This window comes from Paraburkholderia sp. GAS38 (assembly GCF_050434965.1).
GTDB classification, from domain to species: Bacteria; Pseudomonadota; Gammaproteobacteria; order Burkholderiales; family Burkholderiaceae; genus Paraburkholderia; species Paraburkholderia phenazinium_A.
The window spans coordinates 229537-286311 of record NZ_JBNDJO010000010.1; the positions used below are offsets into that span (position 1 = coordinate 229537).

Annotated in this window: 51 protein-coding genes and 2 tRNA genes (2 of these 53 cut by a window edge); 21 read left to right on the forward strand and 32 right to left on the reverse strand. The window is 63.7% G+C overall.

Annotation, left to right across the window (positions count from 1 at the left end):
- From P3T42_RS23360 to P3T42_RS23370, 3 genes are all read right to left on the reverse strand, one after another.
- Window positions 1–221: the 5' portion of a GNAT family acetyltransferase gene (locus tag P3T42_RS23360; protein ID WP_429307416.1), read on the reverse strand. Its footprint begins 262 nt before the window's first position; only the first 221 of its 483 coding nucleotides appear in the window; it begins with the start codon at window positions 219–221; the stop codon falls past the left edge of the window.
- A 22-nt stretch (window positions 222–243) separates the two neighbouring features.
- Entirely contained in the window at window positions 244–1428 is a 1185-nt protein-coding gene (locus P3T42_RS23365; protein WP_429307367.1) for an acetylornithine transaminase, read from the reverse strand.
- A gap of 320 nt (window positions 1429–1748) precedes the next feature.
- Window positions 1749–2780 (reverse strand): CDP-6-deoxy-delta-3,4-glucoseen reductase, encoded by a 1032-nt coding sequence (locus P3T42_RS23370; RefSeq protein WP_074300562.1) that lies wholly within the window; start codon window positions 2778–2780, stop codon window positions 1749–1751.
- A gap of 67 nt (window positions 2781–2847) precedes the next feature.
- Here P3T42_RS23370 and P3T42_RS23375 point away from each other — a divergent pair, with 67 nt between their 5' ends.
- On the forward strand, window positions 2848–3891 hold the full coding sequence (locus P3T42_RS23375) for an NAD-dependent epimerase/dehydratase family protein (RefSeq protein ID WP_074300561.1): 1044 nt from the start codon (window positions 2848–2850) through the stop codon (window positions 3889–3891).
- On the opposite strand, the gene P3T42_RS23380 is transcribed toward P3T42_RS23375, so the two are convergent.
- The 6 genes from P3T42_RS23380 to P3T42_RS23405 all read right to left on the reverse strand — a co-directional run bounded on the left by P3T42_RS23380 (window position 3884) and on the right by P3T42_RS23405 (window position 9247).
- Complete coding sequence (locus P3T42_RS23380) at window positions 3884–4072, reverse strand: hypothetical protein (protein WP_074300560.1); 189 nt, start codon at window positions 4070–4072, stop codon at window positions 3884–3886. The two genes, P3T42_RS23375 and P3T42_RS23380, sit on opposite strands and share 8 nt — an antisense overlap.
- Window positions 4073–4238: 166 nt before the next feature.
- Window positions 4239–4943 carry a pseudouridine synthase gene (locus P3T42_RS23385; RefSeq protein WP_429307368.1) on the reverse strand — a complete coding sequence of 235 codons (705 nt, stop codon included), beginning with the start codon at window positions 4941–4943 and terminating at the stop codon, window positions 4239–4241.
- A gap of 149 nt (window positions 4944–5092) precedes the next feature.
- Window positions 5093–5917 carry a quaternary amine ABC transporter ATP-binding protein gene (locus P3T42_RS23390; RefSeq protein WP_074300558.1) on the reverse strand — a complete coding sequence of 275 codons (825 nt, stop codon included), beginning with the start codon at window positions 5915–5917 and terminating at the stop codon, window positions 5093–5095.
- Between the two features lie 36 nt (window positions 5918–5953).
- Window positions 5954–6940, reverse strand: a complete 987-nt coding sequence (locus tag P3T42_RS23395; protein WP_429307369.1) for an ABC transporter permease — start codon at window positions 6938–6940, stop codon at window positions 5954–5956.
- Between the two features lie 85 nt (window positions 6941–7025).
- Window positions 7026–8066, reverse strand: coding sequence for an ABC transporter substrate-binding protein (locus P3T42_RS23400; RefSeq protein WP_429307370.1), 1041 nt, complete (start codon window positions 8064–8066; stop codon window positions 7026–7028).
- A 41-nt stretch (window positions 8067–8107) separates the two neighbouring features.
- Window positions 8108–9247: a mandelate racemase/muconate lactonizing enzyme family protein gene (locus P3T42_RS23405; protein ID WP_429307371.1), complete on the reverse strand. Its 1140-nt coding sequence runs from the start codon at window positions 9245–9247 to the stop codon at window positions 8108–8110.
- A 203-nt stretch (window positions 9248–9450) separates the two neighbouring features.
- Between P3T42_RS23405 and P3T42_RS23410 the strand changes: the two genes are divergently transcribed.
- From P3T42_RS23410 to P3T42_RS23425, 4 genes are all read left to right on the forward strand, one after another.
- Window positions 9451–10878, forward strand: coding sequence for a PLP-dependent aminotransferase family protein (locus P3T42_RS23410; RefSeq protein WP_429307372.1), 1428 nt, complete (start codon window positions 9451–9453; stop codon window positions 10876–10878).
- Between the two features lie 168 nt (window positions 10879–11046).
- Window positions 11047–12285 carry an MFS transporter gene (locus tag P3T42_RS23415; protein WP_429307373.1) on the forward strand — a complete coding sequence of 413 codons (1239 nt, stop codon included), beginning with the start codon at window positions 11047–11049 and terminating at the stop codon, window positions 12283–12285.
- A gap of 843 nt (window positions 12286–13128) precedes the next feature.
- Window positions 13129–14853, forward strand: coding sequence for a ubiquinone-dependent pyruvate dehydrogenase (gene poxB, locus P3T42_RS23420; protein WP_429307374.1), 1725 nt, complete (start codon window positions 13129–13131; stop codon window positions 14851–14853).
- A gap of 256 nt (window positions 14854–15109) precedes the next feature.
- Window positions 15110–16486: an amino acid permease gene (locus P3T42_RS23425; protein WP_429307375.1), complete on the forward strand. Its 1377-nt coding sequence runs from the start codon at window positions 15110–15112 to the stop codon at window positions 16484–16486.
- Window positions 16487–16557: 71 nt separating this feature from the next.
- Here P3T42_RS23425 and P3T42_RS23430 read toward each other — a convergent pair whose 3' ends face one another.
- Window positions 16558–18525, reverse strand: coding sequence for a sigma-54-dependent Fis family transcriptional regulator (locus tag P3T42_RS23430; protein ID WP_429307376.1), 1968 nt, complete (start codon window positions 18523–18525; stop codon window positions 16558–16560).
- A gap of 441 nt (window positions 18526–18966) precedes the next feature.
- Between P3T42_RS23430 and P3T42_RS23435 the strand changes: the two genes are divergently transcribed.
- From P3T42_RS23435 to P3T42_RS23450, 4 genes are read left to right on the forward strand one after another with little or no spacing between them, the layout of a single operon-like run.
- Entirely contained in the window at window positions 18967–20031 is a 1065-nt protein-coding gene (locus tag P3T42_RS23435) for an ATP-NAD kinase family protein (protein ID WP_429307377.1), read from the forward strand.
- Window positions 20032–20074: 43 nt separating this feature from the next.
- Window positions 20075–21058 (forward strand): thiamine pyrophosphate-dependent dehydrogenase E1 component subunit alpha, encoded by a 984-nt coding sequence (locus P3T42_RS23440; RefSeq protein ID WP_429307378.1) that lies wholly within the window; start codon window positions 20075–20077, stop codon window positions 21056–21058.
- Between the two features lie 38 nt (window positions 21059–21096).
- On the forward strand, window positions 21097–22101 hold the full coding sequence (locus tag P3T42_RS23445) for an alpha-ketoacid dehydrogenase subunit beta (RefSeq protein WP_074300549.1): 1005 nt from the start codon (window positions 21097–21099) through the stop codon (window positions 22099–22101).
- A gap of 3 nt (window positions 22102–22104) precedes the next feature.
- Window positions 22105–23217, forward strand: coding sequence for an acetoin dehydrogenase dihydrolipoyllysine-residue acetyltransferase subunit (locus P3T42_RS23450; RefSeq protein WP_429307379.1), 1113 nt, complete (start codon window positions 22105–22107; stop codon window positions 23215–23217).
- 159 nt (window positions 23218–23376) lie between these two features.
- On the opposite strand, the gene P3T42_RS23455 is transcribed toward P3T42_RS23450, so the two are convergent.
- Together P3T42_RS23455 and hemN are read right to left on the reverse strand one after the other, a co-directional pair.
- Window positions 23377–23461, reverse strand: a tRNA-Leu gene (locus tag P3T42_RS23455).
- A 140-nt stretch (window positions 23462–23601) separates the two neighbouring features.
- Window positions 23602–24987, reverse strand: coding sequence for an oxygen-independent coproporphyrinogen III oxidase (hemN, locus tag P3T42_RS23460; protein WP_429307380.1), 1386 nt, complete (start codon window positions 24985–24987; stop codon window positions 23602–23604).
- Between the two features lie 243 nt (window positions 24988–25230).
- On the opposite strand from hemN, the gene P3T42_RS23465 reads away from it, so the two are divergent.
- From P3T42_RS23465 to P3T42_RS23475, 3 genes are all read left to right on the forward strand, one after another.
- The gene (locus P3T42_RS23465) at window positions 25231–25545 is read left to right on the forward strand and encodes a YkgJ family cysteine cluster protein (RefSeq protein WP_429307381.1); all 315 of its coding nucleotides are present in this window, start codon (window positions 25231–25233) and stop codon (window positions 25543–25545) included.
- A 99-nt stretch (window positions 25546–25644) separates the two neighbouring features.
- Window positions 25645–26229, forward strand: coding sequence for a DUF1439 domain-containing protein (locus tag P3T42_RS23470; protein WP_429307382.1), 585 nt, complete (start codon window positions 25645–25647; stop codon window positions 26227–26229).
- Between the two features lie 79 nt (window positions 26230–26308).
- A complete protein-coding gene (locus tag P3T42_RS23475; protein WP_429307383.1) occupies window positions 26309–27145 on the forward strand; it encodes an undecaprenyl-diphosphate phosphatase in 837 nt (278 codons plus the stop codon).
- Between the two features lie 88 nt (window positions 27146–27233).
- Here the strand turns inward: P3T42_RS23475 and trmB are convergent, their stop codons facing one another.
- Entirely contained in the window at window positions 27234–28055 is an 822-nt protein-coding gene (gene trmB / locus P3T42_RS23480; RefSeq protein WP_429307384.1) for a tRNA (guanosine(46)-N7)-methyltransferase TrmB, read from the reverse strand.
- Between the two features lie 168 nt (window positions 28056–28223).
- A tRNA-Gly gene (locus P3T42_RS23485) sits at window positions 28224–28297 on the reverse strand.
- Window positions 28298–29008: 711 nt separating this feature from the next.
- Between P3T42_RS23485 and P3T42_RS23490 the strand changes: the two genes are divergently transcribed.
- On the forward strand, window positions 29009–29881 hold the full coding sequence (locus P3T42_RS23490) for a hypothetical protein (protein ID WP_429307385.1): 873 nt from the start codon (window positions 29009–29011) through the stop codon (window positions 29879–29881).
- Window positions 29882–30075: 194 nt separating this feature from the next.
- Window positions 30076–33093, forward strand: a complete 3018-nt coding sequence (locus P3T42_RS23495) for an SEL1-like repeat protein (protein WP_429307386.1) — start codon at window positions 30076–30078, stop codon at window positions 33091–33093.
- 10 nt (window positions 33094–33103) lie between these two features.
- On the opposite strand, the gene P3T42_RS23500 is transcribed toward P3T42_RS23495, so the two are convergent.
- From P3T42_RS23500 to P3T42_RS23510, 3 genes are all read right to left on the reverse strand, one after another.
- Window positions 33104–33667 carry a YggT family protein gene (locus P3T42_RS23500; RefSeq protein ID WP_074300542.1) on the reverse strand — a complete coding sequence of 188 codons (564 nt, stop codon included), beginning with the start codon at window positions 33665–33667 and terminating at the stop codon, window positions 33104–33106.
- Window positions 33668–33833: 166 nt separating this feature from the next.
- Window positions 33834–34154 (reverse strand): EthD family reductase, encoded by a 321-nt coding sequence (locus P3T42_RS23505; protein WP_429307387.1) that lies wholly within the window; start codon window positions 34152–34154, stop codon window positions 33834–33836.
- 77 nt (window positions 34155–34231) lie between these two features.
- Complete coding sequence (locus tag P3T42_RS23510; RefSeq protein WP_429307388.1) at window positions 34232–35197, reverse strand: Rossmann-like and DUF2520 domain-containing protein; 966 nt, start codon at window positions 35195–35197, stop codon at window positions 34232–34234.
- Window positions 35198–35484: 287 nt separating this feature from the next.
- On the opposite strand from P3T42_RS23510, the gene P3T42_RS23515 reads away from it, so the two are divergent.
- The 3 genes from P3T42_RS23515 to P3T42_RS23525 all read left to right on the forward strand — a co-directional run bounded on the left by P3T42_RS23515 (window position 35485) and on the right by P3T42_RS23525 (window position 37494).
- Complete coding sequence (locus tag P3T42_RS23515; protein WP_171029713.1) at window positions 35485–35646, forward strand: hypothetical protein; 162 nt, start codon at window positions 35485–35487, stop codon at window positions 35644–35646.
- A 396-nt stretch (window positions 35647–36042) separates the two neighbouring features.
- Entirely contained in the window at window positions 36043–36351 is a 309-nt protein-coding gene (locus P3T42_RS23520) for a hypothetical protein (RefSeq protein WP_074300538.1), read from the forward strand.
- A 177-nt stretch (window positions 36352–36528) separates the two neighbouring features.
- Window positions 36529–37494 (forward strand): threo-3-hydroxy-L-aspartate ammonia-lyase, encoded by a 966-nt coding sequence (locus tag P3T42_RS23525; protein WP_074300537.1) that lies wholly within the window; start codon window positions 36529–36531, stop codon window positions 37492–37494.
- Between the two features lie 14 nt (window positions 37495–37508).
- Here the strand turns inward: P3T42_RS23525 and P3T42_RS23530 are convergent, their stop codons facing one another.
- On the reverse strand, window positions 37509–39077 hold the full coding sequence (locus P3T42_RS23530; protein ID WP_429307389.1) for a UbiD family decarboxylase: 1569 nt from the start codon (window positions 39075–39077) through the stop codon (window positions 37509–37511).
- A 584-nt stretch (window positions 39078–39661) separates the two neighbouring features.
- On the opposite strand from P3T42_RS23530, the gene P3T42_RS23535 reads away from it, so the two are divergent.
- Window positions 39662–40810, forward strand: coding sequence for a lytic transglycosylase domain-containing protein (locus tag P3T42_RS23535; protein ID WP_074300536.1), 1149 nt, complete (start codon window positions 39662–39664; stop codon window positions 40808–40810).
- 177 nt (window positions 40811–40987) lie between these two features.
- Here P3T42_RS23535 and P3T42_RS23540 read toward each other — a convergent pair whose 3' ends face one another.
- From P3T42_RS23540 to ribBA, 4 genes are all read right to left on the reverse strand, one after another.
- Window positions 40988–42181, reverse strand: coding sequence for a pyridoxal phosphate-dependent aminotransferase (locus P3T42_RS23540; protein ID WP_429307390.1), 1194 nt, complete (start codon window positions 42179–42181; stop codon window positions 40988–40990).
- A gap of 204 nt (window positions 42182–42385) precedes the next feature.
- Window positions 42386–42820: a transcription antitermination factor NusB gene (gene nusB, locus P3T42_RS23545; protein WP_074300533.1), complete on the reverse strand. Its 435-nt coding sequence runs from the start codon at window positions 42818–42820 to the stop codon at window positions 42386–42388.
- Window positions 42817–43329 carry a 6,7-dimethyl-8-ribityllumazine synthase gene (ribH, locus tag P3T42_RS23550; protein WP_074300532.1) on the reverse strand — a complete coding sequence of 171 codons (513 nt, stop codon included), beginning with the start codon at window positions 43327–43329 and terminating at the stop codon, window positions 42817–42819. The genes nusB and ribH overlap by 4 nt, the downstream gene beginning before the upstream one ends.
- Before the next feature lie 76 nt (window positions 43330–43405).
- Window positions 43406–44542: a bifunctional 3,4-dihydroxy-2-butanone-4-phosphate synthase/GTP cyclohydrolase II gene (gene ribBA / locus P3T42_RS23555; protein WP_074300531.1), complete on the reverse strand. Its 1137-nt coding sequence runs from the start codon at window positions 44540–44542 to the stop codon at window positions 43406–43408.
- 293 nt (window positions 44543–44835) lie between these two features.
- On the opposite strand from ribBA, the gene P3T42_RS23560 reads away from it, so the two are divergent.
- On the forward strand, window positions 44836–45603 hold the full coding sequence (locus P3T42_RS23560; protein ID WP_074300530.1) for a tetratricopeptide repeat protein: 768 nt from the start codon (window positions 44836–44838) through the stop codon (window positions 45601–45603).
- Between the two features lie 298 nt (window positions 45604–45901).
- Here the strand turns inward: P3T42_RS23560 and P3T42_RS23565 are convergent, their stop codons facing one another.
- The 10 genes from P3T42_RS23565 to P3T42_RS23610 form a co-directional block, all read right to left on the reverse strand.
- Window positions 45902–46399 carry a cupin domain-containing protein gene (locus tag P3T42_RS23565; protein WP_216352738.1) on the reverse strand — a complete coding sequence of 166 codons (498 nt, stop codon included), beginning with the start codon at window positions 46397–46399 and terminating at the stop codon, window positions 45902–45904.
- 222 nt (window positions 46400–46621) lie between these two features.
- Complete coding sequence (locus tag P3T42_RS23570; RefSeq protein WP_074300528.1) at window positions 46622–47395, reverse strand: ATP-binding cassette domain-containing protein; 774 nt, start codon at window positions 47393–47395, stop codon at window positions 46622–46624.
- Complete coding sequence (locus P3T42_RS23575; protein WP_429307391.1) at window positions 47392–48366, reverse strand: ABC transporter permease subunit; 975 nt, start codon at window positions 48364–48366, stop codon at window positions 47392–47394. Before P3T42_RS23575 ends, P3T42_RS23570 begins: the two co-directional genes overlap by 4 nt.
- A 109-nt stretch (window positions 48367–48475) precedes the next feature.
- Window positions 48476–49456: an ABC transporter substrate-binding protein gene (locus P3T42_RS23580; RefSeq protein WP_074300526.1), complete on the reverse strand. Its 981-nt coding sequence runs from the start codon at window positions 49454–49456 to the stop codon at window positions 48476–48478.
- Window positions 49457–49638: 182 nt separating this feature from the next.
- Entirely contained in the window at window positions 49639–50331 is a 693-nt protein-coding gene (locus tag P3T42_RS23585) for a hypothetical protein (protein ID WP_429307392.1), read from the reverse strand.
- On the reverse strand, window positions 50324–51511 hold the full coding sequence (locus P3T42_RS23590; RefSeq protein WP_074300524.1) for an AAA family ATPase: 1188 nt from the start codon (window positions 51509–51511) through the stop codon (window positions 50324–50326). The genes P3T42_RS23585 and P3T42_RS23590 overlap by 8 nt, the downstream gene beginning before the upstream one ends.
- A gap of 237 nt (window positions 51512–51748) precedes the next feature.
- Entirely contained in the window at window positions 51749–52033 is a 285-nt protein-coding gene (locus P3T42_RS23595) for a hypothetical protein (protein ID WP_074300523.1), read from the reverse strand.
- 163 nt (window positions 52034–52196) lie between these two features.
- Window positions 52197–52886 carry a type 1 glutamine amidotransferase domain-containing protein gene (locus P3T42_RS23600; RefSeq protein WP_429307393.1) on the reverse strand — a complete coding sequence of 230 codons (690 nt, stop codon included), beginning with the start codon at window positions 52884–52886 and terminating at the stop codon, window positions 52197–52199.
- A gap of 120 nt (window positions 52887–53006) precedes the next feature.
- Window positions 53007–53612, reverse strand: coding sequence for a TetR/AcrR family transcriptional regulator (locus P3T42_RS23605; protein WP_074300521.1), 606 nt, complete (start codon window positions 53610–53612; stop codon window positions 53007–53009).
- A gap of 84 nt (window positions 53613–53696) precedes the next feature.
- Window positions 53697–54314: a response regulator gene (locus P3T42_RS23610; RefSeq protein WP_074300520.1), complete on the reverse strand. Its 618-nt coding sequence runs from the start codon at window positions 54312–54314 to the stop codon at window positions 53697–53699.
- 247 nt (window positions 54315–54561) lie between these two features.
- Between P3T42_RS23610 and P3T42_RS23615 the strand changes: the two genes are divergently transcribed.
- The gene (locus tag P3T42_RS23615) at window positions 54562–56223 is read left to right on the forward strand and encodes a hybrid sensor histidine kinase/response regulator (protein ID WP_429307394.1); all 1662 of its coding nucleotides are present in this window, start codon (window positions 54562–54564) and stop codon (window positions 56221–56223) included.
- Between the two features lie 208 nt (window positions 56224–56431).
- Window positions 56432–56775, forward strand: partial view of a hypothetical protein gene (locus P3T42_RS23620; protein ID WP_429307395.1) — the 5' end (the start) only. 880 nt of this gene lie beyond the right edge of the window; the window shows 344 of its 1224 coding nt (coding positions 1–344); it begins with the start codon at window positions 56432–56434; the stop codon falls past the right edge of the window.

A 56775-nucleotide genomic window follows, 5' to 3' on the forward strand; every position in this document is an offset into this window, starting at 1 on the left:
TCATAGCCCGCCATCACCGTGCCGACCAGCTGTCCCTCGAACTCGGCGACGAAGAACAGTTCCGGCTGCGTGGTCATCTTGTTGGCGATCGACAGATGCGGATTGCGCTGCGGCCGTGTGAGGTCCCGGTACTCGGGGAACGCCTCTTGCCACAGCGCGACCACGGCATCGGTGTCGCGGGCTTCGAAGCAGCGGATCGAGAGCGGTGCGGTCGTCGTCATCGTCATATGCGCTCCGGGCGGATTACAGGGTGTCGAGAATCGACCGCAGCATGGCCATCATCTGGTCGATTTCTTCGTTCGTCACGTTCAGCGCCGGCATGAAGCGCAGCAGGTTGGGGCGCGCCGCGTTCAGCAGCAAGCCGTCCGGCTGCATGTTGCGAGCCTTTTCGACGATCTGGTTGCCGATGTCCTTGCCGAGCAGCAGCGCGCGCAGCAACCCTTCGCCACGTTCGCCCTCGAAACCGCGTTCTTCGGATAGCTCCAGCAGCTTCGCGCGCAGATACTCGCCGCGCGCCCGCACGCCTTCGAGGAAGCCCGGCGCGGTCAGTTGCGAGATCACCGAGTAACCCACCGCCGTCATCAGCGGGTTGCCGTTATAGGTGCCGCCCTGATCGCCGGCTTCGAACACTTCGACCGCGGCCTTGCACAGCAGCGCCGCCAACGGCACACCGCCGCCGATGCCCTTGCCGAGCGTCATGATGTCAGGCTCGATACCCGACAGCTCATACGCGAACAGCGTGCCTGCACGGCCGCAACCGCTTTGCACTTCGTCGACGATCAACAGGAGGTTGTGCTTCTGCGTCAGCGCGCGCAGTTGCTGCATGAACTCACGCGTCGCGGGGATCACGCCGCCTTCGCCCTGGATCGGTTCGAGCATCACGGCGACGGTCTTGCCGCTGATGAGCCTCTCGACCGAGGCGATGTCGTTCAGGTCGGCCTTCGGGAAGCCCGGCACTTGCGGCGCGTAGATGGTGTCCCAGCCGGGCTTGCCGCTTGCCGACATGGTGGCGAGCGTGCGGCCGTGGAAGCTGTGGTCGAACGTGATGATCTCGAAAGCGCCGTCCTTATGCTTCTTGCCCCACTTGCGCGCGAGCTTGATGGCGCCTTCGTTGGCTTCGGCGCCGCTGTTCGCGAAGAACACCTTGTCGAAGCAGCTATGCTGCGTGAGCAGGCCCGCGAGCTGCGCCATCGGCGCGTTGTAGAAGGCCGGCGACGGATTGATCAGCAGTTGCGCCTGCTTGTTCAGCGCGTCGATCATGCCTTCGTTGCAATGCCCGAGGCTGTTGACGGCCCACCCCTGGATGAAATCGAGGTATCGCTTGCCGGTGTTGTCGTAGATCCACGAACCCTTGCCGTGCGTGAAAACGATCTCGGGCCGGTTGGTGATGTACATCAGCGACTCGACGGGGTACTCATTGAAATTCATGGCGGCAGGCTCCGGGCGTTGCAGGGGTGAAGGATCGGAAAAGGAAACGGCAAAAACAAAAAAGCCACGGCATGCCGTGGCTTTCGTGATTCGAACAACATGCGCCTGATCGGCGCGAATCCGTGACAAAGCCGGCGGCGTCCCTAAGGGAGCAGCGAGCGGCGACGTCGAAGTTCGGACTGGATGCGGTTCATGGGCGAAAGAATACGACAACGCGAGCGCCGGTGTAAACCATGAATTTCGTCGGCGGCGGATTTTTGGGGTCCGCCGCGTGGGCTTTCAGAGCTTACGGTGGCGCGCTTCATGGCTTCACCGGCGAGTTAGACCGGATTGGCGAGATCCGCTGCGCTCGTGAAGGAATCCGCATAGAACTCGTCTTCCGGCAGGCCGTGGTGCTGCGTGAAATCGCGCTGCGCCGATTCGACCATCACCGGTGCGCCGCAGGCGTACACCTGATAACCCGACAAGTCTGGCAGGTCTTCGATGACGCTACGATGAACAAAGCCGGTACGGCCGGTCCAGGCGTCGCTCGGGTCCGGCTCGGACAGCACGGGCACGAACTTGAAGTTCGGGATCTCGCGCGCCCATTGCTCGGCGAGCTCCAGCAGGTACAGGTCTTTCTTGCGGCGCGCGCCCCAGTAGAGGGTCATGGGCCGCTCGAGATTCTTGAACGCCGCGTGTTCGACGATCGCCTTCAGCGGCGCGAAGCCGGTGCCGGAGGCGAGCAGCACGATCGGCTTGTCCGAATCTTCGCGCAGGAAGAAGGTGCCGAGCGGCGCTTCGAAGCGCAGGATGTCGCGCTCTTTCATGGTGTTGAAGACGTGATCGGTGAATGCGCCGCCGGGCATATGGCGGATGTGCAGTTCGATCGGGCCTTCGACGTGCGGCGCATTCGCCATCGAATAGCTGCGGCGCTTGCCGTCCTTCAGGATGAATTCGAGGTACTGGCCGGCGAGATATTGCAGACGCTCGTTGGCGGGCAACTGCAGCTTCAGCACGACGACGTCGTCGGCCTTGCGTTCGATGGCGTTCACGCGGCACGGCAGCTTCTTGACCTGCACATCGCCGACGCCGGCCACTTCGCGGATGTCGATCTCGAGATCGGTGCATGGCGTCGCGCAGCAGAAGAGCGCCATGCCGCGGGTCTTTTCGTCGTTCGACAGCGCCGACGACGAGTGCTGGCGCTGTTCGACTTCACCACTCAGCACGGTGCCCTTGCAGGAGCCGCAGGCGCCGTTCTTGCAGCCGTACGGTAAGCCGATGCCCTGGCGGAGGGCGGCGGTCAGGACCGGTTCATCGGGTTCTACTTGAAACTGCCGGCCGCTTTGCCGGAGGGTTACATTAAATGCCATAGCGTGTTCGAGTTCGAAGAGTCGGTAATCGGTGCGAGCCGTCCTTGACGGCTACAATGCGTCCACCATGAAAGCCATACGAAACTTGCGCCGGCCGCGCGTGCTCATTGTGGGCTGCGGCGATGTCGGCATGCGTTGCGTCGAACTGCTGCGGCCGCGCGCGCGCCTGTTTGCGCTGACAAGCCAGCCTGCCCGGTGCGCCGAATTGCGCGCGGCGGGCGTGACGCCGATTGTCGGCGACCTCGATGCGCGCAGCAGCCTGAAGCGGCTCGCGGGCCTCGCGCCGCGCGTGCTGCATCTGGCGCCGCCACAAAAGACCGGTGACGACGACCGCCGCACACGCGGGTTGCTCGCGGCCCTGAGCGCACGCCGCATCCGTCCGGCACGCGGTGCGGTTGCGCCGGTCGCACGGTTGCGCCGCCTGCGCGCTGCATGGATGGAACGGGAAACAGCCGATATTGTACCCGACGGGGTAGGCCGCCCTGCCGCTAGGCGCCCGCCCGTGCGTATGGTTTACGCCAGCACGACGGGGGTTTACGGCGACTGCGGCGGGGCGCTGATCGACGAAACGCGTACGGTCCGCCCGGCCAATCCGCGCGCGATGCGGCGGGTCTCGGCCGAACGGCAATTGCGGCGCGCCACCGCGCGCGGCGCCGTGCAGGCGAGCATCGCGCGGATTCCCGGCATCTATGCGGGCAACCGCTTGCCGCTCGCGCGGCTCGAAAAGCGCACCCCCGCGCTGATCGATGCGGACGACGTCTATACCAGCCATATCCACGCCGACGACCTCGCCGCGATTCTGGTGCGCATGATGCGGCTCGGGCGGCGCGGGCGGGTGGTCCACGCGTCGGACGATACGACGCTGAAAATGGGCGAGTACTTCGATGCGGTGGCCGACGCGTACGGCCTCGAACGTGCCCCGCGTATCACGCGGGCGCAAGCGGAGGCGCAACTTGAACCGATGATGATGTCGTTCATGCGCGAATCGCGGCGGCTCGTGAACGAGCGGATGAAGCGCGAACTGCGCGTGCGTCTGCGCTATCCGACGGTAGCGGATTTCCTGCGCAGCGCGCAGGGTGACGCGACACCCGCCTCAAGCGATCTCAGGTGAGCGCGGGCAGCGCTTCCAGCAGCAGGAAGCACAGGACCGCACCGACCAGCGCGCCGATCAGGCTCGGATGATACTTGTGGCGCACACGCATGACGAACAGCAGCGCACCCACCAGGACCACAGCAAGGCTGATAAACCCAATGATCGCGGCCGGGATCTCGAACGAATTGTTGATGATCATGGCGCCCCTCCCTGAACCTTTGTAGTCATTCTTTAATCGAGTATAGAGCGACTTGTCAGGAAGGGCATGCTGCGTCGCAGCGCAAACGGAGCGGCGACGCCGGCCTGGGTGGGGCGGTGCACACAGGACGCTCGACGCCACGGGGCCGCGCGGCCCGCTTACCGGTTTACCCGCTCCGTAAAGATCCGAGGTCGGTTTCGTCGAGCCACTGCCATGCGCCTTCGGCCAGGGTGGCAGGCAAGCTCAAGCCGCCGATCCGCTCGCGGTGCAGCGCCTCCACGCGGTTGCCTGCCGCCGCGACCATGCGCTTGACCTGATGGTATTTGCCTTCGAGCACGGTGAGTTCGAGCGTGTGCTCGCTGCGTGCCTGTGCCGCGACGGCGGCGATCGGTTTCGGCTCGCCATGCAGCAGCACGCCCTCGCGCAGGGCGCCGAGTTGCGCATCGTCGAGCGGATGGCGGGTGGTCGCCACGTAGACCTTCGGCACCTTGCGCTTCGGCGAGGTGAACGCATGGACGAACTTGCCGTCGTCGGAGAGCAGCAGGAGGCCGGTCGTATCCTGATCGAGCCGCCCGACGCACTGCACGCCGCGCGCCGCAAACTGTGGCGGCAGCAGGTTGAACACGCTCAGATGATGCTGCGGCTCGCGCGAGCATTCGTAGCCGGCGGGTTTGTTGAGCAGCAGATAGGCGTGTTCGCGGTACGGCCACGTGATGCCGTCGACGGCGAAGTTGAGCGCCTCGGTCGGCACCTCGGCATCGGGGTCGGCGTGGAGCGCGCCGTCGATCGTCACGCGGCCGTCGGCGATCAGCGCGCGGCATTGACGTCGTGAACCGAAACCCTGGGTAAAGAGAACGCTTTCGAGATTCATGGGGAACGAGAGAACGGCAGGGCGAAATGCAGACGACGGACCGTGGTCCGCAATCTGTCACTTCGCGTGCATTCTACCCGGCGCCGAGCGGGTGCCGTACGCACATAGACGCACGGTCTGCCACGGGTTCCTCGTTTGATCCGACTGCTTCAATGCGGTACGCCCGCGCGCCGCTCCACGAAACGCCGCACATAATCGTCGGCGGGACGCGTGAGAATCTCGTCCGGCGTACCTTCCTGCACCAGCGTGCCGTCTCTCAGGATCGCGATGCGGTTGCCGATGCGCAGCGCCTCATCCAGATCGTGCGTGATGAACACGATGGTCTTGTTCAGCGTCGCCTGCAACTGCAGCAACTGGTCCTGCATTTCCGTGCGGATCAGCGGATCGAGCGCGGAAAACGCTTCGTCCATCAGCAGCACGTCGGTATCGGCGGCGAGCGCGCGGGCGAGGCCCACGCGCTGGCGCATGCCGCCGGACAGCTCGTCCGGATAGTGCTCGCCGTAGCCGTTCAGACCCACCTTGCCGAGCCACGTGCGCGCCTTCTCGTTCGCTTCGGCCTTGCCTTCGCCGCGCGTGCGCAGGGCGTACGCGGTGTTGTCGAGCACGGTCTGGTGCGGCAGCAGTCCGAAGTTCTGGAACACCATGCTGACCTTGTAGCGGCGCAGTTCTCGCAGGCCCTGCGGGTTCAGCCTGATGACGTCCGAACCGTCGATCACGATTTCGCCCGCGGTCGGCTCGATCAGCCGGTTGAAGTGGCGCACGAGCGTGGACTTGCCGGAACCCGAGAGGCCCATGATCACGTAAATCTCGCCCGAACCGATGTTCAGGCTCACGTCGTTCAGTCCGACGTTGCAGCCGGTTTGCGCGAGCACGTCGGCCTTGCCCTTGCCGCTTTTGAGCAGGTCGAGCACGCGTGCGTGACCGGTCTCGGGGCCGAACAGCTTGTAGACGTGTCTGACTTCTATCGCTGCCATGTCATTCTCCTGAGCGCTTCTCTGCTTTCCTGACGATTACTTCGCCGCGCGGGTTTCAAGCCCGCCCTGAGCGGCATGAGCCTCGCTGTTGGCCTCATCCGCCCCGGCTTCGGTAGCCGCGACCTTGTACGGCACGCGCGACACCGCCTTCGCCTTCCTGCGCAACGCCAGCAGACGCCGCGTACGACGATCCTGTCCATACCCCTGGCTGATCCGGTCGATCACAATCGCCAGGATCACGATCGCAATGCCCGCCTGCGTGCCCTTGCCGACATCGAGCGTCTGAATCCCCGCCAGCACGTCCTCACCGAGCCCACGTGCGCCGATCATCGAGGCGATCACCACCATCGACAGCGCCATCATCGTGGTCTGGTTGATGCCGGCCATGATGCTGGGGCGCGCGAGCGGCAACTGCACGTTGACCAGCAACTGCCAGCGCGTCGTACCGAATGCGCGCGCGGCTTCGACCACGTCTGCATCCACATGACGGATGCCGAGATCGGTCAAACGGATCAGCGGCGGCAGCGCATAGATGATGGTGGCGAGAATCGCGGGCACCTTGCCGAGGCCGAACAGCATCAGCACGGGGATCAGGTACACGAAGCTCGGCAGCGTCTGCATGATGTCGAGCACCGGCAGCAGGATGCGCCGCAGCCATGCGCTGCGCGAGGTGAAGATACCGAGCGGCACGCCGAGCGCGACGGAGAGCACGGTGGCCACCAGCATCAGCGCGAGCGTCTCCATCAGCTTGTCCCACAGACCGAAGCAGCCGATCGCGTAAAGCAGCAGGACGAAGAAGCCGGCGATACCGAGCCGCCGCGTCGCATTCCACGTAATCGCGCCTACGGCAAGCAGGATCAGCCACGGCGGCGTCGCGCGCAGCGCGCCTTCGAGCGGCACCAGCAGATAGCGCAGCAGCGCGATGCTGAAGTTATGAAAGCTGTCGCCGTACTGGGTGACGAACGACTGAACCGCGTCGTTGACCCAGTCGGCAATCGACAGGTGCAGGAAAAACGAATGCATGATCAAACCTCCGATGCGCCTGAACGGATGGCATGCAGCGCCATCCGTTCAGCCCAAGCCCAAAGCGTCGCGACGTCGTCGCAGATCAGGCGCCTGCGAGCGAGGCCTGGATCTTCGACGCGACGTCGTTCGAAACCCACGGTTTCCACATTTCCGGATGATCGTGGAGGAACTGTTTGGCCATCGTCTGACCGTCGATCTTCTTGCTGGTCATCTCGAGAATGGTCTTGTTCAGGAAGTCCATCGAGAAGGTCACTTTCGCGTAAGCGGCCATCAGGTCAGGCTCGGCCTGATAGAACGGCGTCGAGACGCCGACCTTCAGGTGCGAGACCAGATACGACGACGCGCATTGCGACGTGCTGTTGTCGGCACGCAGCGTCTCCCAGCACTTCTGGTCGAACGGCGGCATCTTCAGTTGCACGAACTTGTACTTTGCCATCAACGCAGCCGGTTCCCAGTAATAGAACAGGATCGGCTTGCCGCGCTGATAGGCGGACGCGATGGCGGCGTCGAGCGCGGCGCCGGTGCCTGGACGGAAATTCGTGTAGCTGTCGTCGAGCTTGAGCACTTTCAGGAGGCGCGTGTTGACGCGTTCGCAATCCCAGCCGGCCGGGCAGTTGAGGAAACGTCCCTTGCCGGGTTCTTCGTCGTCCTCAAAGAGATCCTTGTATTTCGGCAGATCGGCCACCGATGCCAGGTTCGGTGCGAGCGGCTTGATGCCGCGCGCCGGGTCGCCCTTGACGACGTATTCCGGCACGAACCAGCCTTCGTTGGTGCCGCCGGGCAGCGTGTCGCCGATCAGCTTGACCTGGCCGGCCGCGACGCCTTTGGCGATGATCTCCGAGCGGCCTGTCCACTGTTCGCCCCAGACCTGCAGATCGTCGCGCGCGAGTGCCGTTTCGGTGGCGGCGGTGCTGCCCGGCACGGTGTCGGTCTTGCAGCCGTAGCCCTTCTCGGCGATATAGCGCAGTACTTCCGAGGTGAACGAACCGCTTTCCCACGTCACGCCGGCAAAGTGCACGGTCTTGCCGCTCGAGCACCAGGTGCCGGCATGGGCGGCGGCCGGAAATAAGGCACCGGCGGCCAGCGCGACGCAAGCGGCGCGCATCCAGGGTTTGATTTGCATGGTCTGTCTCCGTCTTTTTCGTGTGGGCCTCTTGCGAGGCGTCAGGCGTAAGTACTGCGTGAACTTTGCGTTGCGGCGAGCACGTCTTCGTCGAGCGTCAGACCGAGGCCCGGTTCGTCGGAGAGCGTGAGCCAGCCTTCGCCGTCGACGTCGATCGGCCGCGTCAACATGAAGTCGCGCCGCTCGATCGACCATTCCGGCGGGTCGTATGGGAACTCGATGAAGGGCGCCGACGCGGCGCCCGCCGTCAGATGCAGGTTGGCCGCGAGGCCGATGCCGTTGCCCCAGGTGTGCGGGGTGAACACCTTGCCGCGCGCTTCGACCGCCTGCGCGAGCTTGCGCAGGCCTTCCATGCCGAGCGAGCAGGCCACGTCGGGCTGAAACACGTCGAGGCAGTCGTGCGCGAGCAACTGATCGAACTCATAGCGCTCGCGGGTCATTTCGCCACCGGCGATGCGCAGCGTGGTGGCGCGGCGCAGCGCGGCGTAGCCCTCGTAGTCGCCGCGGTGCAGCGGCTCTTCCATCCAGTAGACGTCCTGCTTTTCCAGTTCGCGGGCCACTTCGAGGGCCTCGCTCACCGTCCACGGCGCAGCCGTGTCCCACGGCATGCGCCAGCCCTGGTTGCAGTCCACCATCAGTTCGAGCCGGCTGCCTACCGCGTCGCGCACGGCGGCGAGGGCGGTGAAATCGTCCGCGAGACTCGGGCGGCCGAAGCGGATCTTCAGCGCCGGGAAGCCGCGTGACGCGACGTGCAGCGCCATTTTCGCCATCTCGTCCGGATGCCGGTGCACGCCGCTCGATGCATACGCGCGAATCCGGTTGCTGCGGCCGCCCATCATCTTCCAGCAGGGTTCGCCGCGAATCTTGCCGGCCAGATCCCACAGCGCGATATCGAGCGGCCACGGGCGGCCGGCGTGAAAGCCGATGTTGTCGAGGACGGCGCTATGGCGCGCGAGGTCGAGCGGATCGGTACCGACGAACAGGTGCTGGTAATCGGCGAAGCCGTACATCGCATCGCCCGAGCCGATGCCGACATGACCCGCATCGTCATGGACGCGCACGATCGTGGCGGGAAATTTGCGGCGCGGCTGGCTATCCCACGAGGCCGGGAACGGCGGGTTGAGTTCGAGCTGGTGATGCGTGATGTCGATCCGGCTGATACGAGGTGTCTCACGGCTCATGGGGCGCTCCTGGGTGGATGCCGCAGTGCCGCATCGAGGCGGCACATTGAATTGGGAATGACGCCATGCTATGGAGCCGAAACGAGCAACTCAATCGCTTCAATTAAAGTAAATGACTGCATGCAATGTCGTGATATTGAATGCGTATCATGTTAATGACACCCATGGCATAGCAATGCCACCAAGAAGGAGACCGTCGCATCATGGCGATGAACGCGTGGCTGCCCCGGATCGAAGCGGGCAGTGATCCGAAATACCAGGTCATTGCGCGAGCGTTTGCGCAGGCGATCCTCAACGGCCAGTTGCCGGCGGGCGAAAAACTGCCGCCGCACCGGTCGCTCGCCAGCGAACTGCATGTGACCACCGGCACCATCAGCCGCGCGTACGCCGAGCTGGAACGCCAGGGGCTCGCGAATGCGCGCGTCGGCGACGGCACCTACGTGGCGCAGGCCCGTGCGCGGGAGATGTCGTCCGGCGCGGCACATGGCATGTTGCGGCCGGGCATGCCGCAGCCCCCGGCGCTGATCGATCTGGGTCAGAACGTGCCGCAGTCCACTGGAGAGGCGGCGGCGCTGTCCGCGACGCTGCATGAGATTGCCAACGACGAGCGGCTTGCCGCCGAATTGCTGCAATACGCGCCGGAGGCGGGCTCGATGCGGCATCGCCTGGCGGGCGCCGCATGGCTTGGCCGGGCGGGCAGTCCGGCGAGCGCGTCGCGCGTGCTGGTCACGCAGGGCGCGCAGCACGCGCTGGCGTCGGTGCTGCGCGCGGTCGCGCGGCCGGGCGATACCGTGCTGGCCGAAGTGGTGAGCTACCCGGGCATCATCGCGCTGGCGCGGCAACTGCGGCTGCATCTGGTGGGCGTCGAAATCGATGCCGAGGGTCTGGTGCCGGCCGCGCTCGAACTGGCGTGCAAGTCGCTGCATCCGCGCGCCATCTTCTGCGTGCCGACCATCCACAATCCGACCACGGCGACGATGTCGAGCGAGCGGCGCGACGCCGTCGCCGCGATCCTGCAGCGCCATGGCGTGCTGCTGATCGAAGACCTCGTGCCGGCCATGTTGCTCGACGCGCCACCCGAACCGCTGGCGACGCGTTTGCCGGATCAGTCGTTTCTGATTGCGGGCTTGTCGAAGTCCGTTGCGCCGGGTTTGCGTGTGGGCTATCTGCAGGCGCCGCCGGCCTGGTGTTCGAAGATTGCGGCGGTGATTCGCAGCGATTGCTGGATGACGGCGCCATTGATGGCGGAAGTGGTGTCGCGCTGGATCGAGAACGGCGAGATGGAGCGGTTGAACGGCTTGCAGCGCGCGCACATCGAGACCCAGCACGAGGTGGCGAGCGAGGTGCTGAGGGGCGTGGCGTACCGGCATGCGGAGACCAGCTCGCACCTGTGGCTGCCGCTGCCGGAACCGTGGCGCGCGGCGGAATTCGCGGCGGCGCTGCGTCACGAGGGTGTACTCGTCAAGACGGCGGACAGCTTCGTGATTGGGCGCAACGCTGCGCCGCACGCGATTCGCGTCTGCATGACCGGCGCGCCGTCGCGCGAAGCGCTCGCGCGCGGGTTGTCGATTATTCGGACGACGCTCGATCATGGGCTTGAGAGCGGCATGGCTTCGTCGTATGCGCCCTGAGCGAATGAAGCGTGCGCGGTGCCCTTTGCGCCTTCGGCGTCCCCGGCGTCTTAACCAGGCGAAGCGTTAAAGGCTCGCGACGACGTCCCGTCAATAACAGAGCAAGAAGCGGGGCGTACCGCGCGGCCGAAGCGGTGACGATGACCTCATTGAAGCCGGAGGTCATCGATGCGTATTCCTGTTCCCCATTCCGTTGTCAGACTGCCGGCCGCGTTCCAGCGGCTTGCGTGGTCGAACCTCGTGGCGCAGTCTGCCGAGCAGATCAGCCTGGCCGCGGCGCCGCTCGTCGCAGTATTCGCACTCAGCGCGAGCGCGCGCGAGACCGGTTTGCTGCAGACGGCACAGACCTTGCCGTTCCTGTTGCTGTCGATTCCGTTCGGCGTCTGGGCCGACCGCCGCTCGCGTCGAACCTTGATGGCGCTTGCTGAGGGCATGCGGGTGATTGCGATGCTGAGTGTGCTGTTGCTGGTGGGCTTGCATGGGTTGACCTTGCTGTGGCTTGCCGCGCTCGGGTGTCTGGGCGCAACGGGCACGGTGGCGTACAACGTGGCGGCGCCGTCGCTGGTGCCTTCGCTCGTGTCGCGCGAGTCTTACGCTGTCGCGAATGGGCGGCTCGAATTGGCGCGCAGCGCGGCGTATTCAGCGGGACCAGCGCTCGGTGGGATGCTGGTGGGCTGGATCGGCGCGGGGTGGGCGTATGGTTGCGCGGCGGGGCTGTCGGCGTTGGCGGTGGCGTTGCTGGCGGGGTTGCGCGAGCCGCCGCGCGCGCAGACGGGGCAACGGCATTTCCTGCGTGAGTTGCGTGACGGCACGCGTTTCGTGCTGCGTGATGCCTTGTTGCGTCCGATGATCGCTACGGCGGTGTTTTTCAATCTTGGTTTTTTTATGTTGCAGGCGGTGTATGTGCCGTATGCGGTGCATCGGCTTGGGCTGACGGCGTCGGCGGTGGGGGTGACGTTGGGCGCGTATGGGGTTGGCATGGTGTGCGGGGCGCTGGCAGCGCCTGCAATCGCGGCGCGGATCAGGTTTGGACGGGTGCTGACGATTGGGCCGTTTTGCGGGTTGCTGGCTTCGCTGGTGATGGTGGCGACGTTGATCGTGCCGTCGTTCTGGTTGGCAATGCTAAGTTTCTTTTTGCTTGGGGTTGGGCCGATACTTTGGGTGGTGGGGTCGACGACGTTGCGTCAGGCTATTACTCCCGATGGGATGATGGGGCGGGTTTCGGCGATCAATAGTACCGCTACGTATGGGGCGCGGCCGGTTGGGGCGCTTCTCGGTGCAGGTGTTAGTGGGTGCTGGGGGATGGAGGTTTGTCTTTTGGTCGCGGCCGGCGCGTTTTTTGTTCAGGTTTTCATTATTGTTGGGTCGGCTGCTGCGCGGCTTGACGGTGTGCCGGAGGGGGGGTAGGGGTGGGGGTTTTGCCTGCGGCGTCTTGGTTTTGGCGTTGTTCCTGCGGTGTTGGCCTCTCCTTGTTTTCTTATCGGTCTATTAGCTTCGCCCCTGTGCGGGGCGGCACTTACTTTCTTTGCCGCCGCAAAGAAAGTAAGCAAAGAAAGCGGGCTGCCACCGCTAGCCCGTAGTGAGCCATCCCGGTTTGCTCCGGGGAACGGCCCAACACGAGACCCTCTCTCGCATTTTCCCCCGTCAGTGACACAGCGCTCATCCATCCCGCCTTCGCACTCCGTGCGCAGCGGACGGGTCCACCCATGGTGGCACGCAAGTGTGAACTGGCAATGCTCACGTTGAAATGTTTGGATGCCTAAATAGAGAGCGGCCCGGCACAACAGATCTTCGGTACGCCTGTCACGTCTCGTCTCACTTATGATTAGGCATCCAAACATTTAACGCACATACCTTACGTGTTCACACCCGCATCCCACCCCTAGCAGACCCTTCCGCCGCGCACGGAGTGCGCTGGCGGGATGAATGAGTGCTGTGCCACTTACGCGGGTGGTGCGAGAGACTGTCTTGTCTCGGACCACTTGGTGGTCGCATGAGAGGTGGCTCACTACGGGCTGGCGGTGGCAGCCCGCTTTCTTTGCTTACTTTCTTTGCGGCGGCAAAGAAAGTAAGTGCCGCCCCGCACAGGGGCAACACAAATAGACCGCTAAGAAAGCAAGGAAAGGCCAACACCCCAAGAAAACAGCCAAAAACAAGGCGCCGCAGGCAAAACCCCGGTCCCAAAGGACAAAAACCCCAAACCTGTACGACAATAGCCCCCACCTGCCCCCCACCCTGCGGAGCAAACCCATGCCCACCCAGACCATCGCAGACTACCTGGCAAAAACCCTTCACGCAGCCGGCGTCGAACGAATCTGGGGCGTGACCGGCGACAGCCTGAACGGCCTCTCCGACAGCCTCTACCGCCTCGGGTCGATCCGCTGGATGCACACCCGCCACGAAGAGGTCGCCGCCTTCGCCGCAGGCGCCGATGCCGCCGCCACCGGCAAACTAGCTGTCTGCGCCGGCAGCTGCGGCCCCGGCAACCTGCACCTGATCAACGGCCTGTACGACTGCCATCGCAATCACCAACCGGTACTCGCCATCGCGGCGCATATCCCCTCATCGGAAATCGGCCTCGGCTACTTCCAGGAAACGCATCCGCAAGCGCTGTTCAAAGAGTGCAGTCACTACGTCGAACTGGTGACGAACCCATCGCAGTTCCCGCGCGTTCTCGCCACCGCGATGCACACCGCGATCGAGCAGCAGGGCGTCGCAGTCATCGTGCTACCCGGCGACGTCGCGCTCGCCGAAGCACCCAATGAAGCGCCCGCCTGGTCCGACACGTCGGCGCCCGCCACGCTGTTGCCCGCCGCCGCCGATATCGACCGCCTCGCCACGCTCCTGAATCAAGCCGAAGGCGTCACGCTTCTGTGCGGCAGCGGTTGCGCCGGCGCACACGACGAAGTCGTCGCGCTCGCCGACGCGCTCGGCGCGCCAACCGTCCACGCGTTGCGCGGCAAACAGTACGTCGAGTGGGACAACCCTTACGACGTCGGCATGACCGGCCTGATCGGCTTCAGTTCCGGCTACTACGCCATGATGTCGTCCGACATGCTGGTCATGCTCGGCACCGATTTCCCCTATCGCAACTTTTATCCGTCGCACGGCAATATCGTGCAGATCGATCGCCGTGGCAGCGCGCTCGGCAAGCGCGCCCCCCTGAAGATGGGACTGGTCGGCGATATCAAGCCCACCCTGCAGGCGCTGCTGCCGAAGCTCACGCGCAAGACCGATCGCGATTTCATCGAGCGTGCCCGCACTCATTACTTCGCTGCGCGCGTCACGCTCGACGATCTCGCGCGTCCCTCGGATCCCGGCAAGCCGATTCATCCGCAATACCTGACGAGCATCGTCGATGAAGTGGCCGACGAGGACGCCGTGTTCGCCGTCGACGTCGGCACGCCCACGCTATGGGCCGCGCGCTATCTGACCATGAACGGCAAGCGTACCCTGCACGGCTCGTTCAACCACGGCTCGATGGCGAACGCCATGCCGCAGGCGCTGGGTGCGAAAGCGGCGCAGCCGAACCGGCAGGTGATCTCGCTGTCGGGCGACGGCGGCCTGTCGATGCTGCTCGGCGATCTGCTGACCGCCCGTCAACTCGATCTGCCGATCAAGGTGGTGGTGTACAACAACAGTTCGCTCGGCTTCGTCGCGATGGAGATGAAGGCCGGCGGTTACCTCGATAGCGGCACCGATCTCAGCGCCACGGATTTTGCAGCTATCGCCCAGGCCGCCGGAATCTACAGCGTGCGTGTGGAGGATTCCGAAGCAATTGGCGATGCACTGCGCGACGCCTTCGCGCATCCCGGGCCCGCGTTGATCGATGTGGTCATCGCGAAGCATGAGCTGGCGCTGCCGCCAAAGATCCAGTGGTCCCAGGCCAAGGGCTTCAGCCTGTACATGTTGCGAGCAGTATTGAACGGTCGCGGCGACGAGGTGGTGGAACTGGCGAACACGAATCTTCGCTAGCAGCCCCTGCGGCGATGCGATGCCGCATGACGCGCAAATGCTCGCAGCGAATGCACGCCACAAACGCACGCCACAAACGCACGCAGCCAACACGTATGAATCACGAGGCATAAACGTCATGCGAAACGGGACGAATCTCGCGCCACGGGTTCCTCCCAGTACGTGGGCCATAGCGGACACGCTAAAATCTTTGGCTTTGCCAGCTCAAACCATCAGTTTGTCTGGGTGATCGACATCCCTACAGTGGGGCGCAATTTTGAATAGTCCACAGCAGCAAGAAGGCCTGAAGCGCGGGCTGAAGAACCGTCATATCCAGCTCATCGCGCTGGGTGGGGCGATCGGCACGGGCTTGTTCCTCGGGTCGGCTAGCGTGTTGCAGGCAGCCGGGCCGTCCATGATTCTCGGCTACGCAATAGGCGGCATCATCGCCTTCATGATCATGCGGCAACTCGGCGAGATGGTCGCGCAAGAGCCCGTAGCCGGGTCGTTCAGCCACTTTGCCTACAAGTACTGGGGCGATTTCCCAGGCTTTCTGTCGGGCTGGAATTACTGGGTACTCTACGTACTGGTCAGCATGGCGGAGTTGACGGCGGTCGGGACCTACGTGCATTTCTGGTGGCCGGGTGTGCCCACCTGGGTATCGGCGCTGGTCTGCTTCGTGGGCATCAACGCCATCAATCTGGCTAACGTGAAGGCCTACGGCGAAACCGAATTCTGGTTTGCGATCATCAAGGTGGTCGCGGTGATCGGCATGATCCTGTTCGGTGGCTATCTGCTGATCAGCGGCCATGGCGGTCCGCAAGCATCGATCACCAACCTCTGGGCGGATGGCGGTTTCTTCCCGCACGGTTTCCATGGCCTCTTCATGATGCTGGCCGTGATCATGTTTTCGTTCGGTGGCCTCGAGTTGATCGGCATAACGGCGGCTGAAGCGGACGAACCGCGCAAGAGCATTCCGAAAGCGGTGAATCAGGTGATCTACCGGATTCTGATTTTCTACATCTGCTCGCTGGTGGTGCTGCTGTCGCTGTATCCGTGGAATCAGGTCGCCGCAGGCGGCAGCCCGTTCGTGATGATCTTCTCGCAAATCGGCTCGACCCTCACGGCGAATATCCTCAACGTCGTCGTGTTGACGGCTGCGCTGTCGGTCTACAACAGCGGCGTGTACGCAAATAGCCGCATGCTGTACGGCCTCGCGGAGCAGGGCAACGCGCCGCGCGCGCTGATGAAGGTGGACCGCCGCGGCGTGCCGTATCTGGCGATCGGTTTGTCGGCGCTCGCTACGTTCACCTGCGTGATCGTCAACTACGTGATTCCGTCGGAAGCGCTCGGCATGCTGATGGCGCTGGTCGTGGCAGCGCTGGTGCTGAACTGGGCGCTGATCAGCCTCACGCATCTGAAGTCGCGCAAGGCGATGATGCAGGCCGGAGAGACGCTGGTGTTCAAGTCGTTCTGGTTCCCGGTTAGCAACTGGATCTGCCTCGCCTTCATGGCAATGATCCTGGTGATTCTGGCGATGACGCCGGGGTTGTCCGTATCCGTGTGGCTGGTGCCGGTCTGGTTGCTGGCGATGTGGGTCAGCTATGTGGTGAAGCGTCGGCGGGCGGGGGCCGTGGTTCACGCTACGCGCTAACCGTCGATATGCTTCTGCGGGGTGACGGCCTGAGTATCCAGGCGGTGCCTCGCGATACGCGTCGACGGCGCTCAACTACGGTGCGGCCCCACGATCTCCAGTTTGGCAATTCGCCGGTACAGGGTGGCCCGCGAAATCCCCAATGCCTGCGCTGCGGCGTTGGGCCGCCATTGATGTCGCGTGAGCGCTTCGACTATGCGCGTGCGTTCGTCGCACGAGTCGTATTGTGGCGGCAACATTGCGGGCAACGTCCGATTGCCCGCAGCCTCAGGATCGAGCCGTGCCGCGACGTCAGGCGCAACGTGCCGCATTTCGACCCGCGACGAATCGCAGATCGCACACGCATACCGCAGCACATTGCGTAACTGCCGGATATTGCCCGGCCACGCAAAGCTCGCGAGGCGCTCGGCGAGCCGCGGGTCTATCGTCAGCACGTGGCCGGCCATTTGCGCTTCTTCGTCGAACACGGCAGCGATGACATCGCGGATATCCGCGCGCTCGCGCAGCGGCGGCATCGGCAAACAGGCGCCACTTAGACGGTAGTACAGGTCCTCGCGAAACGATCCTTCGGCAACCATCTGCGCGAGGTCGCGATGCGTTGCGCAAATCACGTCAATGTCGACACGTACCGGCGCATCGCCGCCCAGCGGCATCACCTCGCCTTCGGCCAGCACGCGCAGCAAGCGCGTTTGCAGATTGAGCGGCATATCGCCGATTTCGTCGAGAAAGAGCGTGCCGGTATGCGCCTGCGCAATCTTGCCGCGAGCGCCGCGGCTGCGTGCACCGGTAAACGCGCCGGGGGCGTAGCCGAACAATTCACTCTCGATCAGCGACTCCGGAATTGCGCCGCAATTTACTGCGATGAATGGCCGCGTGCGTCGTGTGCCCGAATCGTGCGCCGCGCGGGCGAAGACCTCCTTGCCGACACCCGTTTCGCCGAGAATCAGAATCGGCAGCCGCTTGCCGATCAGCCGCATCGCCACGGACGCATTGTGCGCGATGCGCGAGTCCGCGCTCCCCAGAAAGCGGCTCAGTGCGCCAACCTGCAGGTGGTCGTGGGCGCTGTTGGGTGACAGCCGGGCAGCGCCAACCGCTGCGCTGGCCGATGTCCGTGCAGCACGTTTGAGCGGCGCGCGAATCCGCGCATAGAGCGTCGATCCGGTTGCGCGCAGACGCAAACAGACAATCGCATCCGTGCGGGCGACATCGTGCAGATGCAGATCGGCGGTGTCGAATACGTCGTCGATATGACGTGGGCCGTTCAAGGCTGGAATGCATTCGCGCGCTTTGCGATTCGCGGCGACCAGGTTGCCGCTTTCGTCGAAGGCGATCAGCACCTCCGGTTGCGCCTCCACGAAGTTGCGGCTCGCGTGCCCGAACAGCATCCAGTGCTGCGTGGTTTGATTGAGGAAGTAACCGTCTTCGATCAGCCCCGCGCTTTGCCGCACCAGTTGAAACACGAGCCGCTGGCTGTCGCGGTTGTCAGGCGAGCGAACCGCGGAGGCGTCGAGCACGCCGATCATGTCGCCGGTGGGCGCAAAAATGGGCGCGGCGCTGCAGGTCAGCGTCGTGAAGGCCGCACGGAAGTGATCGGTCTTGTGCACGGTGATGGGCGCGAGATCAGTCAGCACGTTTGCCACGCCGCAGGTGCCTTCTTCGCGTTCGGACCAGCACGATCCGATATAGAGCCCTGCGTGCTTGAAATCGCTGCGCCGCTCGCGGTCGATACGGTAATCGATGGTGACCCCGTGAGCGTCGGTGAGCATCACGCAATAGTCGGCCACGCGGATCATGTCGTGCAGACGCGTCAGACACTGGCCCGAGGCGCGCAGGAACGCTTCCTCCTTGCCCTGTACGTCGCGCAATTCCGCAGACGTGAGGACGCGCGGTCCAATCACGGCGCCCGGATCGAGCCGGTACTGTTCGAACGAACGCTGCCATGACGAGACGAGCCGCGCGGAATCCGCGGGCGCGGGCAAGCGCCCTTCGATAGCGCCGCGCACGCGCTCGACATGCTGGTTTTGCGAAACGTAAGGCATGGTCGGCTCCAGTCGAGCGACACACAGTCAGTTCAGGCTGATCTTGTAGCACATCCAGCAGCATCAATCACACTGCAATGCAGCATGCGAGACGCGTGAGACGTTCGTCTCATCGGTGCCTGAGACGCGGTCGCCGAGCGCTGCAAAGCAGGCGTTATATGGCTCAACGCGACGCTGCCCGGTTTGCCTGTCTCGCCACGACGCGCGTTCATGGTCCGCTTGAGACGCGCGGCGCGTTGCGTCACGCCGCGTTCGACGCTGCCCGCACACTCGCTACTAACAGAAGAGCCCTTTAAACAAGGCACTTTCGCGGGGCATCGTGCTCGTTTGGAAACATTGGCACACGCTTTGCAGTGTCTCGCTCACGACAAACGCGCGTTCATTCGAAGACCGCGTGTCGAATAAAACGTCCGCATATCCCGTGGACAGGAGACAAGCACAGTGCCAGCGCCCTTTACCGTTGGTGTGATCGCGAACCCTGCATCGGGACGCGATATACGCCGCCTGACCAGCTACGCGTCCGTGTTCCCGACTTCAGAGAAAGCCAACATGGTGGTGCGTTTGCTGGCGGGACTCGGCGCGCTGGGCGTCGATCGTGTGCTGACGTTGCGCGACCGCACCGGCGTCGCTGCGCTGCTGCTGCGCGCGCTCGACACCCATGCGGCGGTCGGTGCGCAGCAGCGCTGGCCCGCGGTCGATTTCATCGATCTACCGATCACCGACAGCGTCGCCGACACGCATGCAGGTGTCGCCGCGATGCTGCGCGCCGGTGTGGAACTGATCGCGGTGCTCGGCGGCGACGGCACGCATCGCGCGGTGGCCGCGCATTGCGGCCGGGTGCCGCTCCTGACGTTATCGACCGGCACCAACAACGCCTTCCCCGATCTGCGCGAGGCGACCGTCGCTGGACTCGCCGGCGCGCTGGCGACCTCCGGCGCCGTGCCGGCCGAGGTGGCCTTCACGCGCAACAAGCGGCTCGTGGTGCGCTGCGTCGCCGGCCCCAATCGCGGCCGCTCGGAGATCGCGCTCGTAGATGTCTGCGTGAGCCGGCAACGCTTCGTCGGCGCTCGCGCGATCTCCGAGCCGTCCGATATCGAAACGCTGTTCCTCACCTTTGCTTCGCCCGACGGTATCGGCCTGTCGTCGATCGGCGGCGCGTGGGCGCCGGTCGAGCGTACGGCGGCGCATGGCCTGCATCTGCGTTTCGCGCGGCCCGGCGAATCCGGCGTACCGCTGGTCGCGCCGATCGCGCCGGGCCGCGTCGAGCGGGTGCTGATGCGTACCTGCGAGCGTTTCGAAGTCGGCGGCTGGATGCCGCTCGAGACGGAGCGCGGCACGCTCGCCTTCGACGGCGAGCGCGAAATCGAACTCGAGCGCGGCGACCAGTACGAAATCTCGCTCGACTGGGACGGACCGCTCACTGTCGATGTCGAACGCACGCTGCGTTACTCGGCGTCGCGGCAACTGGTTCGGGAAGTGGCAAATGGCGTTGCACAGCACACGTAGGTAGCGGTGGACAGACAGGGCATTCATTTCAAGGAGACACACCATGTCGGTTTCAACGGATTTGAGCAAGGACGAATTGCTGAAGGCGTATCGGATGATGCGTACGATCCGCGAGTTCGAGGAGCGCCTGCACGTGGAGTTCGCAACCGGCGAAATACCCGGTTTCGTGCATCTGTACGCGGGCGAAGAGGCGTCGGCGGTCGGCACGATGCTGCATTTGAACGACGCGGACTATGTGGCGACCACGCATCGGGGCCACGGGCATTGCATCGCCAAAGGCGTGGACGTGCGCGGCATGATGGCCGAGATCTACGGCCGCAAAACCGGGGTGTGCCACGGCAAAGGCGGCTCGATGCACATTGCGGATCTGTCGAAGGGGATGCTCGGCGCGAACGGCATCGTCGGCGCGGGCGGCCCGTTGATCTGCGGGGCGGCGCTCGCGGCCAAGTACAAGAAGTCCGGCGGCGTGGGCGTGTGTTTCTTCGGCGACGGCGCGTCGAATCAGGGCGTCATCTTCGAGTCGATGAACCTCGCCTCGGTGTGGCGCTTGCCGGCGATTTTCGTGGCGGAGAACAATGGTTACGCGGAAGCGACGTCGTCGACGTGGTCGGTGGCGACCGACAACATCGCAGACCGCGCGAGCGGCTTCGGCATGCCGGGCGTGATCGTCGACGGCTTCGATTTCTTCGCGGTGCACGAAGCGCTCGGCGAAGCGATCGAAAGGGCGCGTCAGGGCGGCGGCCCGACGCTCGTCGAAGTGAAATTCTCGCGTTATTTCGGCCATTTTGAAGGCGATGCGCAGACTTATCGCGCGCCCGGCGAAGTGCAGAAACTGCGCGACGAGAAAGACTGCCTGAAGCGTTTCGAGGAGCGCGTGGTGCGCGCGGAGATGCTCACCGCGGCTCAGTTGCGCGGCGTCGATGCGGAGGTGAAGAGCTTGATCGACAGCGCCGTGAGCGAAGCTAAAGCCGCGCCGTTGCCCACCGCCGAGGACCTGTTGAGCGACGTGTACGTGTCCTATCCGTAACGCATCCGTTGCATACCTAAACGATCCAGGAGATAGACATGGCACGCAAAATCACCTTCTCTCAGGCAATCAACGAAGCACTGAGTCAGGAAATGGCCCGCGATGAAACCGTCATCGTGATGGGCGAGGACAACGCCGGCGGCGCCGGCTCGCCCGGCGAGCAGGATGCATGGGGCGGCGTACTCGGTGTGACGAAAGGCCTGTTTCACAAGTATCCGGGCCGTGTGCTCGATACGCCGCTCTCCGAGGGCGGTTATATCGGCGCGGCAGTGGGCGCGGCGGCATGCGGCATGCGGCCGGTGGCAGAGTTGATGTTCATCGATTTCATGGGCGTCTGCTTTGACCAGATCTTCAATCAGGCCGCGAAATTCCGTTATATGTTCGGCGGCAAGGCGGTCACGCCGGTCGTGATTCGCGCGATGCAGGGCGCCGGCTTGCGAGCGGCCGCGCAGCATTCGCAAATGTTGACCTCGCTGTTCACACATATCCCCGGTTTGAAAGTGGTGTGTCCGTCCACGCCTTATGACGCGAAAGGCCTCTTGATTCAGGCGATCCGCGACAACGATCCGGTGATTTTCTGCGAGCACAAGCTGTTATACGGACGCGAAGGCGACGTGCCGGAAGAGTCGTATGCGATTCCGTTCGGCGAAGCCAATGTGGTGCGTGAGGGTAACGACGCGACGATCGTCACGTATGGGCGCATGGTGCACTACGCCACGGAGGCCGCGGAAAAACTCGCGAAGGACGGCATCGACGTGGAGGTGATCGATTTGCGCACCACCTCGCCGCTCGACGAGGAGACGATCCTCGAGAGCGCCGAGCGGACCGGCCGCGTGGTGGTGGTCGACGAAGCCAACCCGCGCTGCTCGATGGCCACCGATATTTCCGCACTGATCGCGCAACGCGCGTTTCATTCGCTGAAGGCGCCGATCGAAATGGTGACCGCGCCGCATACGCCCACGCCGTTCGCCGGCGTGCTCGAGGACATGTACATCCCGTCGGCCCAGCAGATTGCCGACGCCGTGCTGAAAGTGCGAGGCTAAGCGATGCCGATTCATATGATTACGATGCCCAAGTGGGGCCTGTCGATGGAGCACGGCCAGGTGAACGGCTGGCTCAAGGCGATCGGCGACCGGGTCGCCAAAGGCGATGAGATCCTCGACGTGGAGACGGACAAGATTGCGTCGGGCGTCGAATGTGCGTTCGACGGCATCTTGCGGCGGCAGATCGCGCAGGAGGGCGATACCCTGGCCGTCGGCACGTTGCTCGCGGTGGTGGCCGACGCCGAAGCCGGCGAGGCCGAGATCGATGCCGCGGTGGAAGCGTTCCAGCGCGACTTCGTGCCGGCCAGCGCGGAAGCGGGCGAAAGCGGGCCACAGCCTGAGAAAGCGCAGATCGGCGGACGCACGGTGCGCTATCTGAAGCTGGGCGAGGGCGGCACACCCGCGGTGCTGATTCACGGCTTCGGTGGCGATCTGAACAACTGGCTGTTCAATCACGCCGATCTCGCCGCGCATCGCGCCGTGTGGGCGCTTGATTTGCCGGGTCACGGCGAGTCGGGCAAAGCCGTCGAGAGCGGCAGTGCGCAGGAACTGGCGGATGCCGTGATCGCGTTCATGGACGAGCGCGGCATCGAACGTGCGCATCTGATCGGCCATTCGATGGGCGCGCTAGTGGCGATGACGGTGGCCGATCAGGCGCCCACGCGCATTGCTTCGCTGTCCTTGATTTCCGGTGCGGGTCTGGGCAAGGAGATCAATGGCGCTTACATCAACGGCTTCACGGAAGGCAGCAATCGCAATGCGCTCAAGCCGCAACTGGCGAAGCTGTTCGCCGATCCGTCGCTCGTCACGCGTCAGCTTGTGGAGGATATCGTCAAGTACAAGCGGCTCGAAGGCGTGCAGGAGGCGTTGCGCAAGATTGCTGCGTCCGCATTTGAGGGCGACGCGCAGCGCGCGGGCTATCGCGACCGGCTGGCGGGGCTCGCGCCGCGCGTCCTGGTGATCTGGGGGGCGGGCGATCAGATCATCCCGGCTTCGCATGCGCAGGGGCTGCCGGGCGAGGTCCGCGTGCATGTGCTCGAGGGCAAAGGGCACATGGTGCAGATGGAAGCGGCGTCGGAGGTGAATCGTTTGCTGAACGAGTTTCTGGAGGGGTGAGATACGCGCCGTGCCGTGCCGCGGGCACGGGTGTCGCTGCGCCTGGGCGGTTTGCCACGCGCGGCGGCAACAAACTTGCGCGGAGTCCCTTGAAACAACAAACCCCACAGGCACGAGGCTCTTGCGGGGTTGGGAGTAGAACTTGACGAAACGATTGACTGGTGCCCAGGGCCGGACTCGAACCGGCACGCCTTGCGGCGGGGGATTTTGAGTCCCCTGCGTCTACCTGTTTCACCACCTGGGCTTGTCTTGCGACACGTGCGCATAAGGCTGCGCGCGGCGGGAAACGCAGATTATGTCCGAAAACGCCGCGCCGGGCAAGTTCGCCTGGTGACAATCGGCTTCCCGGGCGGAACCTGCGGCCGGTCCGTACTTACCCGCCCCTCAAACTGTCCGCGAAAACCGCTCCATGGTCTGCTGCCCAAGATACCGGTCGAACACCATTGCGATGTTGCGCACCAGCATCCTTCCGGCCATCAATACTTCGAGCTTGCCGACGCCGAGCGACACTAGCCCGTCCACCGCAAACCCGCGCAAGCGTTCCAGTTCCGGGGCGAACGTCTTGGCGAAGCGGATGCCATACGCCGCTTCGAATTCATCGAAGCGCAGTTCGAGGTTGCACATCAGTTGCGTGATGATGTCGCGCCGCAAGCGGTCGTCGGCGGTCAGCTTCACACCACGCGCGATCGCGAGGCGGCCGGCGTCGATCGCCGCGCCGTAGCCCGGCAGATCCTTGGCGTTCTGCGCATACACGTCGCCCACCTTGCCGATCGACGACGCCCCAAAACCAATCAGATCGCATTCCGCCCGCGTGCTGTAACCCTGGAAATTGCGCTGCAAGGTGCGCTGTTGCTGTGCGCGCGCCAGCTCGTCGGTGGGTAGCGCGAAATGATCCATGCCGATGTACACATACCCCGCGCTCGTCAGACGCTCCACCACCAGCCGCAGGATCGCCAGACGCACGGCGGGTGAGGGCAGCGCGGTGGCGTCCATCTGCCGCTGCATCTTGAAGAGCTGCGGCATGTGCGCATAGCCGAACACCGACAGCCGGTCAGGCGCGAGCGCGAGGATGGTGTCGAGGGTGCGGCTGAAGCTGTCGACGGTTTGATGCGGCAGTCCGTAGATCAGGTCGACGCCGATAGAGTGAAACCCCGTCGCGCGTGCAGCGCGCATCACCGAGGCTGTCATCTCGAGCGGCTGGATACGGTTGATGGCCCGCTGGACCAGCGGATCGAAGTCCTGCACGCCGAGGCTCAACCGGTTAAAGCCGAGCGTGCGCAGATGCACGATGGTCTGCGCCGATGCCTCGCGCGGGTCGACTTCAATCGAAAACTCGCCGGACGCGTCGGGACTCAGCGTGAAGTGCCGGCGGGTGGCCGCCATCAACTCGCTCATTTCGTCGTGCGACAGGAAGGTCGGCGTGCCGCCGCCCCAGTGCAGTTGCGAAACCGGCCGCGAGGTGTCGAAGCAGGCCGCTTGTAACGCGAGTTCGCGCTTGAGGCGGTCGAGGTAAGGGCGCGCACGTGCGCGGTTTTTCGTCGCCACCTTGTTGCAGCCGCAATAGAAGCAGACGGTGTCGCAGAACGGAATGTGGAAGTAGAGCGAGAGATCCGTCGCAGAGGCGCCCGGATCGGCTGCGGCGCGCCGGTAGTCGGCCGGATCGAAATTGTCGCGGAACTGAAGGGCGGTCGGATAGGACGTATACCGTGGACCGTTTGCGCTGTACTTGGCGAGCAGGTCGGGGCGGAAGAGCGTGTCGGCGTGGGTCATGGGCGGCTCGGTGGGCGCCACGCCGGGGAGTGCGACAGAGACCTGCGGGTCGGCTAGACCGGATGGAACGGGACAGGCGCCTCTTGAGCGTGGCCTTTCGTATGTGTCCAAGTTTACGGGAGCAGTCACGCTCCGCATTGTGTAAAAAGGTCGCACGCGGCGCAGTGGCACAATGCAGGGTTGGCGTGCCGCATGGTTACTGCCAGCGAGTGTCGATGCGTTTCAGGAAGTTTCAGGAAGAGTGTGGTGACTGTCGAATCTCCGTTTAACGTGGTGGGTCATGCGTGCCGTCCGGATTGCGGGGCGTGCTGTATCGCGCCGTCAATCTCGAGTCCGATTCCGGGTATGCCGCACGGCAAGCCGGCGGGGGTGCGCTGCGTGCAGCTCGGCGACGACCTGCGCTGCGCCATCTTCGGCCGGCCCGAGCGGCCGGCGTGCTGCTCCGGCCTGCAGCCGCAGGCCGAGATGTGCGGCACGACGCGCACCGAGGCGCTCGCCTGGCTCACCCGGCTCGAAACGCTGACGCAGCCCGCCGTGCACGGCCTGCTGCACGGCTGAGTCGGCCCTGCTTCTCATGTGCCGCTTACCCTGCTGCCGCGTTCACTGACAACTATGGTTCGATCCCCGCAACGGGGCCGTTTCAACAGGAGAATGTGCATGACTCAACCCGTTGCGCCGACCCGGCGCCGATTCCTGCTCGCGGCCAGTGCGGCCGCGGCCATCACGCTGTCGCTGGCGGCTTGCGCGGCGTCGACCTTTCCGTTCATCCCGTCGCATTACACGTTCTCGCAGCAGCAGGTGCAGGACGCCGTGCAACGCAAATTCCCGTATCAGCGCACGATTTCGCAGGTCTTCGACGTTGCGCTGACCAACCCCGTCGTCGGCTTCCTGCCGGATACCAACCGCGTTTCGGTGCGGCTCGATGCGCATCTCGCGAGCCCCTTCCTGCGCCAGCCGGTGGATGGCGTGTTCACGTTGTCGAGCGAACTCGCCTATGACGAGGCGAGCAAGTCCGTGGTGCTGAAGTCACCGAACGTCGACAGCGTCAATGTCAGCGGCGGCGCCCAGGCCTACACGCAGCAGATCAACGCCGCCGCGGCGCTGCTCGCCACGCAGTTGCTGACCAACTATCCCATCTACACTTTCAAGCCCGAACAGCTGCAATTTGCGGGCGTGAACTACGAACCCGGTACAATCACCATCCTTACAAACGGCATACGCGTGCAGATCGTCGAGAAATGACGCGCGCGCGGCCGCCAGGGCCGCGCGTTGCAGGCGGGACCAGCCCTGATTCGACAACCGTTGGCGATGAGGGGGATGGATGGACTGGTTACTGGCTGGCAAGGCGCTGATACTCGGGGTCGTCGAAGGCCTGACGGAATTTTTGCCGTTATCGAGTACGGGCCATTTGATCGTCGCGGGCAGTCTGATCGACTTCACCGGCGATCACGCCAAGACCTTCGATGTGGTCATCCAGCTCGGCGCGATTCTGGCCGTGTGCTGGGAGTATCGCCGGCGGATCGGCAGCGTCCTTACCGGTTTGCCTTCGCGGCCCGATGCACGGCGTTTTGCGCTCAATGTGGCGATCGCGACGATTCCAGCGGTCGTCCTCGGTCTGCTGTTCGAAAAGGCCATCAAGGCCGAACTGTTTTCGCCGCTGCCGGTTGCCTATGCGCTGGTGGTGGGCGGTCTCGCGATCCTGTGGGCGGAGGCGCGGCAGCGCGCTCGCGGTGTTGCGCCGCCGCGCGTGGAGTCGGTGGATGCCCTGAGCCCGCTCGATGCGCTGAAGGTGGGTCTGGCGCAGTGCTTCGCGCTGATTCCGGGCATGTCGCGCTCCGGTTCGACCATCATCGGCGGCATGCTGTTCGGCCTCGAGCGGCGCGTGGCCACCGAGTTTTCCTTTTTCCTCGCCATGCCGATTATCTTCGGCGCGACGGCCTTCGAACTGTATCGCGGCTGGCGTCTGCTATCCGCGGATGCGCTGGGGCTGTTCACGCTGGGTTTCGTCGCCGCGTTCGTCAGTGCGTTCGCTTGCGTGCGCTGGTTGCTGCGCTACATCGCGGCGCATGACTTCACGGTGTTCGCGTGGTATCGGATCGCCTTCGGCTTGCTGATCCTGCTGCTGGGATATAGCGACGCGCTGGACTGGTCGGAGTAACGCGATCGTTCCTGAACCCCTTGAGCCGGAAACAAAAAGGTCCGCGTGAGTGCGGACCTTTTGACGTTGATGGTCAACGCGCGAGTACTTAACTGCCGTTGCGCCGCTTGAAGACCAGATCCCAGACACCGTGGCCGAGCCGCAGGCCGCGGCGCTCGAATTTCGTCACCGGACGGTACTCCGGGCGGGGCGCATAGCCGTCGGCGGTGTTTTCGAGCGCGGGGTCCGCGCCCAGCACTTCGAGCATCTGTTCGGCGTAGTTCTGCCAGTCCGTCGCGCAGTGAAGATACGCGCCCGGCTTCAGCCGCGATACCAGCAGCGCGACGAACTTCGGCTGAATCAGACGGCGCTTGTGATGCCGCGCCTTGTGCCACGGATCGGGAAAAAAGATGTGCACGCCGTCGAGGCTGTCCGGCGCGATCATCTGCTCCAGCACTTCAACCGCGTCGTGCTGGATGATGCGGATGTTCGACAGTGACTGCTCGCCCATCAGCTTGAGCAAAGCGCCGACGCCCGGCTCGTGGACTTCGACGCCGAGGAAATCGTCGCCCGGGCGATGCGCGGCGATTTCAGCCGTCGTCGCACCCATGCCGAAGCCGATTTCCAGCACGCGCGGCGCCTGCCGGCCGAACAACGTGTCCCAGTCGGGCTGCTGCGGCGTGTAGGGCAGCACGAAGCGCGGACCGAACTCGTCCATCGCACGACGCTGGCCGGTCGAGACACGCCCGGCGCGCGTGACGAAGCTGCGGATGCGGCGCAAACGCAGGGCTTCTTTCGGATCGGTCGACTCGCTTGTTGCGTTGGCTTCGTTGCTGTCTTCGGCTTGCGGCGTGGACGGGGCGAGGTTCGCGTCTTCGGCGGTGTGGGAGGGCTCGCCTCGCTGGCCGGCTTGGTTCGGATCGTGGATCATCTTCGATGGCTACAAAGGTAGCGGCAAGAGTGAGGGCGGCAGGAGCGGCGCAGCGTGCACCGGAAGGCGCGACAGCAGCGATGCCCTACATTACCGCCCTCAGTACGAAAAAGCCGCCTTCGTGGAGGCGGCTCTCGTGCTGGAATTCCGCTGACGGTCAGCTGAATGTGGAGCGGGCGATGGGAATCGAACCCACGGCTCTAGCTTGGGAAGCTAGGGTATTACCATTATACGACGCCCGCAGAGCGCGCTATTTTACGCGGGTTTGGGTCGTTTAGGCAAATCGGGCCTGGGTAGGCGGGGTGTAACGTGGGGCCGAAGCGGTTGGTTCGCTGGCGTCTCGTAGACGCTGTGGTGCGGAAACGTGCAGGTGTTGTCAACAGCAGCTTGCGGGCCGGCCGCCGTTAGCGGCCCCGGCGCGATTCGTTTTCTATAACTCCCTGAATTAACTAGCAATTCAACGACTACGAATCGTGTTCAGATCTCGCTCTTATAACCGATACGAATACACCGCCAATGCAACTAACTATCCATTGCATTGAACGATCTCGTTCGTCCGTTAATACCTTGATGGCGCGTGATAGAAGGTAAATCAAAAAGTTATCTAAAGCGCATACGTGTGCGACGAGAAGCGCGTTCCTCGCCAAAGCACGCCACACCTTGCGCTACAGCTTAATTTATGCATTCAAACCAAACCCCACAATAACAACGCCTCACCAAAAATCTCAAAGATTTCGCACACAAGAATATTAAAGCCAGAAGAAATCCAGCCGTATACCTCCATAGCACCATTTCAATTTATTACACCAATCCGCATAGATGTGCATCTGTCAAGCGGATACCTGGAGTAATTCACGGAATACGTGCTGGCAGCAAACCATCGAGGTCAATCTAACTAACGGCATGCGATCGCGGACTTGAGAGGCCGCACCGGCCCAATAAAACAAACAGATATGAAAAACAAAGCAACACTGACGTTGTCCCTGCTTGCATCGCTGGTTCTGGCGGCTTGCGGCGGGGGCGGGGGTTCCAATGCGTCGCCGACTGCCGCCACCAGCGCGTCGTCACCGTCGACGGCGAGCGCACCGGCAGCGAACTCGCCGGCTTCCACACCGACCGTGACCGGCGAGCAACTGCCGAGTCTGAGCAGCCCGCAAGCCGGCTCGACCGCGGCAACCGGCAACGGCGTGGAAGGGATCTGGTCGGTCACGTCCAGCGTCAACAAGACCACGGCCTTCGTCGATCCGCAAAACAATCTGTCGTACCTGAGCGTGCTGGGTACGACCGTCATGCAGGAGTTCTTCGGTGTCATCACGCCGGGCAGTTCGGCCTGGACATTGACGTCGGGCGGCCTGTTCAACCTGAATATCTACACGGCGGCAACGTCGGGCTCGGGGACTTTCACGGGCAATCAGGCGTTCAACGGCAGCTACGTCGAAGGCAGCAATACGGTGAACATCGGCTGGACCTACGACCCGGCGAATGCGCTTGCGGTGACCCAAGCCACGGTGGTGGGCACGTGGGCGGAAACCAATTCGTCCATCACGATCAGCAGCAGCGGCGCGGTTTCCGGCACGCTGAGCAACTGCCCGGTCTCCGGCACGATGCTGTTGGCTACTGCCGGGTCCAACCAGAATCTCTACACGCTGAACGTCACCACCGGCACGAATACGTCATGCCAAACGCCGAACGTGACGCTTTCGGGGAGCGCAGCGATTGTGTTCCTGCCGATCCAGTCCAGCTCGCTGTACCAGCGCACGATCCTCTACTCGCTGCACACGTCGAGCAACAGCGCTGTCGCCTATGGTCAGGTGTCGCCGCAATAAGCGAGGCGTGACCTGATCGCGTCGCCGTCGTTATATAAAGGCGGTGGCGCAAGCCGCTGCGCGCTGCATCTCGCGCAGCGTCCTTACCTGCCGTTGCAAGCCATCAAGTTTTTTCGCGGCGTGCCGATACTCTTGGGTTGGCACTGAATCGTGTGCCGGTTGCCGTTTGGACGGGACCCCTCCCACGAGATCGAATGAATCACACTATCGGCCGTTCGCGCGGCCTCGCGCTGCGCCGGCCCGTTCTGCACCGGCTTTACGTCTGTCTCATGGTCGCCCTGCCGGCGCTGTCTGCGCTCGACGCCGGCGCCATACCGGCCGCCAGCACCGTTGGCACCTCCGCCACCGCCAGCCACGCAACATGGCTGCTATCCCAGACCCCAGGCACACCGTCGATCACAACGCGCGCGCCGCTCGCCGCGTTCAGCGATCCCACGACCCCATGCGCACTATCGAGCACGTACGCCGCATGGGCCGTTTCGCCGCTCGCCAAACCGGCGCAACTACTGGCGACCTGCGCTGCCGAAGCGGCCACCGGCCGTCTCGATGCACGGGCGCTCTATGCGCAGATGATCCTGTTCGGCGTGGCTACGCGGCCCGACACCGAGCGCGGCCTCGCGCTGCTTGAAGACGCCGCGCGCGACGGCTCCGGCGTCGCAGGGCGGTTGCTCGGCACGCTCTACCGGCAGGGTCTGCGGGTGCCGCAGGACTACGCGACGGCGCGTCGCTGGCTTGCGCTCGCGGCGGACGGCGGCGACGGTTTTGCGGCAGACACGCTCGGTTTGATGAACTACAGCGGCGAAGGCGCACCGGTCGATAACGCCGCGGCCTACGCCCTGTTCGCACGCGCCGCGGAGCACGGCGACCCGCACGGCGCGGCCAACGCCGGCCGTCTGATGATGAATGGCCAGGGCGTGGCGCGCGACGCCGCGGGCGCGGTCGTATGGTTCACGCGCAGCGCGGCGGGCGGCGACGCGGATGGCGAGTTCATGCTCGGACTCGCCTTGCTGCAAGGCAACGGCGTCGCGCAAGACGTGACGAAGGGCAGCGCGTGGGTGAGCGCCGCGGCGGCCCAGCATCACGTCGACGCGCAGGCCCTGCTGGGCGATCTCTACCTGAGCGGCACGGGACTGCCGCGCGACCCGAAACGGGGTTTCGCGCTGATGTCGAGCGCCGCGCACAGTGGCGTGACCTACGCGCAGCGTCGGCTCGGCGACCTGTACGCGAGCGGCATCGGCGTGGCGCGCAACGATGCGACTGCCCGCGCCTGGTATCGCAAGGCCGCGCTCGAAGGCGATCCGCGCGCGCAGTTCGGTCTGGCGTTCGAGTATCGCAACGGTCGTGGCGGTCCGAAGGATCCGGCGGCGGCGATCGGCTGGATGCGCGGGGCGGCGGACGCCGGCGTGGCCGAGGCGCAGAACGATCTTGGCACGATGCTGCAGCATGGCGAGGGCGAGCCGCAGAACCTCGTCGAAGCAAAAACCTGGTACGAGAAAGCGGCCGCGCAGGGACTGGCGGTGGCCGATTTCAATCTTGCTTCTTTCGCGTACAGCGGCACAGGCACACCGCGCGATTACGCCGCCGCCTACCGGCTCGCGCGCGTCGGCGCCGAGCGCGGTAACCGCGAGGCGAGCGTGATGGTCGGCTCGCTGCTGTTCAAAGGCGATGGTGTGGCGGCGGATAAACGCGAGGCCGTCGCCTGGTATCGCAAGGCGGCGGATTTGGGAAGCGTCGATGCCGCGCGCGCCGTCGGCTGGGAGTATCTGACCGGCGTCAACGTGCCGCGCGATGTCGCGCTCGGCGAGCAGTATCTCGGCGCGGCGGCGCAAGCCGGCGACCCACAGGCGCAGCTTCTGTTCGGCGGCCATCTGGTCGATCGCAAGCAGGCGGGAGACGTTAGTGCCGGCGTGGCGTGGATGCAGAAGTCGGCCGCGCAGCATTACGCTCCGGCCTACCTCGCATTGGGCCGTCTCTACTGGAACGGTCAGGGCGTGACGCCCGATCGCGGCGTGGCGCTCGACTGGTTCACGCGCGGCGCGCAAGCGAACCAGTCGGTGTCGCAAGCGGCCCTGTGCGGGGTGTATCTGGATGGCGTCGATGTGCCGCGCGACGTCTCGACGGCGACGCGCTGGTGTTCCGCCGCCGCGCGCAACGGCGATCTCCCGGCCACGCGCATTCTGGTGTTGGACCGACATCTGGCGGGCGTGGACGCCAGTACCCGCGCTTACTGGATGTGGCGTCTCGCGAGCCATGGCGAAGCCCGCTACGAGTCCATGCTGGGCGACGCCTACGATCTGGGCAACGGTGTTCCCGTCGACTACGGCGCGGCCGTGTACTGGTTCCGCAAGGCCGCGGAGCAAGGCGACGTCTCGGCGCAGGGTTCGCTCGCGTGGCATCTGCTCACCGGACTCGGTGGCGAGCGCGATGAGCGCGAGGCGTTCGAATGGGCGAGCCGTGCGGCAAACGGCGGTCCGGAAGGCAAGGAGATGGTGGGCGCGGCCTATCTGTCCGGACGCGGCGTCGCGGCGGATGCGACGGCGAGCCGCGCGTGGTTCGAGAAAGCCGCGGCCGGTGGCGAGAGCTGGGCCGCCAGCGACATCGCGCGGCTCTACGAAATGGGCGCCGGCGTGCCGCATGACGATGGGGTCGCGCTGAGCTGGCATCGCAAGGCTGCGGCGAAGGGAGCCGATACGTCGGAGATCGCGTTGGCTCTGCGCGCGCTGGCCACGGGCGACGTGCAGGGTTTGAGCGCGAGCGAGGCGCATTGGCTGATGGACGACGCATCGTCGTCGGGCGGCACCGGCGGCACGGGCCACGCGAGCGACACGAGCGGCAACAACAGCGTCCCCGTGCGGCCAGGCGTGGGGGCCGAGGCCGAGTGGGCCGCGCTGTCGTGTTTGAACCAGGCCCTGCTGGGCGATGCGATGATGCAGTACGAACTTGGCGTTCGCTATCTGACCGGCGAGGGCATGACGCTGGACCGGGCGTTGGGCGATGCCTGGCTCAGACGCGCACAGGCGAGCTTCGCCGCCGAGCCCGGGTTCAGTGTGTACGCGCAGGCGACGCGGATCGTCGAAGCGCGGGTGGCGGCGCGTCTGAGCGCCGACGAGCGCGAACGCGCGGGCCGCCTCGCGGACCATCTGCTGGCGACCGTGCCGGGCAGTCTTGCGGCGGCGGTTTCGACGGGGACGGTGTCGGCGACCGCGTCATGACGACGACAACTCAGATGACGAAGTACGTCAGTTGCACGGCGGCCCGGGTGACGATCATCAACAGCACCTGGACGATCACGAACAACAGGATCGGCGACAGGTCGATGCCGCCGAGATTCGGCACCACGCGGCGCAGCGGATTCAGAAACGGCGCAGTGAGCTGAAACAGAATCGGCATAGCCGGCGAGCGCGGATTGAGCCACGACAGCAGCGCCATCAGGATGGTCAACCAGATGATCAGGTTGAGCCCCCACTTGACCACCGTCAGCAGCGCGACGATCAGCAAGGTTGGCCACAGCGCGAGCGGATCGACGCCGGTGACGGCCACCATCAGCACGACATAGACGACGGCGGCGATCAGCGCGGCGAGGATGCTCGCCCAATCGATGCTGCGGGTACTGGGCACGATGCGGCGCAGCGGCAGCACGATCCAGTTGGTGGCGTGCAGCACGGCGTTCGAGACCGGGTTATACGGCGGCAGGCGGACGACTTGCAGCCATGCGCGCAACAGCAGCGCCGCGCCGAACAGCGTGAAAACGGTATTGAGCAGAAAACGGGCGATATCGCCGAACATCTCAGGTCCTTTCCTTCAGGGTAGCGTCCGATGGGAATCGGACGCCGGGCGCCGGCTCGCCCCGATGGGCACGCCGGCGTGTTCATAAGTTCGCGTACTGTGCGCGTTGCCATCCGCTGCGCCGCCACGGCTGAAGCCGAAGCCGCGCTGTCCAATGCAAATCGAGCTAGACCGTGACCTTGATCTCGCTGATCAGGATCGAGCCGTTGCCGCCGTCGGTGTAGTTCGGGATGTCGGCAAGCAGGGTCTCGGAGGCCGGCTTGAAGACCGTGTAGAACGCCTCAATCGTGTCGAACAGGAAATGCCCGGCCGCGACGTAGGGCGGCGGCGTGCCCGGCGGCCCGGCATTGATGCCGATATCCACCGACCAGCCTTTGAGCATTGCCCCGAACAGCCTGGCCGCCAGCGGCATGTGCGTGCCGCAGTAATAGTCCACGTCGAATGTGCCGTTTTCGCGGTACGGATAGAGGATGCTGACCTTGATCATTATGCGTTCTCGTCGGTTGGTCCCGGAGCGAGGCGCAAGCGGATTGCGCGCTGCGCCGGTCGTCACATTATCACGGCTTACTTGACGCTAGTACCCGCCGGCGCCTGATTCAGCGAACGCGCGAGCGATTCTTCGACAGCGTCCGCGATGGCGTCGATCGTGGCCGGCGGCGTGGCGCGCCGGCGCGCGAGTGCAACCGCACGCCGGCTCATCAGGCCGTATAGCGCCGCGTGGTCGCCGCCCAGTCCTTCGAACAGCGCAAGCTGCTTGCGCACGACGCCCGTGTCGCCGCGCGAGATCGGGCCGGCGAGCGCGCCAGGCAAGCCTCGGTCGCGGGCCGTTTGAAGCGTGCCGGACAGCATCGGCAAGAGCGCGCGCAACGCGTCCTCTTCGGCAAAACCGAGGGTGCGCCAGAGCGCCACGCATTCGGCGAGGCTGCACAGCGCAAAGCTCGCCGCGTAGTGGGCTGCGCCGTGGTAGAGCATGCGGCCGCCCGGCGGAATCGACAGCGGATGGCAGCGCAGCGCCACGGCGAGTGCCGTGAGGGCCTCCTTGAGCGCGCCGTCGGCCTCGATGGTGATCGAGCAGCCGCCGATCCGCTCCGTATCTGCGGGATCGCCGCTAAACAGGTACAGTGGGTGAAAACCACCGATCGACGCGCCCTGCGACTGTGCCGGCGCGAGCAGTTCCACCGGCGAGGCGCCGCTGCAATGAACCAGCGCGCGCAGACGCCCGGCCGAGGCGGGTGCATCGGGAGAGTCGGGCGAACCAGGCGCGCAATTGAAGCGCAAAGTGTTCGCCGTCGTACCGATGCTGTCGTCGGGAACCGATAGAAAGACGATATCGGCGGCGTCGACGACCTGTTGCGGGTCGTCGTACGCCGCGCACTGGTCGATCTGGCCGGCGAGCCGGCGGGCCGATTCCAGCGTGCGGCTGGCAATGGCCGTGACCGGATAGCCGGCCTGGGTGAAGCCGAGCGCAAGGCAACGCGCAAGGCGCCCCGCGCCGATGAAGCCAAGACGCGGCAAGGAGGACTGGGACATGGTTCCTGCTCCGGGCGGCACAATGAATGTGAACGGAAAGCTGGAGTATCGCGCATTCAATAAGCGCTCGCGAGCCGGGGGCCGGATCCCGGCCGAGCGGGTGGGACGAGGTGCGCCGCGACGGCCGTTTCCTCAGATCAATTTCTGCGCCGTATGGTGCGCACGACGGGTCATCCGCCCGCGCGACCCCTGTAGGCCCGGAAACTGCTCAGAATGAATTTGGTCGAAGAAGTGTGGGTTTGCTGTTGGCATTTTTTCTGTCTCGCAGTCAGATTCGGGAGGTCACTATGAGCATCTTTTCTTACCGAAAGCACTTGCGGTTCTTGACTCATTCGCAGCGCCGCCGCTGGTGGGATCAAAAAAAGCGCCTCACGCCACGTGTCAAGATCAGCGGGGCCTACGTGCCACCGAATGTGACCCGCGAATTCACCTATGTAAAAGTGGGTTGAAGATTTGTCCCTCAAAGGGTAAGAAATGCCCGGCCGTTGCGCCGGGCATTTTGCGTTTACGGCGCGGCTCGCAGATTGCCGTGTTTCGACCAGCCTTCAGTGCGGCATAGATTGAAGTGAATTTGTAATTAAAGATTACCGGTCGCGGCGCTCCCGCGTTCCGCTAGCCGGTAAAGTCGCGCTCCGCGGACGCTATGGCCGCGCGCAAACCCTTAGTTTTCGAGACAGCGCGGCTGCCAGGCGTGGAGTCAGAGATTGCCGCGTATTTCAGCGTCTATACACCGATTGCAATTTGCAACAAATGTCCACAGCAGTGCCGATCCTTTTTCGATACATTGAATTCCATAGCATGCATGGTCATGCGACACGGTCATCCGGCCGCGCTTGGAGAAGAAAATGAAAAAGATCATTCCGTTTGTTGTTGCCGCTGCACTGGGTGTGGGGCTCGCCACCGCTGCGCAGGCGCACGTGTCCGTCGGTATCGGGATCGGCATTCCGGTGGCGCCGGCTTATCCGGTTTATGCCGCACCGCCGCCGGTGTATTACGCACCGCCGCCTCCGCCGGTCGTCTATGCGCCGCCGGTTGTCGTGGTGGGCGGTGGTTATGGCTACTACGGCTATCGCGGTCCGTACTACCACCGCGGCTATTACGGGCACGGGTATTACGGCCACGGTTACTACGGGCACGGCTACTATCGCCGCTAATCGTCGCGCATGCGACACGCGCTGCGGGTGAGTGGCAGGTGTCAGTCACCTGAACCGCAGCGCATGAGGGATCGCAACGGCGTAACGCAGGCTTGATTGCCGCGTTACGCCGTTTTCGTTTTGCGGACCAAGCTGGGAGAATGCCTTCTTCTTTCCCTGCTTTGGAGTACCCCGCCGATGCCAGTGCTCCCCGCTCCCACCTATGTCGACGTCGTCGATGCCGCTGCGCGTCTCGAGGGTGTCGCTCATCGCACGCCGGTCCTCACGTCCAGCACGGCCAATGAACGCACCGGTGCGTCGATCTACTTCAAATGCGAGAATTTCCAGCGCATGGGCGCGTTCAAGTTTCGCGGCGCCTATAACGCGCTGTCGCACTTCGACTATGCGCAGCGGGATGCCGGCGTCGTGACTTTTTCATCGGGCAACCATGCCCAGGCCATCGCGCTGTCGGCGCAACTCGAGGGCATGCGCGCGACGATCGTCATGCCGCACGACGCGCCCGCCGCAAAGGTGGCCGCGACGCAAGGCTACGGCGGCGAAGTGATCATCTACGACCGCTACAAGGAAAATCGCGAAGCGATCGGCCAGCGGCTCGCGCGCGAGCGCGGCATGACGCTGATTCCGCCGTATGACCATCCGCATGTGATCGCCGGGCAGGGGACGGCCGTGACGGAACTGCTCGCGCAAACCGGTCCGCTCGATCTGCTGTTCGTGTGTCTGGGCGGTGGTGGATTACTCGCCGGCAGCGCGCTGGCGGCGGCCGAGTTAAGCCCCGACTGCAAGGTGATCGGCGTCGAGCCGGAGGCCGGCAACGACGGCCAGCAGTCGCTGGCGCGTGGCGAGATTGTGCATATCGAAGTGCCGCACACCATCGCGGATGGCGCAGCGGCAACGCATCTGGGGCTGTACACCTTTCCGATCATCCAGCGTCTGGTGGAACAGGTGGTGACGGTGACGGATGCCCAGTTGATCGAGACGATGCGCTTTTTCGCGCAGCGCATGAAGATCGTTGTGGAGCCGACCGGTTGCCTCGCCGCCGCCGCGGTGATGAGCGGCATCGTACCGGTGCAGGGCAAGCGGGTTGGCGTGCTGCTCAGCGGCGGCAATGTGGATCTGGCGCGGCTGGCGCAGTTTCTGGGCTGAATTCCGGGCTGAAACTACAGGCCCAACTCTGTCCACAACGTATCGACGCGCCGTTTCACCGCGGCGTCCATCTCGATCGGACGGCCCCATTCGCGATCGGTTTCGCCTGGCCATTTGTTGGTGGCGTCGAGGCCCATCTTCGAACCGAGTCCCGCGACCGGCGAGGCGAAATCCAGATAGTCGATCGGCGTACGGTCGACCAGCACCGTATCGCGTACCGGATCGATCCGCGTGGTGATGGCCCAGATCACTTCTTTCCAGTCGCGAATATTCACGTCCTCGTCCACCACGACGATGAACTTCGTGTACATGAATTGTCGCAAGAAACTCCACACGCCGAACATCACCCGTTTGGCATGTCCGGGGTAGCTTTTCTTCATCTGCACGATTGCCATCCGGTAGCTGCAACCTTCGGGCGGCAGATAGAAATCCGTGATCTCGGCAAACTGCTTCTGTAACAGCGGCACGAACACTTCGTTGAGCGCGACGCCCAGCACGGCGGGCTCGTCAGGCGGTTTGCCCGTGTAGGTGGAATGGTAGATCGCGTCGCGGCGCATCGTGATCCGCTCGACGGTGAACACCGGAAACCACTCCTGTTCGTTGTAGTAGCCGGTGTGATCGCCATAAGGACCTTCGAGCGCGTGTTCGTATGCGGCGCTTGCTCCTTTTGTAGGCCGTGGCGGCGCGCCGGCCGGCGCAGGCGCGGGGACGCCTTCCTGCGGATAGATGAAGCCTTCCAGAACGATCTCCGCGCGTGCCGGCACCTGCAGCGTGTCGACGCCCGGCGTGATGCACTTCGCGAGTTCGGTCCGGGCGCCGCGCAACAGGCCCGCGAACTGGTATTCGGAGAGCGTGTCGGGCACCGGCGTGACCGCGCCGAGGATGGTGGCCGGGTCGGCGCCGAGCACGACCGCGACCGGGTACGGCTTGCCCGGGTTCTGCAGCGCGAACTCGCGGAAATCGAGCGCGCCGCCGCGATGCGCGAGCCAGCGCATGATGAGTTTGTTACGGCCGATCAGTTGCTGGCGGTAAATGCCGAGGTTTTGGCGGCTCTTGTTCGGGCCGCGCGTGACCGTCAGGCCCCATGTAATCAACGGCCCTGCGTCGCCGGGCCAGCAGGTCTGGATCGGCAGCTTCGCGAGGTCCACGTCGGCGCCTTCCCAGACGATTTCCTGGCAGGGCGGGGCGCTCACCGTCTTGGGCGCCATGTCCCAGACCGCCTTGGCGAGCGAGATCAGCTTGCCGGCGTCCCTGAGGCCCTTGGGCGGCTCCGGCTCTTTCAGGGCCGACAACAGGCGGCCGACGTCGCGCAGCGACTCCAGCGCGCCGCTATCGCCGTCCTGCTCGCCGCTTTCGATCCCCATGCCGAGCGCGACGCGCCGCGGCGTGCCGAACAGGTTGCCGAGCACCGGGAACGCATGGCTCTGCCGGCTCTCAAACAGCAATGCCGGGCCGCCAGCGCGCAGCACGCGGTCGCATAGCTCGGTCATTTCCAGGACGGGCGAGACGTTTTGTGGGATACGGCGTAGTTCGCCTAGCGTCTCGAGACGGCCGACGAAGTCGCGCAGGTCTTTGTATTTCATCTGGTCCGGATACAGAGCCGCGCAGCGCGGCGGGAAAGTGGGGCGCGACAGCCAGGCGGCGCGCATGAACGATTGTCGATTTTACCTGCGTTGGTTAGCGCACGTTACGGCGCGAATCTGTAACTGACCTGAGAGGCGCGCAGCGCGCGGGTTTCCACCTGCTGAACACTGTTCGTTATTACAATTAGTTATACATTTGCGGTTCTATAGTGTTGACGATCTATTAAACCCTGCTAGAATCCGTCCACATTGGTTGCAGGGCGTGAACGTTTTTACCACCGCCCCCCGGTCCTTACGACGCAACGCGTCACCGCTTACCGACCCCCCTGCACGGTATTTGACGGCCTTTTTTGCAGTCCTCGCCAGCGCGACCTGACGCTGGTTTTTCGCGTGGGAGCCTTTGCGTGCGTGCTTTTTAGGCACGGCGCCGAGCAGTTCCGAGATGGCTCCCCACCGACGGTTATGCCGTATTCCCGACGCCGCTGCTGCCCTAACCAGAGCACGCGACGTCTTGACTCTGCGAACGTGTTTTGATGCCGGCTCGACCGGTGGGGTTCGCAGATCATGCAAGATGGGAGATCTGAATGAACGCCTGGTTAACGTGGCGTCCCGACGAGAAACTTGCGCAAGCCATGCGCGGTGTTTTGCGTCGCGGTACGCGTATGAGTCATCATCTGTTCAGCATTGTTGGCGGTTCCGCCATCCTGCTGGCGCTCGCGCTGTGGCTGATGCCCACCTGGCGCGGTACGCTGGCTGCCAAGCTGATGCCGGTCATTTCTGCCGCTGTGCAGGCCGGCCCCGCCCGTCTGTTGCAGGGCAACCCGCTGCCGTCGTTCGCGCCCTCCAACGGGGTGTCGTCCGACGATTCGCTGTCCGCCAATGCGGCCGGCAGCGACGCCAGCAATGGCGCAACCAGCAACACGAGCTATGACGGCGCCTTTGACGGCAGTGGCACGAGCGGTCTCGGCGTCACGGCGTTCAACGCGCTCGACCCGCATTCCGTGCAAAGCATCAGCGCGCTGGCGCGTCTGATTCCTTCGCAACGTGTGGCGGCCGACGCCCGCGACGACCGCGTGCTGGTCTCCACCCGCGAGCAGGATCTGGTGGCGTCCTATCTGGCGCGGCGCTATCGCGTCGCCCAGGAACCGGTGAGCGAACTCGTCAAGGCGGCGTTCGATACCGGCCGTGAAGTCGGACTCGATCCGCTGCTGCTGCTCTCCGTGATGGCGATCGAATCGGGCTTCAACCCGTATGCCGAAAGCGGCGTGGGGGCGCAGGGCCTGATGCAGGTCATGTCGAAGGTGCACTCGGACAAATTCCAGTATTTCGGCGGCGAAAGCGCCGCGCTCGATCCGCTTGCCAACATCAAGGTTGGGGCGCTCGTGCTGAAGGACTGCATCGCTCGCGGCGGTACATTGCCGGGCGGCCTGCGTCTCTATGTGGGCTCGACCACGCAGGACGACGGCGGTTATGGCGCGAAGGTGATGGCCGAACGTGGCCGTCTGCGCGACGTGGCACGTGGCCGCAAGGTGCCGATCAACGCACCGCAAGCGCCGGTCACGACTACTGCGTCGGTGGCGGCGCCGGCTAGCGGAGCGGCACCGGTCAAGCGTGTCCAGGTGACGCTCGATGCGGCGCATCCGCTGACCGCGACCACCCCGGTGAAGGCGCCGGAACAGGACGACGCCAGCACGGCGACCAAGCATGCTTCGACCTCGGAGCTGGGCGCCTGAATGGCGGCAGCGGCATCGCGGTAAAGGTCGTGCGTAGCACCGGCAGGACAAATAGGAAAGGCACCCAAGGGTGCCTTTTTTCATGCGTCGAAGTTTTTTGTTTTTGGCGGCGTGCTCGTGTTGCTTGGCGAACGCGCCGCTGGGCCGTTCGTCCGGTTCAGTCCCGCCTGGATCCGCTCAGCGCCCAAAGAACCCATGCAAACGCTCGACCGCCTCTTCGAGCTTCGAATACGCGGTTGCATACGACAAGCGGATATACGAGCGCGGCGCATGATTGCCGAAGTCCATGCCCGGCACCAGCACCACACCTGCGTCGTGCAGCATGGCTTGGGTGAGCGCGGCGCTGTCGCCGGCGGCCGCGTGGGCGACCCGGCTGCAATCCGCGTACACATAGAAGGCGCCGTCCGGCATCACCGGTACTGAAAAGCCGAGCGATTCGAGCGCCGGGGCGATGAAATCGCGGCGCCGTTTGAACTCGAGGCGGCGCGCTTCGTAGATCGCAAGCGTGTCCGCTTCGAAGCAGGCGAGTGCCGCGTGCTGCGCAAGCGCCGAGGCGCAGATGAACAGGTTCTGCGCGAGCTTCTCGAACGCGCCCACCAGCGACGGCGGCACCACCAGCCAGCCGAGCCGCCAGCCTGTCATGTTGAAGTACTTCGAGAAGCTGTTGACGGTGATCACGTCCTCGCCGAACGACAGCGCGGAGACGGGCGGCGCGTCGTAGCTCAAGCCCTGATAGATTTCGTCGACGATCGTGAAGCCGCCGCGCGCGCGGACCGCTTCGACGATGCGCTTCAATTCCGCCGGTTCGATGGAGGTACCGGTGGGGTTCGACGGCGACGCGAGCAGCACGCCGCGCGTACGTTCGTTCCAGAGACGCTCGACATCCGCGGCGGTCAGCTGGAAGCGCCCGGCCGGGCCGCTCGGCACCAGCACCGGCTTGCCTTCCGCGGCGGCGACGAAGTGCCGGTTGCACGGATAGCAGGGATCGGGCATCAGCACTTCATCGTCACGGTCGACCAGCGCTGCGCACGCGAGCAAGAGCGCGGCCGAAGCGCCGGCGGTGACCACGATGCGCGCCGGATCGACGCGAATGCCGTAGGCCTGCGCGTAGTGTCCCGCAATCGCCTCGCGCAATGCGTGCAGTCCGAGCGCACTGGTGTACTGGGTGACGCCGCGGCGCAGCGCGCTCGCGGCAGCTTCGATGACCGGCTCGGGGGCGGTGAAATCGGGCTCGCCGATGCCCATGTGGATGATGTCGCGCCCCTCTCGCTCCAGCAGGGCGGCTTCCTTCGCCAGTTCCATCACGTAGAAAGGCTGGATGGCGTCGACACGCGCAGCAAGCCGCACCAATGGTTCGGTCACGGAGTTCATACAGTCAGTACAGTAAGTGCAGTTTCAAGGGCTTGGCGCATCTGGTGCATCTGGTGCCCGGTGCGGCGCAGTCCGGCTGGGTCCGGCCCGATCCGGCGTGGCGCAGCGCAACCGGGGCGACCCCGACCGCCCGCCGCCGGAGCGACACGCTGCGGAAGATTGCCCGCAGCGCGTCGCCAGGCGGGCCGGTCCGCGTGCGACCGCCTAGCGCTTGCGGGCCGCCTGTGTTTCGTCGGCGCGCAGTTGCGCCGCCAGCTTGTCCAGCACGCCGTTCACGTACTTGTAGCCATCCGCGCCGCCAAACGTCTTGGCGAGTTCGACGGCTTCGTTGATCACCACGCGGTACGGAATGTCGACGTGATTCTTCAGCTCGAATGCCGCGACGAGCAGCACCGCCCGTTCGACCGGCGAAAGCTGGTCGATGGGACGGTCGAGGCACGGCGCGATGTCGGCCGACAGCGCTTCCGAGTCTCGGATCACGCCGTGCAGCAGCGCGTCCAGGTGCTCGTGATCCGCCTTGTCGAAGCCCTGCGCGCCGCGCAACTGCGCGTCGATCTCGCCGCCGGGCGCGCCCGACAGCAGCCACTGATACAGCCCCTGCGTGGCCAGTTCGCGGGAACGTCGGCGAGCGCTCTTCATGCCTGTTCCTCTTCGTCGTCCTCGTCTTCCTCTTCGTCGTCGCCGCCGAGTTGCTCGAGCGCGACCGCGAGGTTAGCCATTTCGACGGCCACGCGAGCGGCGTCACGACCTTTTTCGGTCATGCGCGCGACGGCTTGCTCGTCGTTTTCGGTGGTCAGCACCGCGTTGGCGACGGGAATGCCGAAGTCGAGGCCGATGCGCGTGATGCCGGCGCCGCTTTCGTTCGACACCAGTTCAAAGTGGTACGTCTCGCCGCGAATCACCGCGCCGAGCGCGATCAGCGCGTCGAACTGGGCGCTTTCGGCGAGCTTTTGCAGCGCCAGCGGGATTTCCAGCGCGCCCGGCACGGTGACGAGCAGCACGTCTTCACCGGTGACGCCGAGGCGTTCGAGTTCTTCGATGCACGAATCCGCGAGGCCGTTGCAGACGGGCTCGTTAAAGCGCGCCTGAACGATGCCGATACGCAGGCCGTCGCCGTCGAGATTCGGTTGGTATTGTCCGATTTCCATAGTCAGTCCGTAGTGTTGTTTGAGTAAGCGCTAATGCGCGTGAATGGTCGGATCAGCTTTGCGCCGCGGGCGCCGGTCAAGGCGTTTGCGGCGTCTGGGCAGGGCAGCCCGGCATCGGCACGAAGCCGGTGACTTCGAGACCGTAGCCCGACATGCTGCCCAGCTTGCGCGGGTTCGACAGCACCTGCATCTTGCCGACACCCAGTTCGCGCAGGATCTGCGCGCCGATGCCGTAGGTCTTGAAGTCGACCGGGCGGCGCTTGAGTGCGTCGGCCCTGTCTTTCGAATCGAACGCCTTGAAGACGTCGATCAGGTGATCTTTCGAATCGCCGCAGTTCAGCAGCACGACCACGCCGAGCTCGCGTTCCGCGATTTCTTTCATGGCGGCGTCCAGCGTCCACGAGTGGGTGGACGTGCTGACTTCGAGCAGGTCCAGTACCGAGAGCGGCTCATGCACCCGCACCGGCGTGTCCTGCTCCGGCGTGGGCGTGCCGCGCACCAGTGCGATGTGCGGCTGGCCGCTCGGCTGGTCGAGGTACATGACCGCGCGGAACGGGCCGTGCGCGGTCTGCATGGTGCGCTCGCAGATCCGCTCCACGATCGATTCGGTGCGGCTGCGGTAGTGAATCAGGTCGGCGATGGTGCCGATCTTCAGGCCGTGCTCCTGCGCGAACTCCATCAGGTCGGGCAGGCGCGCCATCGTGCCGTCGTCCTTGATGATCTCGCAGATCACCGCCGCAGGCGTGAGCCCCGCCAGCGCCGTGAAATCGCAGCCGGCTTCGGTGTGGCCGGCGCGCACCAGCACGCCGCCGGGCTGCGCCATGATCGGGAACACGTGACCGGGCTGCACGATATGCTCGGCCCGCGCGTCGTGCGCGACGGCGGCGAGGATCGTGCGGGCGCGGTCCGCCGCCGAAATGCCCGTGGTGACGCCTTCAGCCGCCTCGATACTGACGGTGAACGCCGTGCCGTATTGCGTGCCGTTGCGGTACGTCATGAGCGGCAGGTTCAGCAGCTTGCAGCGTTCCTGGGTGAGCGTCAGGCAGACGAGCCCCCGGCCGTAGCGGGCCATGAAGTTGATCGCTTCCGGCGTGACGAATTCGGCGGCGATCACGAGGTCGCCCTCGTTTTCGCGGTCTTCTTCGTCGACGAGTATCACCATCCGACCGGCTTTCAGTTCGGCGATGATCTCAAGTGTGGAGGAGAGCGTCATGTTGGCGAGAGTTTCGGGAAAGCGCGTATTTTACGCCACGCGCGAGTCCGCGTCGTTCCCCCGAACGGGATAGGCCGTTTGGCGGGCCTGCGCAGGGGTTCGGCGGACCCCGCACACCGGTCGAAACATCGCTCTACCCGGTCTTCGGTAGACTATGGGCTCTGCAATGCAGCAAATCGACGGATTGCGTTCCGTCGAGGGGCGTCGATCTTCTCCGCGTCCCCGTGGTGGCTGCGCGTCTTCGTCCGGCGCGGCCGTTTATCGCTTCGCCCTGGGCCTCAAGTCGAATCAATATGTCATTTTTCGGAATCGGTCTTCACGTCATTGTTGCGCTGTTCTTTGCAGTGCACGTGGTGCGTACTCAGCAGAACATGTACTGGCTGTTGCTGCTGTTCGCTTTTCCGCTGCTCGGCAGTCTCGTGTATCTGTTTGCGATCTATTTGCCGAGCCTGCGGCAGTCGCGGGGGGCTCGGGCTGCCTCGCGGGCTATTACGCAGTTGGTGGATCCTAATCGTGCTGTGCGCGAGGCGCGGGTTAACTTCGATCGGGCGCCTACTGTCGAGCATCGGATGCGGTTGGGGGCGGCTTTGCTTGAGGCCGGTCAGCCGGATGAAGCGCTCGAGCATTATCAGGCGGCTGCGAATGGGCCTTTTGCTACCGATCCTGCTTTGCTGTTGGGGATGGCCAAGGCTCAGTTTGCTGTTGGGCAGTATGCTGCTGCGGATGCCAGCCTCGGGCGGTTGTTTGCGGCTAATTCGCAGGCTCGGCAGCAGCCTGAATCTGCTCTGTTGTACGCGCGGACGCTCGCTGCGCTTGGTTCGCCCGCGGCGCGGGCCGCTTTTGAGCAGGCGCTTGCCTGTGCCAGTGATGCCGCTCCGCGGTGTTTGTTTGCCGATTGGCTCGCGGCACAAGGGGATGAGTTGGATCGCCAACGGGCTAATAGTCTGTATGCCGAGATCGCTCAAGATGCACGGCATTGGCCGCGTCACGCGCGGGAGCATAACCGGGAGTGGTTGATGCGGGCGCAGGCTGCTCTGGCAGGGGCCGGGGCGAGGCGGTGATTTACCTTCGCTTTTCGGTTGTTTACCTACGGTGTTGGCCTTTACTTGCTTGGTTAGTGGTCTATTGGCGTTGCCCCTGTGCGGGGCGGCACTTACTTTCTTTGCCGCCGCAAAGAAAGTAAGCAAAGAAAGCGGGCTCACACCGCTAGCTCGTAGGTGTCCACCTCTGTTTGGCCGCCCAGAGTGGTCCGAGACGAGGGCCGCCCTCGCGTTTTCCCGCGTAGTGACAAGGCCGTCATCCGCTCCAGCGTTGCGCTTCGCGCTCCGCCGTTGGGTTTGCTACGCGGCTGGCGCTTTTTTATACCGTCCTCGCCAGCGGTTTGTCCGGCTCCGCCAAACGGATGTCCACCGGGCCTATTCCGCAAATCGCTATCGTCGCCGGTTCCGCCCCGCCCCGCGGCACGCCGTCATAGTGCCACGTGCGCGCTATGCGGCGCACAAAGGTGCCGGCTTTCACCGGGACCGTGTGTCCCGGGTCGAAGTCCACCCCGCTGTTAATCCACCACGTACCCGATATCACCACGCACAGTCGATCCGTCGCGTAGCTGTGCGGCGCACTCATGTATCCCGGATGCCAGCGTAACAGCGCGTAGTAAATGCCCTCCCTCCCCGGGTTGCTGTACAGGAACGCACTCTCCACACTCTTCGGCGGTGCCCCATCCTGTCCCACGAATTTGATGTCCTCCGGCAACGTGTACATCGTCTCGCTTGTGTCGATCGGGCTCGCCTCCGTTCCCCCCGCCACCAACAACGATGCCATTCCACCCAGCAGCGCGAGCATCTCGCGTCGGTTCATGCCGTCTCCCGCCATCTAGACTCTCCTTGTCCATCGTCAGTGGTGTCCAGCTCGCCACGCCGGCCGCGTTCGTTTCACTCGCGGCCGCCGGGCGAATATCACTATAGGTCAACCGTCCGCGGACGGTCTGCGAGGAGGGCATTCGCGGTTGCTTGTGTGGTCGTGCCTGCTGCCAGGCATCTATGGGCGGTCACGGGTGCCCATTAAATGCGTAGTCTTCGTCTAATGGCTCGCGTCGCCTGGATTTACGTACGTGTCGCCGACCATCAAATGCACGATCTCGTCGCCGTTGGTTTGTGGGACCTGCCGTTCGCCCGCCACTTCGCCGCGTCGCAGTACGACGATGCGATCCGCAATCGCGAAGATGTCGTGCAGGTTGTGCGAGATCAGGATCACCGAGACGCCCTCGGCCTTCAACGTCGCAATCAGCTCCATCACCTTGCGCTGCTCCGGCACGCCCAGCGCCGCCGTGGGCTCGTCCATGATCAGCACCCGGGCATTCCAGTAGATCGCCCGGCCAATCGCAATGGCCTGGCGTTGGCCGCCCGAGAGCATCTTCACCGGTCCACCCAGCTTGCGCTCAGGTATCACAATGTCCAGGCGCTTCAGCACCTCGCGCGCCACCTGCGCCATGCGCGGCCGGTCGATCACCTGGAAGCCCAGTTGCCGGCGCGTCGGTTCGCGTCCCAGGAAAATGTTGCTGCCGACGTCCAGGTTGTCGGCCAGCGCAAGGTCCTGATAGATCGTCTCGATCCCCTGCGCCCGCGCGTCCTGCGGATCGCGCATTTGCAACGGCGCGCCGTCGAACAGCAGGTCGCCCTGATCGGCCCGGTACACGCCCGAAATGATCTTGATCAACGTCGACTTGCCCGCGCCGTTGTCGCCGGCCAGCGCCAGCACCTCGCCCGGCATCAGTCGCAACGACACGTGCTTGAGCGCCTCCACCCCGCCAAAGCGGATCGAGACGTCGCGCACTTCAAGGATCGGTGTGCTCATTGCGCGCCCCCCAGACGGTCCTTGTATTGATCGATCAGCACCGACAGGATGATCACGATGCCCACCACGATGAATTGCCAGAACGCATTGACGTCGATAAACACCAGCCCGAACTGGATCACCGCAATGATCAGCGCGCCGATCAGCGTCCCCACCACATTGCCGGTCCCGCCAAACAGGCTCGCACCGCCAATCACCACCGCCGCGATCGAATCGAGCAGCATCGGCTCGCCTGCGTTGGCGGCGCCGGCCGCGAAACGCGCGGTATAGATGATGCCGCCGACCGCGGCGAACGCGGCGGCGATCAGATACACCACCAGCAGGTGACGCTTGACGTTGATGCCGGCCCGCACCGCCGATTGCGGGTTGCCGCCAATCGCGTAGGTGTACTGGCCAAAACGCGTTTTCGAGAGCAGCAGATGCATGATGATCAGCAACACCGCCGTCAGCACGACCGGCGTCCAGCCGGCGCCAAGCCAGACGAGGCCCGCGTTGTCCACCGAGACGGTCATGCCGCTGCCGGCCGCGAGAAAGCCCGCGCCTCGCGCCACGCCGTACATGCCGAGCGTGCCGATAAAGGCCGGCACGCCAAGCCACGCAATCAGCACGCCGTTGACCAGCCCGGGAATCAGGCAGACCAAGATGGTGAGCGGGATGGACACGATCAGGATCCACGGCGAGCCGCTGCCGAACAGCGTGAACTGTGCGACGCAAACGGCCGCGAGTCCCATCACGAAGCCCGCGGACAGATCGATGCCGGCCGTGATGATCACGAAGGTCTGGCCGATGGCCAAAAGGAGCGGGGCAGCGGCCGCAAGACCGATCGACTGCAGGTTGTAGGCGTTGAAAAGAAACGACCGATGAGCCGAGACCTGCGCATACGCCTCGAAAAAAACGAGCAGGGCGCACAGGAACAGCCACGGCCACAGCTTGGTAATCAGCGCGATCTTGTCGAGACGCGAGCTATCCATGGCGTTATCCGCGTTATCAGGAGCAGAACCTGCGTGCGCAGCCGCGCACGCAGGAAGGACGGACGTACTTGCGCACCGCGCAAGATGACGTCGGCCAGCCTGGCCTCGGCTAGTTGGAATAGATGTATTGCTGCATGTCGGGCTGGTCGATGTTGTTCTTGTCGAGAACCTCGAAGCCCGTACTCTTGAGGGCGGGAATTTTCTTGCCGTGGATCACGTCGGCGGCGAACTTGACGCCGTAGTAGCCGATTTCGTCCGGGCGCTGCGCGATGGCGATATCGACGAGGCCGCTCTTGATCTGCTTGTCGATACCCGGCACCGCATCGAATACCACCACCTTGACGATACCCTGCTTGCCCGCCGCCTTGACCCCCTGAGCCGCGCCGCTGCCGGAGAACGTATTGGCGCCGAACACGCCGGCCAGATTCGGATTGCGCGCCAATACCGCGGCGACGTGGGCAGCGGCCTGGTTGGCGTCATCCTCGTTGTAGAGCGTCTGCAGCACGGTGATGTTCGGGTGCTTCTTCATCTCGTCCGCGAAGCCTTCGGCACGCGCGTCGGTGCTCGAGATGCCCGGCTTGTTGTTCTCGCAATAGACCGTACCCTTGTCGCCGATGGCTTTAGCCAGCGCGCGCGCCGCGACGCGGCCGCCTTCCAGGTTGTCCGAAGCAATATAGGAAAGAGGGAAGTCCGCATCGCCCTTGCCGGTCTGATAGTGGCCGTCGCCGATATAGGTGTCGACGGTAATGACCTTGATGCCGGCGTCGGCGGCTTCTTTCAGCGGTTGAATCAGCTGTTGCTTGTCGACGGGCGAAATCAGCAGGACATCGGGATGCTTGGCGATAAACGCCTTGAGGATAGGTACCTGTTCACTGGTGTTCCATTCTTTGGGAACCTGGAACAGCAACTCGACGTTCTCTTCCTTGGCGGCTCGTTCGGCGCCGCGATGCATGGTGAAGTAGAACGGATCGACCACACCGGGCAGGAGCGCCACCACCGGATGAGCAGCATCCGCGTGCGCCAGCCCCGACAGCGAACAGACGATGATCGTTGAGACGGCAACCATACAGCGGGACACGAATCGCTTCATTTTGTCTTCCTCCAGTTATGAGTCCGACTTGCGACGCCCGACTTGTTATGCATGCTCCATGGCGACTGCAATCGGCTGTGGGCAGTATAGGCGCGAGCGGCGTCAGTGACCACTGCACCGGTGGCGAACCCGAGCATACGCCGGATCCGGAAGGGGAAATGTGCGCGCGCGGCGCCGGCCAATCAGAGCGCCGCGAGAACGGCCGTTTCGAAAGCGATCGCCTGTGTGCAGACTGCCTTGATGGCAGGCCAATTGGTTGTCACCGAATGGGCCTTCGCCTGATACTCGCGCACTTTCTTGCGGATTCGTTGGTTCAGCGCCAGTGTGCCAAGGTTGGATTCGACGCTGACATTGCATTCCGCAGCAGCCAGCAGTGGATGACCGGCCGGAAGCGTTGCAGCGGCAAGCCACGTTCCAGATGCCTGTGCAGGGAGGCATAGTACGGTTTTCGCCCCTCTGCTAGCCGGGGTTAGCCAACTATCCAACGTGGTGGTCAGCGCGCAAACGCTATCTGCGACGGGAGGGCAGGGTTGTGCGCAAGGAAGTGCCTGCCAACCGTGTTGCACGGCCATCGCTTCAATCGTTGCTCCCGCATTGGTGTACTGCTCCCCGGCAACATCGACATCCAGGTGAATGATCAGTAGATCGAACTGTTGAAGCGTTGGGTCGCTGTCGAGATCCGCGCCATGCCGCTGGCCCGACGCATGGCACCACTTCAGAACACCGCTCCAGCCTGTGCCCATCTTGGGCGCGGTGGCTTCCGGTTGAAGCTTGGTCAGAATGAAAGGCCGTTGGAGAATCGCTTTGAGCGCTGCTTCAATAATGACAAGGTCGGTGTCGCCTTCCACAACCAGGGCAATATGCAAGTCAGACATTCGGCACCGCCCCCAGATGTCCCATCATCCAGAGCCTGGATAGCGGATACTGGAGGTTCATCTCCGCCAACTGCTCAGTCAACTCGACGCGTCTTACGACTGTCAAACCATTACTGTTGCGCTCAACGGCAAACAACCGGATCTCCGGGTCAGACAGGTCCAGTCCATCCAGTACGGCGGGGTTATGTGCGGTGAACAGTAGCTGGCGATCGGGGCCATTGTGCATCAGCCAATGACCAAGGAAGGTCGTCAGCTTCGCCAGCAGGCGTGGATTCAGCGCTTGATCCAGATTGTCGATCGCCAGGATTTTGGGTGCTTTGGGCAATAGACAAAGCGCCGCACAAAACAGGATGTAGAGCGCCCCCTCGCTGGCATCGTAAGCGGTCAACTCGTTGCGCGATCTGTTCATGAAACGGTCGGTGAACTTCAGCATCAGCGTGGTTCTTGGGACCTTGCTGGAGATCAGCGAGCCGCCGTGACTGGTGGTTTGCACGTCGGCTACCCAGTCGATCAACTCCAGCACCTGATCTAATATTTCCTCGCCCTCGTCGCCCTGGCTTTCCAGATGCTTGCGCAATGCGTCGAAACTTTCCGCTAGCTGGCCGCCGCTAAGTCCTACGGGCTGACGCGCTTGTACATCGGGAACGATGCCGCGCAGCGAGGGCGTGTTGGGGCAATAGATTGCGTACTCTTGCAAGCGCTGCATTAATCTTGCCGCAGCGTTCTCAGGCATCAGGTCCACCAGCTTCAGTGCCGCCAGGCCCGATTGGGGGTTCAGATTCTTTTTGCTGCGAACGCCGTCGGACACTATTTCGTGCGTCCCATCCGATAGGACCTCAGTTTTGTAGGACCAGGCAGGCTCGGGTGAATCGAGAGGATTCAGTAGAGAGACGCGGTATGCCTCCTCGTGACTCCCCACGATGCCGATGCCGATATGGGCAGGTGTTCGTTCAGAAGAGAAGGAACTCTTGTAGAGTCGCGGCAGGCCGGCGCGTACGCCTCGACGAAGCAGGCTTTCATCATCGACGACCCCATTGGCCGCGGCACCCAGCACGCCTAGCGCTTCCAGAACGTTGCTCTTCCCAACACCATTTGCGCCAATGAAGCAGTTCACACGGCCCAGGTCGATGCTTTCCTCGTGGATCGATTTGAAACCGTAAACGCTCAATTTACGAAGCATGCCAGTAGTCCTGTTGTCGCATGTTGGGGCACCGCAAGTCTTGACCGGCGGTCAGTATACCGTCAGATATACCGTCGGGGCCTGATGTCCGTAATGGGTTGGAAATCGGCCGCAGCCGACCCGCGCCGACCTGGTAGCTGGCCGGCGCTTTGTTTTTACGGCGTTGGAAATGGCGAGGTTTGAGCGGATGCGCGATCGAACGGCTTCACTGCCGTGCCAAACTGACGCTTCCTCCCGCTAGTTCGGGTACAACGTGTCGCGCGGGAAGAACATCCGCGGCTCGAAAGCCGGCATGATCACGGTCGCGCCTGTTGCAGTCAGGCTGACATGGCAGGTCTGATCGAGCCGCTTGCCTTGCCGGTAGATGAACGCACCGGGGCCGCCATCGCATTCCGCCGTGTGTTCGACGAGGCGCAGCTCACGCCCGTTCGAGAGGGATCGGGTGATGTCGAACCCGTCGGCATAGGCCGCCGTTACGCCGACGAGGGCGGCCACTCCGATTACGACTTTCGCAATCTGCATGATGGGATCTCCGGGTTCGGTTGCGGGGCGCACCGGCGAGCCGCTAACGGACTCGAGCCGGTGCGAATACCACCATATTAGACCGTGCTGCTTTTAAGCGTGCATCATCGAGTCCTGGGCGAACACGCGTTTTCATCGGCTTCGACGGCCTTGTCGATGTCGCTCACTTCGCGGCGAGCGCCGGGTGCTCAAGCAGAAGGGCTGCGGCCGGCGAGGACGAAGCGGGGTTTTGTCCCGTGATCAACAGACCGTCGGCAACGACGTACGGCGCCCAGTCGTCGGTCTTCGAATAGACGCCGCCTTTGGCCTTGAGCTCGTCTTCCACGAGGAACGGCACGATGTCCGTCAGCCCGACGGCGGCTTCCTCGGAGTTCGTGAAGCCGGTGACTTTCTTGCCTTCGACTAGCGGCGCGCCATCTGCCGTGCGCACGTGGCGCAGTGCGCCAGGGGCGTGGCAAACGAGCGCGACGGGCTTGCCGGCGGCGATGAACGATTCGATCAAGGCGATCGAGTTCCTGTCTTCGGCAAGATCCCATAGCGGGCCATGACCGCCCGGATAGAAGACCGTATCGAAGTCCGCCTGCGAGACGCTGTCGAGCCGCACCGTGGCGGCAAGCTGCGCGGTCGCTTGCGCGTCGAGTTCGAAGCGGCGCGTCATCTCGGTCTGGTTGGCCGGCTCGTTGCTCTTAGGGTCGAGCGGCGGCTGGCCGCCCTTCGGTGAAGCCAGCACGATCTCCGCGCCGGCTTCCTTGAACGTGTAGTAGGGCGCTGCCAGTTCTTCGAGCCAGAAACCCGTCTTGCGGCCTGTGTTGCCCAGTTGGTCATGCGAGGTCAGAACCATCAGTACTTTCATGTTGCTTCTCCGTCGGGTGGGTGAGTCGGTGGGTGAATCGTGTCTAAATAGTAGACCAGTCGTCTAGTTTCGGGGCCTAAAAAAAGCACTTCCGGAGAAGTGCGTTTGCCGCCCGATTCTTCAGGGAGCAAGGTGGAGCATCTGCTGCGTTGTCATCAACGCCGTTTCGAAAGGTTGCACGTTGCGAACGATCTTGACCATGATGCTGGCGCCCAGCCAGAGCTGGTAAAGACTCTGTGCGACGCTCTGCGGATCGCCCGCGACCGAAAGCGAGCCCTCGGCGACGCCGGCTTCGAGGGCTCGCGCCAGTCGGCTGACGATTCCTGCCGTGCCGCGATTGAGCGTAGCGCGCATCGCCTCCGACATGTCCGCCACCTCGGCGCCTAGCTTCACCGCCAGGCATTTGCCCTGGCAGTCGAAGAACGACTGGGTTTCCTGCCATATGCGCCAGTAGTTCATGAGCCGTTGCGCCATGTTCAGGCCGGGCTGAGCGAGCGTTTGGTCAAGGTCGTCCAGGTATTCCTCAAAGTAACTTTCCAGCATTGCCACGCCGAACGCATCTTTCGACCCGAAGTAATGATAGAAGGACCCTTTCGGAACTCCGGCCTCCGACAGAATCTCGTTCAGGCCCACGGCCGAGAACCCTTTGGCGCCGATGAGACGCTGGCCGACAGCGATAATGTTCTCGCGGACGTCGACTGTTTCGGATGTGTTTGCGGTAGCCATGTGCTGACTTTAGCTGATAGTAGACCAGTCGTCTACAAGAATTTGCAGGAGATATTCATGGCGTTGCGCGATGGGTCCATGACATCAATTCCTCAGGCCATCGCGGATTGCATACGCCGTCACTTCGGCAACGTTATGCAACGACAGTTTCGACATCAGATTCTGCCGGTGCTTGCGTACCGTTAACACGCTCACATTCAGTTGTTCTGCGATGTCCTGGCTGGAGTGTCCGCTGGCGATCAGCACAAGGATTTCCTTTTCCCGCGCGGTGATCGACGTTGCGGCAGTGCAGTCCGCGATCTCCAGCACATGGGCGAGTGCCTTGCTCACATAGCGGATGCCCGACAAGACGAGGGAAATGGCATGAAGAAGTTCGTCGCTATCTTCGTGTTTAAGCAGATACCCGTCGACGCCAGCGGCCAAGGCCGATCTGACCGCTGCAGGATTCTGACTGCCCGTCACAACCAGGATTCTGGTCTGTGGAGACTGCGCCTTGATTTGCTGTGCCAGTTCGACGCCGGGATAGCCAGGTAAATCCAGATCCAGTAACAGTAAATCTGCCTGCGTATCTCGCACAATCTGGCTGACCATCCGACCGTCACCCGTTTCGCCCGCTACGCGCCAGTTAGTCCGAGTCATCAGCAGTAACTTCAAGCCATCGCGAATAATGGCGTGGTCTTCGGCAAGTACGATTTTTTTCATTTTTCTTTCATTACTTTCTCGGGCGCCCCAAAGCCGATTCTTTTGCGACAATGCAAAATGATCCCGGATAAAGCCGCATCATACGGCGGACAGGATTTTACGGAAACCCGACTTTAAACAAGATCGGATACGCGCGTTCAAGATGGCAAAAAAGATACCTCAAGAATATAGCGCCAATGTGCGACTCGAACTGGTCAACACGCTTTACCGCCAGTCGCCGCCTATTCTTTTCGGCAATATCGCCGTAGTGAGCCTGACGACCTTCCTGTTGTGGCGCGAGGTTTCGCAACGCGCTCTGCTGGGCTGGGCTGCCTCAATCTACGTGCTGACCGCCATCCGGATCGTGATGGTTTGGCGCGATCGTCAAGCGGCTGAGCATCCCACCGGGACAGCCAGCAGGCGCGCCTGGACATACGTCCTGTTCTCCGGCATGTCGGGCTGCCTATGGGGTTCCATGGGCATTCTGTTCTTTGCGCCGCACGACACGATCGTGACGGCTCTGATCTGCATTGTGCTGGCCGGCATGAGCGGCGGTTCGGTGGCATCGCTATCCTCCTGGTGGCCGACCTATCTCGCCTATGTATTGCCGACCGTCCTGCCGTTTGCCATTCGTTCCTTCGTGTACGGAAATGCGTTGTTTTCGGTGTTGGGACTCCTGTCGCTCTTTCTGCTGGGGGTCAACCTCGCCTTTAGCCGGACCTTGCAACGTACCGTGCGGGATGCGGTGTTGTTGCGCTTTGAGAACGTTACCCTGATCGGGCAACTGACCGAGGAAAAGGAGCGCGCCGAGCTCGCCAATCAAAGCAAATCGCAATTTCTCGCCGCCGCCAGCCACGACCTGCGTCAGCCAACCCATGCGCTCGGCCTATACATCGCGACGCTGCGCGCCATCGCCCAGGCACCGACCATTGAGCGCGCAGCGCTCAATGACATTGCCGAACGGCTTCGGACGGCGTTGAGAGGCATGTCGCAATTGCTGAACGTATTGCTGGATATCTCGCGTCTGGATGCGGGCGTGATCGATGTCGAACCGCGCTGTTTTCCGTTGCAGCAGGAGTTCGACGCATTGGACAATCAGTTCTCCCGGGCCGCGTTGTCCAAAGGACTGACACTCAAGATCCGCTCAACTTCGATCTGGCTGGAAACCGATGCAGTCCTGCTTCACAACATGCTGTCCAACCTGTTGTCGAATGCGGTGCGTTATACCGACCGTGGCGGCATTTTGGTGGCCTGCCGCCGCCGCAAGGGGGAGGTGGAGATCCAGGTATTCGACACCGGCATTGGCATTGAGTCCAGCCAACTGTCGAGCATTTTCCGGGAGTTCTACCAGGTCGGCAACGCAGCGCGTGACCGGGAACAAGGACTAGGCCTCGGCCTCGCCATTGTGCAGCGCACGGCGGCACTGCTCGGCGCGCGCATCGCGGTGCAGTCGGCGCCAGGCCGCGGCTCGCTCTTTTCCGTGCGATTGCCGGCGTTGCAGCATATCGAGGCGCCTCGCGCCGCGATGAGCGAGCGACACGGCGAACCGGTTTCGGGCCGCGCACAGAAGGCTGTTCTGGTGATCGACGACGATCGCGACGTACTTGCCAGCATGCAGACGCTGCTGCGAGCGTGGGGCCACACGGTGGTCGCCGCGCAATCCCTGGAGCAGGCGATTGTGGCGGCAAAGTCGCATCGTTTAGTACTGGAAATGATCGTGACGGACTTCAGGCTGGCAAGGCATGTGACGGGGGTGGATGTCATCCACGCCGTGTTCCAGTCCATCGGGCGCACGATACCGGCGATCATCATTACCGGCGACACCTCGGCTGATGGCATCAATGCGGCTTCGTCAAGCGGCTTTCGCGTCTTGCACAAGCCACTCGACCCGCAAGAACTGCGGGCCCTGATCGATGCGCAACCTGCCTGACGACATTGCCCTCGCGCGCGCCGTTTAATAATCGGTAACGCTCCGAACCCGTTGCTCCGCGCTGCAAATACTACGGATGCAGTATTTACCCCGGCTATTTGGGTGCAGTACCTTCCCTACGGTTGGAAATCGCAGAAATCTGCGGCTTGGGCTAGCGCAGAAAATTCGGGGCAATCGGGGTAGAACAAAAAATCAATGGAGCGGGGTTATGACAAGAATGATGGGGCAGTTGCGTCCGTTGGCTGCGGGGGCGGCCATGTGTCTGATGCTGGCTGCCTGCGGGGGCGATAACGTCGGCAAGAGCAGTGCTTCGAATAGCGCAAGCGTCAGCAGCTATACGGTGTCTGGAACGGTGAGCGGGCTGCCGGCCGGTGCATCGCTGGTGCTGGAAAACAATGGCGGCGGTCCGGTGACAGTGAGCGCAAGCGGCGCGTTCTCGTTCGCCACGGCAGTTGCTGCGGGTTCGGCATACGCCGTGACAGTCGTGTCGCAGCCGGCATGGTGGAACTGTACTGTGAGTCAAGGCAGCGGCACGTCTTCAGTCAACGTCAC

Coding starts and splice junctions, on each gene's coding strand:
- P3T42_RS23540 (WP_429307390.1), bottom strand. CDS start 42,181: ATGAACTCCGTGACCGAACCATTGGTGCGGCTTGCTGCGCGTGTCGAC.
- nusB (WP_074300533.1), bottom strand. CDS start 42,820: ATGAAGAGCGCTCGCCGACGTTCCCGCGAACTGGCCACGCAGGGGCTG.
- P3T42_RS23380 (WP_074300560.1), bottom strand. CDS start 4,072: ATGATCATCAACAATTCGTTCGAGATCCCGGCCGCGATCATTGGGTTT.
- P3T42_RS23530 (WP_429307389.1), bottom strand. CDS start 39,077: ATGAAATACAAAGACCTGCGCGACTTCGTCGGCCGTCTCGAGACGCTA.
- P3T42_RS23450 (WP_429307379.1), top strand. CDS start 22,105: ATGCCGATTCATATGATTACGATGCCCAAGTGGGGCCTGTCGATGGAG.
- ribH (WP_074300532.1), bottom strand. CDS start 43,329: ATGGAAATCGGACAATACCAACCGAATCTCGACGGCGACGGCCTGCGT.
- P3T42_RS23595 (WP_074300523.1), bottom strand. CDS start 52,033: ATGCAGATTGCGAAAGTCGTAATCGGAGTGGCCGCCCTCGTCGGCGTA.
- P3T42_RS23600 (WP_429307393.1), bottom strand. CDS start 52,886: ATGAAAGTACTGATGGTTCTGACCTCGCATGACCAACTGGGCAACACA.
- P3T42_RS23610 (WP_074300520.1), bottom strand. CDS start 54,314: ATGAAAAAAATCGTACTTGCCGAAGACCACGCCATTATTCGCGATGGC.
- ribBA (WP_074300531.1), bottom strand. CDS start 44,542: ATGACGCTCTCCTCCACACTTGAGATCATCGCCGAACTGAAAGCCGGT.
- P3T42_RS23605 (WP_074300521.1), bottom strand. CDS start 53,612: ATGGCTACCGCAAACACATCCGAAACAGTCGACGTCCGCGAGAACATT.
- P3T42_RS23565 (WP_216352738.1), bottom strand. CDS start 46,399: ATGAACCGACGCGAGATGCTCGCGCTGCTGGGTGGAATGGCATCGTTG.
- P3T42_RS23570 (WP_074300528.1), bottom strand. CDS start 47,395: ATGAGCACACCGATCCTTGAAGTGCGCGACGTCTCGATCCGCTTTGGC.
- P3T42_RS23495 (WP_429307386.1), top strand. CDS start 30,076: ATGAATCACACTATCGGCCGTTCGCGCGGCCTCGCGCTGCGCCGGCCC.
- P3T42_RS23385 (WP_429307368.1), bottom strand. CDS start 4,943: ATGAATCTCGAAAGCGTTCTCTTTACCCAGGGTTTCGGTTCACGACGT.
- P3T42_RS23500 (WP_074300542.1), bottom strand. CDS start 33,667: ATGTTCGGCGATATCGCCCGTTTTCTGCTCAATACCGTTTTCACGCTG.
- P3T42_RS23525 (WP_074300537.1), top strand. CDS start 36,529: ATGCCAGTGCTCCCCGCTCCCACCTATGTCGACGTCGTCGATGCCGCT.
- P3T42_RS23590 (WP_074300524.1), bottom strand. CDS start 51,511: ATGCTTCGTAAATTGAGCGTTTACGGTTTCAAATCGATCCACGAGGAA.
- P3T42_RS23395 (WP_429307369.1), bottom strand. CDS start 6,940: ATGCATTCGTTTTTCCTGCACCTGTCGATTGCCGACTGGGTCAACGAC.
- P3T42_RS23490 (WP_429307385.1), top strand. CDS start 29,009: ATGAAAAACAAAGCAACACTGACGTTGTCCCTGCTTGCATCGCTGGTT.
- P3T42_RS23575 (WP_429307391.1), bottom strand. CDS start 48,366: ATGGATAGCTCGCGTCTCGACAAGATCGCGCTGATTACCAAGCTGTGG.
- poxB (WP_429307374.1), top strand. CDS start 13,129: ATGCCCACCCAGACCATCGCAGACTACCTGGCAAAAACCCTTCACGCA.
- P3T42_RS23400 (WP_429307370.1), bottom strand. CDS start 8,066: ATGCAAATCAAACCCTGGATGCGCGCCGCTTGCGTCGCGCTGGCCGCC.
- P3T42_RS23440 (WP_429307378.1), top strand. CDS start 20,075: ATGTCGGTTTCAACGGATTTGAGCAAGGACGAATTGCTGAAGGCGTAT.
- trmB (WP_429307384.1), bottom strand. CDS start 28,055: ATGATCCACGATCCGAACCAAGCCGGCCAGCGAGGCGAGCCCTCCCAC.
- P3T42_RS23405 (WP_429307371.1), bottom strand. CDS start 9,247: ATGAGCCGTGAGACACCTCGTATCAGCCGGATCGACATCACGCATCAC.
- hemN (WP_429307380.1), bottom strand. CDS start 24,987: ATGACCCACGCCGACACGCTCTTCCGCCCCGACCTGCTCGCCAAGTAC.
- P3T42_RS23560 (WP_074300530.1), top strand. CDS start 44,836: ATGTCATTTTTCGGAATCGGTCTTCACGTCATTGTTGCGCTGTTCTTT.
- P3T42_RS23375 (WP_074300561.1), top strand. CDS start 2,848: ATGAAAGCCATACGAAACTTGCGCCGGCCGCGCGTGCTCATTGTGGGC.
- P3T42_RS23445 (WP_074300549.1), top strand. CDS start 21,097: ATGGCACGCAAAATCACCTTCTCTCAGGCAATCAACGAAGCACTGAGT.
- P3T42_RS23510 (WP_429307388.1), bottom strand. CDS start 35,197: ATGTCCCAGTCCTCCTTGCCGCGTCTTGGCTTCATCGGCGCGGGGCGC.
- P3T42_RS23475 (WP_429307383.1), top strand. CDS start 26,309: ATGGACTGGTTACTGGCTGGCAAGGCGCTGATACTCGGGGTCGTCGAA.
- P3T42_RS23415 (WP_429307373.1), top strand. CDS start 11,047: ATGCGTATTCCTGTTCCCCATTCCGTTGTCAGACTGCCGGCCGCGTTC.
- P3T42_RS23410 (WP_429307372.1), top strand. CDS start 9,451: ATGGCGATGAACGCGTGGCTGCCCCGGATCGAAGCGGGCAGTGATCCG.
- P3T42_RS23515 (WP_171029713.1), top strand. CDS start 35,485: ATGAGCATCTTTTCTTACCGAAAGCACTTGCGGTTCTTGACTCATTCG.
- P3T42_RS23520 (WP_074300538.1), top strand. CDS start 36,043: ATGAAAAAGATCATTCCGTTTGTTGTTGCCGCTGCACTGGGTGTGGGG.
- P3T42_RS23365 (WP_429307367.1), bottom strand. CDS start 1,428: ATGAATTTCAATGAGTACCCCGTCGAGTCGCTGATGTACATCACCAAC.
- P3T42_RS23585 (WP_429307392.1), bottom strand. CDS start 50,331: ATGTCTGACTTGCATATTGCCCTGGTTGTGGAAGGCGACACCGACCTT.
- P3T42_RS23535 (WP_074300536.1), top strand. CDS start 39,662: ATGAACGCCTGGTTAACGTGGCGTCCCGACGAGAAACTTGCGCAAGCC.
- P3T42_RS23580 (WP_074300526.1), bottom strand. CDS start 49,456: ATGAAGCGATTCGTGTCCCGCTGTATGGTTGCCGTCTCAACGATCATC.
- P3T42_RS23390 (WP_074300558.1), bottom strand. CDS start 5,917: ATGGCAGCGATAGAAGTCAGACACGTCTACAAGCTGTTCGGCCCCGAG.
- P3T42_RS23505 (WP_429307387.1), bottom strand. CDS start 34,154: ATGATCAAGGTCAGCATCCTCTATCCGTACCGCGAAAACGGCACATTC.
- P3T42_RS23370 (WP_074300562.1), bottom strand. CDS start 2,780: ATGGCATTTAATGTAACCCTCCGGCAAAGCGGCCGGCAGTTTCAAGTA.
- P3T42_RS23430 (WP_429307376.1), bottom strand. CDS start 18,525: ATGCCTTACGTTTCGCAAAACCAGCATGTCGAGCGCGTGCGCGGCGCT.
- P3T42_RS23470 (WP_429307382.1), top strand. CDS start 25,645: ATGACTCAACCCGTTGCGCCGACCCGGCGCCGATTCCTGCTCGCGGCC.